General features: G+C 56.9%; 44 protein-coding genes (2 of these 44 running past the window's edge). 28 read left to right on the top strand and 16 right to left on the bottom strand.

Going from position 1 to position 57,671, the window contains the following annotated elements; all coding sequences use genetic code 11:
* From Q0778_RS04935 to Q0778_RS04915, 5 genes are all read left to right on the top strand, one after another.
* A protein-coding gene (locus tag Q0778_RS04935; protein ID WP_298334440.1) for a CoA transferase crosses the window boundary here: on the top strand, positions 1-533 show its 3' end. The gene continues 667 nt to the left of window position 1, outside the view; 533 of the gene's 1,200 nt are visible here — the last part of the coding sequence; the start codon falls outside the window, past its left edge; it ends in the stop codon at positions 531-533.
* A 247-nt stretch (positions 534-780) separates the two neighbouring features.
* Positions 781-1,881, top strand: coding sequence for a histidine kinase (locus tag Q0778_RS04930; protein ID WP_298334439.1), 1,101 nt, complete (start codon positions 781-783; stop codon positions 1,879-1,881).
* Between the two features lie 16 nt (positions 1,882-1,897).
* Complete coding sequence (locus tag Q0778_RS04925) at positions 1,898-2,563, top strand: response regulator transcription factor (RefSeq protein WP_298334436.1); 666 nt, start codon at positions 1,898-1,900, stop codon at positions 2,561-2,563.
* Positions 2,560-4,488: an ATP-binding protein gene (locus Q0778_RS04920; RefSeq protein WP_298334434.1), complete on the top strand. Its 1,929-nt coding sequence runs from the start codon at positions 2,560-2,562 to the stop codon at positions 4,486-4,488. The genes Q0778_RS04925 and Q0778_RS04920 overlap by 4 nt, the downstream gene beginning before the upstream one ends.
* Positions 4,489-4,497: 9 nt before the next feature.
* Positions 4,498-4,947, top strand: coding sequence for a response regulator (locus tag Q0778_RS04915; RefSeq protein ID WP_298303721.1), 450 nt, complete (start codon positions 4,498-4,500; stop codon positions 4,945-4,947).
* On the opposite strand, the gene eda is transcribed toward Q0778_RS04915, so the two are convergent.
* Positions 4,944-5,579 (bottom strand): bifunctional 4-hydroxy-2-oxoglutarate aldolase/2-dehydro-3-deoxy-phosphogluconate aldolase, encoded by a 636-nt coding sequence (gene eda, locus Q0778_RS04910; RefSeq protein ID WP_298334432.1) that lies wholly within the window; start codon positions 5,577-5,579, stop codon positions 4,944-4,946. The genes Q0778_RS04915 and eda overlap by 4 nt on opposite strands.
* Positions 5,580-5,856: 277 nt before the next feature.
* Between eda and Q0778_RS04905 the strand changes: the two genes are divergently transcribed.
* The 7 genes from Q0778_RS04905 to Q0778_RS04875 are packed head-to-tail and all read left to right on the top strand — an operon-like array spanning position 5,857 to position 14,740.
* A complete protein-coding gene (locus tag Q0778_RS04905) occupies positions 5,857-6,837 on the top strand; it encodes a hypothetical protein (protein WP_298334430.1) in 981 nt (326 codons plus the stop codon).
* Between the two features lie 8 nt (positions 6,838-6,845).
* Positions 6,846-7,691, top strand: a complete 846-nt coding sequence (locus Q0778_RS04900) for a sugar phosphate isomerase/epimerase family protein (protein ID WP_298334428.1) — start codon at positions 6,846-6,848, stop codon at positions 7,689-7,691.
* The gene (locus Q0778_RS04895; RefSeq protein ID WP_298334426.1) at positions 7,684-8,724 is read left to right on the top strand and encodes a hypothetical protein; all 1,041 of its coding nucleotides are present in this window, start codon (positions 7,684-7,686) and stop codon (positions 8,722-8,724) included. The genes Q0778_RS04900 and Q0778_RS04895 overlap by 8 nt, the downstream gene beginning before the upstream one ends.
* Complete coding sequence (locus tag Q0778_RS04890) at positions 8,724-9,881, top strand: FAD-dependent oxidoreductase (protein ID WP_298334424.1); 1,158 nt, start codon at positions 8,724-8,726, stop codon at positions 9,879-9,881. Before Q0778_RS04895 ends, Q0778_RS04890 begins: the two co-directional genes overlap by 1 nt.
* Positions 9,874-11,970, top strand: coding sequence for a hypothetical protein (locus tag Q0778_RS04885; protein ID WP_298334422.1), 2,097 nt, complete (start codon positions 9,874-9,876; stop codon positions 11,968-11,970). The genes Q0778_RS04890 and Q0778_RS04885 overlap by 8 nt, the downstream gene beginning before the upstream one ends.
* The gene (locus tag Q0778_RS04880; RefSeq protein WP_298334420.1) at positions 11,967-12,368 is read left to right on the top strand and encodes a GtrA family protein; all 402 of its coding nucleotides are present in this window, start codon (positions 11,967-11,969) and stop codon (positions 12,366-12,368) included. The genes Q0778_RS04885 and Q0778_RS04880 overlap by 4 nt, the downstream gene beginning before the upstream one ends.
* Positions 12,365-14,740, top strand: coding sequence for a glycosyltransferase family 2 protein (locus Q0778_RS04875; protein WP_298334418.1), 2,376 nt, complete (start codon positions 12,365-12,367; stop codon positions 14,738-14,740). The genes Q0778_RS04880 and Q0778_RS04875 overlap by 4 nt, the downstream gene beginning before the upstream one ends.
* A gap of 22 nt (positions 14,741-14,762) precedes the next feature.
* On the opposite strand, the gene Q0778_RS04870 is transcribed toward Q0778_RS04875, so the two are convergent.
* Complete coding sequence (locus Q0778_RS04870; RefSeq protein WP_298303738.1) at positions 14,763-15,176, bottom strand: ATP-binding protein; 414 nt, start codon at positions 15,174-15,176, stop codon at positions 14,763-14,765.
* Between the two features lie 37 nt (positions 15,177-15,213).
* Between Q0778_RS04870 and Q0778_RS04865 the strand changes: the two genes are divergently transcribed.
* On the top strand, positions 15,214-15,648 hold the full coding sequence (locus Q0778_RS04865) for a FecR domain-containing protein (RefSeq protein ID WP_298303740.1): 435 nt from the start codon (positions 15,214-15,216) through the stop codon (positions 15,646-15,648).
* Between the two features lie 17 nt (positions 15,649-15,665).
* The gene (locus Q0778_RS04860; RefSeq protein WP_298334416.1) at positions 15,666-16,289 is read left to right on the top strand and encodes an OmpA family protein; all 624 of its coding nucleotides are present in this window, start codon (positions 15,666-15,668) and stop codon (positions 16,287-16,289) included.
* 15 nt (positions 16,290-16,304) lie between these two features.
* On the opposite strand, the gene Q0778_RS04855 is transcribed toward Q0778_RS04860, so the two are convergent.
* From Q0778_RS04855 to Q0778_RS04845, 3 genes are read right to left on the bottom strand one after another with little or no spacing between them, the layout of a single operon-like run.
* Positions 16,305-18,353 (bottom strand): CHASE2 domain-containing protein, encoded by a 2,049-nt coding sequence (locus Q0778_RS04855; RefSeq protein ID WP_298334414.1) that lies wholly within the window; start codon positions 18,351-18,353, stop codon positions 16,305-16,307.
* Positions 18,354-18,373: 20 nt separating this feature from the next.
* Positions 18,374-19,339: an MBL fold metallo-hydrolase gene (locus Q0778_RS04850; protein WP_298303746.1), complete on the bottom strand. Its 966-nt coding sequence runs from the start codon at positions 19,337-19,339 to the stop codon at positions 18,374-18,376.
* A gap of 21 nt (positions 19,340-19,360) precedes the next feature.
* A complete protein-coding gene (locus tag Q0778_RS04845) occupies positions 19,361-19,837 on the bottom strand; it encodes an STAS domain-containing protein (RefSeq protein ID WP_298334412.1) in 477 nt (158 codons plus the stop codon).
* A gap of 347 nt (positions 19,838-20,184) precedes the next feature.
* Between Q0778_RS04845 and Q0778_RS04840 the strand changes: the two genes are divergently transcribed.
* From Q0778_RS04840 to Q0778_RS04810, 7 genes are all read left to right on the top strand, one after another.
* A complete protein-coding gene (locus tag Q0778_RS04840) occupies positions 20,185-22,056 on the top strand; it encodes a ShlB/FhaC/HecB family hemolysin secretion/activation protein (RefSeq protein WP_298334410.1) in 1,872 nt (623 codons plus the stop codon).
* A gap of 1 nt (position 22,057) precedes the next feature.
* On the top strand, positions 22,058-30,202 hold the full coding sequence (locus tag Q0778_RS04835) for a hypothetical protein (RefSeq protein WP_298334408.1): 8,145 nt from the start codon (positions 22,058-22,060) through the stop codon (positions 30,200-30,202).
* Positions 30,195-33,257: a CHAT domain-containing protein gene (locus Q0778_RS04830; RefSeq protein WP_298303755.1), complete on the top strand. Its 3,063-nt coding sequence runs from the start codon at positions 30,195-30,197 to the stop codon at positions 33,255-33,257. The genes Q0778_RS04835 and Q0778_RS04830 overlap by 8 nt, the downstream gene beginning before the upstream one ends.
* A 134-nt stretch (positions 33,258-33,391) precedes the next feature.
* Entirely contained in the window at positions 33,392-35,500 is a 2,109-nt protein-coding gene (locus Q0778_RS04825) for an adenylate/guanylate cyclase domain-containing protein (RefSeq protein WP_298334406.1), read from the top strand.
* A complete protein-coding gene (locus tag Q0778_RS04820) occupies positions 35,487-36,233 on the top strand; it encodes a hypothetical protein (RefSeq protein ID WP_298303759.1) in 747 nt (248 codons plus the stop codon). Before Q0778_RS04825 ends, Q0778_RS04820 begins: the two co-directional genes overlap by 14 nt.
* Positions 36,234-36,373: 140 nt before the next feature.
* Positions 36,374-36,736: a thiol-disulfide oxidoreductase DCC family protein gene (locus Q0778_RS04815; RefSeq protein ID WP_298334404.1), complete on the top strand. Its 363-nt coding sequence runs from the start codon at positions 36,374-36,376 to the stop codon at positions 36,734-36,736.
* 85 nt (positions 36,737-36,821) lie between these two features.
* Positions 36,822-37,988 (top strand): alpha-hydroxy-acid oxidizing protein, encoded by a 1,167-nt coding sequence (locus Q0778_RS04810; protein WP_298303763.1) that lies wholly within the window; start codon positions 36,822-36,824, stop codon positions 37,986-37,988.
* 440 nt (positions 37,989-38,428) lie between these two features.
* Here Q0778_RS04810 and Q0778_RS04805 read toward each other — a convergent pair whose 3' ends face one another.
* Entirely contained in the window at positions 38,429-39,880 is a 1,452-nt protein-coding gene (locus Q0778_RS04805; RefSeq protein WP_298334402.1) for an NAD-dependent succinate-semialdehyde dehydrogenase, read from the bottom strand.
* A gap of 246 nt (positions 39,881-40,126) precedes the next feature.
* Between Q0778_RS04805 and Q0778_RS04800 the strand changes: the two genes are divergently transcribed.
* The 3 genes from Q0778_RS04800 to Q0778_RS04790 all read left to right on the top strand — a co-directional run bounded on the left by Q0778_RS04800 (position 40,127) and on the right by Q0778_RS04790 (position 42,329).
* A complete protein-coding gene (locus tag Q0778_RS04800; RefSeq protein WP_298334400.1) occupies positions 40,127-40,789 on the top strand; it encodes an alternative oxidase in 663 nt (220 codons plus the stop codon).
* Between the two features lie 65 nt (positions 40,790-40,854).
* Positions 40,855-41,961, top strand: a complete 1,107-nt coding sequence (locus tag Q0778_RS04795; RefSeq protein WP_298334398.1) for an S-(hydroxymethyl)glutathione dehydrogenase/class III alcohol dehydrogenase — start codon at positions 40,855-40,857, stop codon at positions 41,959-41,961.
* Entirely contained in the window at positions 41,961-42,329 is a 369-nt protein-coding gene (locus Q0778_RS04790) for a cupin domain-containing protein (protein ID WP_298303772.1), read from the top strand. Before Q0778_RS04795 ends, Q0778_RS04790 begins: the two co-directional genes overlap by 1 nt.
* A 52-nt stretch (positions 42,330-42,381) precedes the next feature.
* On the opposite strand, the gene Q0778_RS04785 is transcribed toward Q0778_RS04790, so the two are convergent.
* The 8 genes from Q0778_RS04785 to tsaD form a co-directional block, all read right to left on the bottom strand.
* Positions 42,382-43,392, bottom strand: a complete 1,011-nt coding sequence (locus Q0778_RS04785) for a fumarylacetoacetate hydrolase family protein (protein ID WP_298303774.1) — start codon at positions 43,390-43,392, stop codon at positions 42,382-42,384.
* On the bottom strand, positions 43,389-44,036 hold the full coding sequence (gene maiA / locus Q0778_RS04780; RefSeq protein ID WP_298303776.1) for a maleylacetoacetate isomerase: 648 nt from the start codon (positions 44,034-44,036) through the stop codon (positions 43,389-43,391). The genes Q0778_RS04785 and maiA overlap by 4 nt, the downstream gene beginning before the upstream one ends.
* A 272-nt stretch (positions 44,037-44,308) precedes the next feature.
* Positions 44,309-44,674, bottom strand: a complete 366-nt coding sequence (locus Q0778_RS04775) for a response regulator (RefSeq protein WP_298303778.1) — start codon at positions 44,672-44,674, stop codon at positions 44,309-44,311.
* Positions 44,675-44,763: 89 nt separating this feature from the next.
* On the bottom strand, positions 44,764-45,306 hold the full coding sequence (locus tag Q0778_RS04770; RefSeq protein WP_366519517.1) for a helix-hairpin-helix domain-containing protein: 543 nt from the start codon (positions 45,304-45,306) through the stop codon (positions 44,764-44,766).
* Between the two features lie 175 nt (positions 45,307-45,481).
* The gene (locus Q0778_RS04765; protein WP_298334397.1) at positions 45,482-47,176 is read right to left on the bottom strand and encodes a von Willebrand factor type A domain-containing protein; all 1,695 of its coding nucleotides are present in this window, start codon (positions 47,174-47,176) and stop codon (positions 45,482-45,484) included.
* Positions 47,177-47,399: 223 nt separating this feature from the next.
* On the bottom strand, positions 47,400-48,905 hold the full coding sequence (locus Q0778_RS04760) for an oligosaccharide flippase family protein (RefSeq protein ID WP_298334880.1): 1,506 nt from the start codon (positions 48,903-48,905) through the stop codon (positions 47,400-47,402).
* A 56-nt stretch (positions 48,906-48,961) separates the two neighbouring features.
* Entirely contained in the window at positions 48,962-49,993 is a 1,032-nt protein-coding gene (locus tag Q0778_RS04755; protein ID WP_298334394.1) for an NAD(P)H-dependent glycerol-3-phosphate dehydrogenase, read from the bottom strand.
* Complete coding sequence (tsaD, locus tag Q0778_RS04750) at positions 49,990-51,045, bottom strand: tRNA (adenosine(37)-N6)-threonylcarbamoyltransferase complex transferase subunit TsaD (RefSeq protein ID WP_298334392.1); 1,056 nt, start codon at positions 51,043-51,045, stop codon at positions 49,990-49,992. Before tsaD ends, Q0778_RS04755 begins: the two co-directional genes overlap by 4 nt.
* 87 nt (positions 51,046-51,132) lie before the next feature.
* Between tsaD and hemC the strand changes: the two genes are divergently transcribed.
* The 3 genes from hemC to Q0778_RS04735 all read left to right on the top strand — a co-directional run bounded on the left by hemC (position 51,133) and on the right by Q0778_RS04735 (position 53,769).
* Positions 51,133-52,044: a hydroxymethylbilane synthase gene (hemC, locus tag Q0778_RS04745; RefSeq protein ID WP_298334878.1), complete on the top strand. Its 912-nt coding sequence runs from the start codon at positions 51,133-51,135 to the stop codon at positions 52,042-52,044.
* A gap of 9 nt (positions 52,045-52,053) precedes the next feature.
* The gene (locus Q0778_RS04740) at positions 52,054-52,731 is read left to right on the top strand and encodes a uroporphyrinogen-III synthase (protein ID WP_298334390.1); all 678 of its coding nucleotides are present in this window, start codon (positions 52,054-52,056) and stop codon (positions 52,729-52,731) included.
* A gap of 69 nt (positions 52,732-52,800) precedes the next feature.
* Complete coding sequence (locus tag Q0778_RS04735) at positions 52,801-53,769, top strand: hypothetical protein (RefSeq protein WP_298303788.1); 969 nt, start codon at positions 52,801-52,803, stop codon at positions 53,767-53,769.
* On the opposite strand, the gene Q0778_RS04730 is transcribed toward Q0778_RS04735, so the two are convergent.
* Positions 53,766-55,007, bottom strand: coding sequence for an FAD-dependent monooxygenase (locus Q0778_RS04730; RefSeq protein ID WP_298334388.1), 1,242 nt, complete (start codon positions 55,005-55,007; stop codon positions 53,766-53,768). The genes Q0778_RS04735 and Q0778_RS04730 overlap by 4 nt on opposite strands.
* 99 nt (positions 55,008-55,106) lie before the next feature.
* On the opposite strand from Q0778_RS04730, the gene Q0778_RS04725 reads away from it, so the two are divergent.
* On the top strand, positions 55,107-57,218 hold the full coding sequence (locus Q0778_RS04725; protein ID WP_298334386.1) for a thioredoxin family protein: 2,112 nt from the start codon (positions 55,107-55,109) through the stop codon (positions 57,216-57,218).
* Here Q0778_RS04725 and Q0778_RS04720 read toward each other — a convergent pair.
* Positions 57,204-57,671: the 3' portion of a hypothetical protein gene (locus Q0778_RS04720; protein WP_298334384.1), read on the bottom strand. Its footprint extends 60 nt past the window's final position; 468 of the gene's 528 nt are visible here — the last part of the coding sequence; the start codon falls outside the window, past its right edge — the gene reads right to left on this strand; the stop codon is at positions 57,204-57,206. The two genes, Q0778_RS04725 and Q0778_RS04720, sit on opposite strands and share 15 nt — an antisense overlap.

Genomic DNA, 57,671 nt, shown 5'->3' with positions numbered 1-57,671 from the left:
TCCGCGAGCGTTCCGGCTCAATCCTGCCCGGAATTGCGCCCAGCAATGTCTATTCGTGCAATGACGGTCCCTTTATGATCGGTGCCAACAATGACGCGATTTTTGCGCGGCTGTGTGAGGCAATGGGTGACCCTGAATTAGCGAATGACGAACGCTACGCCACCCATCTGGCGCGCGGAAAAAATCAAACAGAGTTAGATGATCTCATCAACGAATGGACCGCGACGCTCACGGTAGAGCAGCTCGACAACTTGATGATCAAGCACTCCATCCCGGCAGGCCGCGTCTACACAGCGAAAGACATGCTCGAAGACCCGCATTTCAAGTCTCGCGAGGCGATCATCGAGGTGGATACCGAAGGGCACGGTGCTCTCAAGATGCAGAACGCTTTCCCGCGGTTCTCAAAGACCCAAAGTGGAGTTCGCAGGACTGCGCCCGTCACGCCGGGTCAACACAATCTTGAGGTTATGAGCGAGCTTCTTGGCTGGGATGAAGCAGACATCAAGAAGAAAAATGAGCAAGGCCTTATGTGACCCTTGCGGTGCTCTGACCTTGCAAAAGAGGAAACGCGACCGAGATCGCATTTCCTCTTGCTCGCGATGCGCCCACGGGAAGGGGAGGGGTTGGGAACACCGCTTGGCAAAGCACCAGAACGCACGGGTCGCGCTGACACGGTCTCGATACCTTCAAGGGTTGCCGGATAAATCAGCCGTGTGGTGGACGTTCCGGCGTAAGCCACATGGCCTATGCAGTTTTCGATGAGCGCTCTATTATAGGCTTATGCGCGACACCCTGCCTTTGCTGCCTTCAGATGGCGAAACCATTGCGGAACTGCGCGAGCTCTATCGCGCGGCGGAATCGCGTGCCGCACGTTTGCGGCTTTTGTCAGTATCGGCGCGCGAACTGGCAGAAGCCAACAGCCTGACTCTGGATGAAGTGATAGAGAGGTGCGCGCAAAGGCTTGCATTCTTTGTCGGCTGTCGCAGCGCTGTAGTGTTGCAAGTCGAGGCTCAGGCTTCAAATGAAAATGCGATCCCGATCACAGCGGCAGGTGATGACTGCAAGGCAATTGCGTGGCTTGTGGTCGATGGTCTTTCCGGGATTGATGCCATTCCTGATGAAGAAGACCGTGATGCTTTTCGAATGGAGCTCGATCAGCTTGGTCTGACCATTGACCGGATCACAAAAGATCGCGAGCGCGGAGAATTGCTGTCCAAGCTGCAAGAGCGCGAACAAACTCTCGGAATGCTCCTCGATCAGATCTTCACGGCACAAGAAGAAGAGCGTCGAAGGGTTAGCCACGAATTGCACGACGGTGTCGCACAAACAGCGACGGCACTCGTACGTATTCTTGAAAGTCCAGCGGTTGTTGCCGGGCAAGTGGATGGCGGAGTGAACCCAGCCGAGGTCGCCCGGTCTCTCGTTGCCGAACTGCGGCGCGTAATTGCTGGTTTGCGCCCAACGCTGCTTGATGATCTTGGACTGATCTCAGCACTCCAGGCGCTGGCTGAAAACCTTGCTGCCGAAGGGTATTCGGTGACGCAGGAGTTTTCCCAAGGTGATCAACGCCTTGCGCCAGTAGTGGAAACGGCTATCTTTCGTGTGGCACAAGAAGCGGTTGCCAATATTCGCAAACATGCGGGCGGCCCCTGCAATGTCACATTGGTCGCGCGGTTAGACACCGATCCATTGCTGCTCATGATCGAAGATGAAGGGGTCGGGCCCTCTGACGAAACCAAAATAACCGGGATGCTTTCTGGCAATAGTGTTGGGATTGAGGTCATGAAGGAACGTATGGCCTCCATCGGTGGTTCTCTTGATTGGGGCGCAGGCGACGAGAGCGGCGTCTTCGTCAAAGCGAGTTTTCCTGCACAGTTCTGATCTGGTGGTGCCATCCATGTCTTCGTCCGATACCTCTCCCAGCATCCTCATCGTGGATGACCACCAATTGGCCCGCGAAGGGTTGCGCGCGGTCCTTTCGGGCGGTGACTTTGGCGAGATTCATCTCGCCAGCACCGGTGAAGAAGCGATCGAAAAGGTAAGTGAGCTTGTTCCTGATATCGTTCTAATGGATGTGCGCTTAGGCGAGGGGATCGACGGTCTTGAAGCGACCCGGCGCATCGCTGCGCTTGGATTGCCGAGCAAAGTGATCATGCTCACGCTCCACGATATGCCGGGCTATGTGCGCACCGCGCTTGCGGCAGGAGCAGCAGGCTATGTCCTGAAAGATACCGAGATTGGTGATTTGCGGAGCGCCATCGAACAAGTGATGGATGGCCGATCTGCTGTGCCGCTGGACCTGGTCAGTGCTGCCATGAACAGCGATTCTCAAGCCACAGCTTTAGGCGATCTCAGCACCATACTGACGTGCCGGGAACAAGAAGTGGTCGAGCTTGTCGCAGAGGGCCTCACCAATAAAGAGATCGCAAGAGAGCTTGATATTAGTCCGGCGACTGTGAAGGTCCATGTCGAGCGCCTGATCGCTAAGTTGGGCGTGGTTGACCGAACCCAGGCTGCCGTGCTCGCAACCAAACTCAAAGCCGCCAGCACGGGAGGCGTATGAGCAAGGGCTCAACCCGGTTTTGGACGGATCGGCCCCTTGCATTCAAGGGTTTGGTCGTAGTGGCTCTGCCACTTGCGGTGTTGCTGGGCGCACTTGTTTCGCTCTACCTCGCGTCAAGCGCTGAAACCCGCGCAGAAGACGACGTGCGACGCGCCTTTGCAATCCAGCGTGATGTCTATCAGATCCAGGCTTTGCTCGCCGAAGCAGAAGCCGGCGTTCGCGGATACGCTTTGACACGTGAGGATCGCTTTCTTGCGCCCTATCACACTGCCGAGGAGGATTTGCCTGCAACGCTAGCACGTCTTGATGAGGCCATCGAAGACGAAACCGTGCGCCCCCGTTTTGTCGAGCTTTTGCAGGTTACTCAGGCCAAGCGTGATGGCCTTGAAGCGACAATTGCATTGGTTCAGGCTTCGGACAGTTTTGGTCAAAACAGGATAGAAACTGCACTTACCACAAATCGATTGGCGCTTGATGCTGTGCGTCAGGAAATCGAGAATATCCAAGAGCTCGAGGGCATTGTTCTCGATCGACGGCGGGCACTGGTGGACGATGTGCGCACCCGGTTCCTCACTCTCACTGCGGTGAGTGCGCTTATTGGCCTCTTGGGCAGTTTTGCTGCCGTCTATCTCTTCTCCACCGGTATTGTGCGCCGCGTCAGCAAACTCGAAGGTGATGCTGAGCTATTGGCTCGTGGCGAACGGCTTGAAACACCGCCTGAGGAAGCCGATGAACTCGGCCGGTTGGCACAGGGTCTAGCTCGCGCAAGCGCTCTTTTGCGCAAGCGCGAAGATGATCTGCGCGCAAGTGAGGAGCGCTTCCGCCTCGTCATCGAGCAGGTGCGCGATTACGGCATCTTTGCGCTCGATCCGCAGGGCATTGTGACCAGTTGGAACTTGGGCGCTGAGCGGATCAAGGGGTGGCGCACGGAGGAGATCCTGGGCGAGCACTTTAGCAAGTTCTACCCAGCCGATACGCGCGACTTTTTGCCGGAAGAAATGTTGGAACGTGCCCGCGTTGAGGGCACAGCAGAGGACGAAGGATGGCGCGAGCGCAAGGATGGGACGCGCTTCTGGGCCAATGTTGTGATCACCGCATTGCGCGCGGAGAATGGCGAGCTTCAAGGGTTTGCCAAGGTGACGCGCGATATGTCAGAGCGGCGGCGAAGCGAAGAAGACTTGCGGCTGGCGCGCGAAGAAGCGGTGGCTGCAAACCTTGCCAAGAGCGAGTTCCTCTCGCGCACCAGTCACGAGCTTCGTACACCCCTAAACGCCATTCTAGGGTTCGGCCAATTGCTCGAGATTGACGAGGAGGACTTCACACAGCCTCACCGTGACGCGATCCATCAAATTGCCAAAGCGGGTCGCCATCTGCTTGCCCTGATTAACGACCTACTCAATATTTCTAGCATTGAGGCAGGCGCGGAAGAGGTTGATATCGAAGCGGTGAACATCGCCGACCTGCTGGAAGAAGTCCGCGATCTGGTTGATCCGGTTGTGCGCGCCGCTAGACTGAGTTTTGAGATCGATCTGCCGCCTTCAGGCACGATCGCTCAGGCTGACAAACGCCGGACGACACAAGTCATTCTCAATCTCGTCAGCAACGCCGCAAAATACAACAGCACCGGCTCCTTTGTACGTTTGGGAGCCCAGGATTCGGGTGAGAATGTCACGATCTTTGTCGAGGATGATGGTCCTGGTGTTGATCCCGCCAACCGCCCACGATTGTTCACTGCTTTCGATCGTTTGGGGCAACAAAAACACTCGCAGAACGAAGGGACGGGTCTTGGCCTTGCTCTTTCGAAAAGCCTGGTGGAATCAATGGGGGGCGATCTTGGCTATGCTCCACTTAGCCCGGGTGCACGCTTTTCATTCACTCTTTCACGTACATCTGCATCGCGCAATGTCGAGCAAGCAGCGGAATAGGTCCACACGATGTCAGCACAGTTGATCGACCCTCAGGAAATTCTCGAGCGCCGGATCCTGGTGATCGACGATGAAGAGGCCAACGTCCTGCTTTTGCGCAATATTTTGCAACGCGAAGGTTATACGGACGTGCATTGCCTGACCCAATCGAGCAAGGCGCTTCAGTCCTATATCGATCTACAGCCCCACCTTGTGTTGCTTGATCTGATGATGCCCGAAGTCGATGGCTTCCAGCTTCTCGAAGCTTTTTCTCGTCACGATGCAGCGGATGAATTCCGCCCTGTTCTCGTACTAACGGCAGACACTACGATCCAAGCGCGGCGCAAGGCCTTGTCGCTTGGGGCCAAGGACTTCGTCGCAAAGCCCTTTGATGTGATCGAAGTCGGTTTGAGAATTTCAAACCTGCTTGAAACGGGGCTTCTCTATGAACGGCTCCGCACATCCAACGCTGCCTACTAATTCGAGAGCGCTGCGGCTTCGCGGGCTCGAGCGTTGATTTCTTCTAGGCTGGCACCATCGGGGACGATCCAGCTTCCGCCAAGGCATAGGACATTTCTCATAGCCAGCCATTCGGGCGCAGTTTCAGCGGTAATCCCGCCAGTGGGGCAAAATAGACATTGGCCAAAGGGTCCCGATAAGGCTTTGAGCGCCGGAATGCCGCCCGCTGCCATGGCAGGGAAGAACTTGAAATGGTTGAGTCCCAGGTCCAGCCCGCGCATGATATCGCCCGCATTCGCTATGCCGGGAAGGAAGGGAAGCCCGCTTGCGACCGCCGCGGCTCCCAGGTCTTGGGTCAGACCAGGTGAAACGATAAATTCCGATCCAGCGCCGCGCGCTTCATCCAGCTGACGTGCGTTAATCACGGTGCCAGCGCCCACGATCGCGCCAGGCACAAGGTTCATACGCTTAATCGCTTCCAATGCGTCCGTCGTGCGCAAAGTCACTTCAAGCACTTTGAGGCCGCCATCCACCAGTGCTTCTGCTTGTTCGCGCGCTTTGCCGACATCTTTGACAACCAACACAGGTATGACGGGCGCGGTTTTCATCACCCGCTCGATCTCGCTTGGGTCAAAGGTCTGGGTGTCGCTCATTCAATTGCCTTCCATGGCGCATTTGGCAGGTCGCTCGGCGCTGTTCTGGGAACGGTATAGAAGGCGCTTTGAAATTGAGCGAGAGAAATTGGCTTGGTCGAATTCGTATTCAATCACGCACTTATACCGCTGTTTAGGTTTGCAAACGCCTGATGATACTTGGTTAACGCCGCCGGTGCGCTTGCCCGTCAAATTAACAGAATTGATAGCAATCTCAGTTAGGTCGCTTGGTGAATATTAGGTTCACCAGATTGGAGCTGAAAGCGCGGGTTTTTGAATGGCAGGGTCAAGCAAGACTTCTGATAGTGTTTGCCTAATTGGTGCAACCGGCTTTGTCGGAGGAGCGCTGCTGCGCCAAACCGATTTTGGTGCCCGTTTTCAAAGCAAAAATGTTCATGAGATCGAAGGGCAGAGTTTTGGCATGGTTGTGTGCGCTGCTGCTCCCGGTTCCATGGTCGAGGCCAACACCGCTCCTGAGCGAGACCGTGCCCAAATAACGGGATTGATCAAGCGCCTGTCTAAAGTACGCGCGGAGAAATTTGTCCTCATTTCCTCGATCGCGGTTCTGTCAGACTTTGCTGGACAGCATGTTGAAAGCACAGAAAAATTCCAAAAAACTCTCGCTTATGGCCGTCATCGGCGTGAGCTTGAGGCTTTCGTTGAAGATCACTTCGTCAACAGCCTGATCGTACGCTTGCCTGCGTTGTTCGGCCGGGGATTGCGAAAGAACTTCATCTTTGATCTTCTCAACCCTGTCCCCTCGATGCTCTCGGCGGAGAAGCTTGCGACGCTGAAAACTGGGCTGAGCGCAGACCTTTCCGACTGGGTCGAACAACTCTACGGTGAGCATCCTGCTACAGGTCTTTTCAAGCTCGACCGCTCAGCATTGAACAGCAGCCCGAAGCGGCGCGGATTGGATGAAGCTGTAAGCGATTTGGGTCTCTCCGCGACCCAATTTCACAATCGTGAGACGACCTATCAATATTACGAGATTGACCGCCTCTGGCGCGATATCGGCGTGGCATTGGATGCGGGGCTCACACACCTGCACCTTGCCGCTGAGCCGCTCAGAGCCAAGGCAATCCATAATCGGCTCACTGGGCATGAGATGCCAGATACGCAGGCGAGAGTGCATACTGAAGACATGCATTCGGCTCACGCTACCTTGTGGGGAGCAGACGGGCCGTATCTTTTTGATGCTGAGGCAACTCTGGACCGGCTTGCAGTCTTTTGCGCTGACCAGAGGGCTCTCGCATGAAGCTCGCTATGTCGAACATTGCCTGGGCACCCGAGGAGCGGCTTGCTGCTTACCAAGCCATGGCGGAAATCGGATTCACTGGCCTTGAAATTGCACCAGGGCTGTTCTTCCATCAGAGCGATGACCCCCTTGTGCCCTGTGATGTGAGGGCAGGAGAAGCTCTCAGCGAGATGGCTGGCTACGGGCTTGAACTTGTTTCGATGCAGTCGCTTCTTTTCGGTGTCCAAGGTACGGGGCTCTTTGAGGGAGATGACGCAAGAGCCGCTCTTGTTAAAGGCATGCATCGCGCCATTGATCTGGCGGGTCGGTTCGGCATTCCCAACCTCGTCTTCGGCTCCCCGGCGCAGCGTCGCGTACCCGATGGAATGTCGATGGAGCGAGCTCTTGGAAAAGCTACGGAGGTGTTTCGCGCGCTGGGTGATCGCGCAAAGTCTGCGGGAACCCGCATCACAATTGAGGCCAATCCAGCTGCATATGGCACGAATTTCCTCAACACCTTGGATGAGGTTGAGGCCTTCGTCGCTGAGGTCAATCACCCAGCTATCGCTGTGATCTTGGACCTTGGCGCTATGCATATGAATGGCGAGTTTGATACGGTCCCAGAACGGCTCAGAACCATCAGCCAGACGCTCAACCATGTGCATGTGAGCGAGCCGGAACTCGCACCTGCGCCAGCAGATCCGACGCTGCTAGCTCCAGTGCTTTCAGCTCTCGATAAGCATAGCTACGACAAAGCGGTCTCGATCGAAATGCGCAGGCCCGAGAATGGCATCCAGGGAATAAAGAGCTCGATTGTAGCTCTCGCAACGGCGGCGAAGACGGCCGGAATAGGCTGGGGGATGGCCCATGCATGAACCATCACCCAAAAGCTTTACCAAGCAGCGCGAAGATTGTGTCGTATCCGTTTGTTTTGCAACGCCTCCAGATAATGATGAGACATTCAAGACCATTCGTGAGATCGCAGGCAGGCTTGATGAAGTCTACCGTTTCCGCGAGGTCATTCTGGTAGTCGAAGACCATCAAAAAGATGTCTTCCTACCACTCGTCGAAGAAGTCGCGGATGTTCGCCTGTTCTTAGTCCGCAAAGGCACCGAATATTACGAGCGCCGCGTCATCGCTGCAGAGGAAGCAATTGGTGATCTCGTTCTTATTGCGCAAGAGGATGAGGCGGCGCATTTGGATGTGCTCGCTTTTCTCGATCATGCGGAAAAGTCCACTGCCATTGCTCTGGCCAATCGCGGTGCTAGGCGGCCATTGAAGGCGCTCATGAGCTGGCCATTCATTGCGCTTGGGCGGCTTGCCGGATTCACTGTTAACCCCAGCGACTTTCAGTCGATTGCTCTGCCACGAACTCTGCTCAACCATATCCTTTCGCATGACGAGCCGCGCCTTGCCTTGCGATATCCGCCGCGCGATCCGAGACTCCCCATCGCCCCGTTCAAAGCGGCCAAAGGTGTTTCCTCTCGCAGCGCTTTCAAGGACGTGGGGCGTCGAATGCAATTGCTACAGACGCTGCTTGTCTATCTCACTCCAATCATCCTTTCGATTGTAGCGATCTCCTCGAGCCTCCTCACACTTGTCGGGCTCGCTTACGCCGCCTGGATCGTGGGCGCTGTGCTGGTTGTTGAGAGCCTCGCACCCGGTTGGTTCACCACCAACACAATGCTTGCTGTCAGCGCGATTTTCATGGGGGTTTCGACGCTCGGCCTGAGCCTCGGCCTCCAGCATCTCTTGCGGCAACAGGCCCGCGACAGGGGAGAGCGTGTCTGCGAAGAGGTTAACCGGATCGACCTGTTTGGAAAGGTCGCGGACGATCTCAATGTTGAGCTTGAGAGCGAGATTTGGTCGCGAACAAGTGCCACCGATCAGAACCGTGAAGGTGACTGATGGCGAGGATCCATTCAACGCGGTATGACTATGTCGTGATCGGCGGCGGCTTTTACGGCTGCTGTCTCGCGCTCTATTTGCGCTCAATTTCCAACAAGGTGTTGTTGGTAGAGGCCGCAGACAGTTTGATGACGCGTGCCAGCCGCGTGAATCAGGCGCGTGTGCACACCGGATTTCATTACCCGCGATCGGCCGTGACCGCGGTCAAGTCCATGTTGCTGCACCGCAAATTCCTGGAGGATTTCCCCGAAGCAATCATCGATGAGTTTCAGATGCTCTACGCGATTGCCAAGCGTCGCTCCAAAGTCACTGCGAAGAAATTCCACCGAATGTTCAGCGATATGGACGCGCCGATCGAAGTGGCTCCGCCCAATGATCGCGCGCTGTTTGACTCTGATGCGGTGGAAGAGGTGTTTGCTTGTTTTGAAACCGCATTTGACTACTCCGTGCTGGCCACGCAGATGGCAGAGCGGTTGGACGACGCCGGCATCGAGCTGCGCCTTTCGACCGAAGTTCAGACGCTTGAAGCGAAATATGATGGCGTGGTCGTAGGTCTTGGGGATGGCTCTGAAGTCACCGCGCGATATGCCTTCAATATCACCTATGCTCAGATCAACAGCGTGTTGGAAAAAGCCAAACTTCCTAAAGCGCGGCTCAAATATGAGGTCGCTGAGCTTGCTTTGATAGAACCGCCTGCCGAGCTTCGAGGGCGCGGTATCACGGTCATGGATGGTCCCTTCTTCTCAACCATGCCCTATCCATCGGCGGGGCTTTATTCGCTTACCCATGTGCGTTACACACCGCATGAAAGCTGGAGCGATGAGGGCGCGGTCTGCGATGCCTATCGCCATTTTGCTGCCCGCCATTATGAGACACGATACGCCTTTATGCTGCGGGATGCGCAGCGGTATCTGCCCTGCCTCGAGGGCTCGACCTATCACCGTTCGCTGTTCGATGTGAAGACGGTTCTGGTCAAGAATGAGCAGGATGATGGCCGCCCGATCCTGTATCACCAAGCGCCGGAAGGCTCGCGGGTAATCTCCATCCTCGGTGGGAAGATCGATAACATTTACGACCTGTTCGAGGCGGTGAAAAGCACCGCACCCGAGTTTTCGAAGCTGCACCCCGGATTTGTGCTCGGAGCGCAATATGCCTGAGACCGTGGCGTACTCTGACCCAGTAGCTGTTTCACAAGAACGGCGGCGTGGATGGCTTTGGTTGGTCGCGCTAGGCGTGGTTCTTGCGGGTCTACGCGGTGCCACGCTGCTGTTCGACCACAGCCTCCACTCGATCGACGGTGCGATGCAGACATGGTTTGCGCTGGACAATTTCGCCGATGGCGCAAAGCTGGGAGACGAATTCCAATCCTATCTCGGCATCACGATGATACTGTCATTGTTGCCCGGGTTTGTTGTCTTAGGTGAGACCCTCTGGGCTTCGACTTTCGCGGCATATTCCATGGTGATCGCGGGCAGTTTCGCGGGTGCCTATGGGATAGTCTGGATGGTGCGACCCGTGCCCAAATCGCAGCGTTGGATGTGGGCAATCCTGCTGATCTGTGGGTTCTACTACGCGGCCTCTCTGGCAGCGGAGCTTCTCAATCACCCCTACCCAGCGACCTTCGAACCCGGTGTTTCACTACGGCCCTTGCGCGGAGCCTTACCGTTTTTCATGCTTCCCGCCTTCGTCTGGTCAATTAGGCGCGTGTTGGTAACGGGAAGCCCGGTCCCGACGTTCTGGTTGGGCGTTGTGGCTGGTCTTGGACTCCTGTGGTCGAATGATGCTGGGATACCCTTGGTGATTGCCAGCTTGGCCAGTTTCTTCCTGGCATTCTATCGGCAATGGGGTTTGCTGATCAAAGCAATTCTAACGTTTATCGCTGGCGTCGCAGTGTCGGCTTTTGCGCTTGTCATGGCGGTCACCCACAGCGATCCGTCGGGCTGGTGGCAGTACAATTTCACTGACGTTGCAGGTGACCAGTTCTGGTACTTTGGACCGTGGAGCCGCGAGTCCCGCGTGCTTGGGATAACCGATCTGCCACAGATCTTTTTGGGCGGGCAGCTGCTCTCAACTCTGAGCCTGATCGTGCTGACAACCTGTGTCATTTGCTCAGTCTTCAGGCGACTGAAGGGGAGAGGCTCTCACGTGCGGGGGAGTGCCTTCGTCTTTGTCGGGGCGAGCATAGTGGGCACCGCCGTCCTCCCGCAAATCGGCGGGCACATCGGTTCAGAGTACAACGCGATTACCTTTGTGCTGGGCTTCTGTGCTCCGATCATCGTCTTTCAGAAAGCGCTGTTTTCGCGGGCCAAGCCGCTTATGCGAAGGCTTCCAAAGCTTGCTCTGACTGCTGCAGCCGCCATCGCCGCTTTGGCTATGATCGCTATCGATGCAGGTAGCCTTGTGTCCAACGCGCAGGGTACCGATCGCACAGTGTTTCACGAGAAGCTAGGCTTCTACGTCACACCGAAAGCGGCTGAAGACCTTGCCGCAATCAAGCGGTTTTCAAGTGAATTGGAAGAACGCGGTTTCCCAGAAGATCAGCGCCTGCTCTCAGTCTATACGTCGGCATTGGACATAGCTGCGGACGTGGAAAGTCCATCACCTGTAGGATCTTTGATCCATGCATTGGGTGAGCAGAATCGTATGGCGTTCAACGAATTGCTCTTCAGCAAAGCCGTGGCTGTCACCACCATTGCCCCAGAATACTCGGGCTGGGCAGAGTGGAACACGCGAGCCAATTGGTCCTTTTTCAGGAACGTTCGCGACCTCTATCGCCCTGTTGCGCGCAGCGACCAGCACATCCTCTGGATCCGATCTGGCGGAAATCCACGCGCGCAAGATGTAGAATGCCAGGTGGCCGATTGGCGGTTCGACGGATTTGACGTTGTCATCAAGAGTCCCAAGACCGGCGTTGCATCGCTGTTCTTTGATCGAGAGGGGTTTGATGCCAGCTCCCGATCCGCGCTCCTCACGGTCACTGAAGATTCACCCTTCACCCGCTCCGCTACCGAGCCGCATTGGAGCGATTTCCCGCGCTATGGCATCGCGAATTCACGCATTGTTGAGGTGTCGGCTCCGGTCGAAGCGGGCGAAGCAACCAGGCTAACATTTAACGTGATGGACGGTTCAGCCATCGGTTGGGCCGAGTGCTTTGCGCGGGTTTACGAGCCGATAGAATTTGACGCTTTGCCAAGCCTTTCCGAAGGCGTTGATCAGTTGATTGCAGAGGCAGAGACCGGAGCATGAGCGAGATGTTACGCTTCTTCACCGTCACCGTGCTTGGCGTTGTGCTCGATATTGGCATTGCGTACGGCTTGCACGAGATTGCCGGTGTGTCCTTGGCATTGGCAGCAGTGATGGGCTTTGTGTGCGCCGCATCCTTTAACTATGTCTTGCATCAGTTGTGGAGCTTCCAATCGGGTTCGCGTAGCCTCTCACTCAACCGCGCTTCTAAGTACGGCCTTGTGGCAGGCCTGACCCTATTGGCGCGTGTTTCCGTCGTTGCCGTTCTCGCTGAGTATCTTGCGGGTCAATACGCACTGCTAATCCTGATCTGCGGGGCAGGGGTCTCCTTCTTCGTCAACTTCACTTTGAGCAAACTCTTTGTCTTCGATGACGCTCTTTCTCAGGAGCGCGCATCATGAATGCGCTCGCTGCCATCCCACTGCAGGACACCGATTGGGAAGTGCCCCCACATAAGGTTTCGGTTTACGCGAATAAGGCGCACAAATATGCGCTGGTCATTCCGGTCATTAATGAGGGTGAACGCATCCGGGGCCAACTGTCACGGATCAAGGACGCTGCGCCACTGGTTGACGTCATCGTTGCCGATGGCGGCTCTACTGATGGTTCGCTTGATGAGGGTTTTGTGAAGCCCATTGGCGTCCGCGCGGTGCTGACCAAAATCGGGCCGGGAAAGCTCAGTGCGCAATTGCGCATGGCCTATGCCTGGTGTTTGCGAGAAGGCTATGCGGGCATCGTCACCGTGGACGGCAATGGCAAAGATGGGGTCGAGGCAGTGGCCAGTTTCGTCGCAAAGCTCGAGGCGGGTTGCGATTATGTGCAAGGTTCGCGTTATCTGTCCGGAGGGAAAGCGGAGAACACGCCGCTTGAGCGCACGATTGCCAATCGCCTAATCCATGCGCCGATCCTGAGTATCGCAGGTCGAAACCTCTTCACAGACACCACCAACGGGTTCAGAGCCTATTCCGCACGCTATCTTACGCACCCTGAGGTTCGCCCGTTCCGTTCCGAGTTTGAGGTCTATAGCCTGCTCTTCTACCTGACGGTGCGGGCTGGGCAATTGGGTCTTAAGGTCGATCATGTCCCGGTTGTTCGGCGCTATCCCGACAGCGGCCAGGTGCCGACAAAAATCGGAGGTCTGGCATCTAAACTCGCCCTATTGGGGGAAACGGTGAGGGTTGCGACTGGCGGCTACACGCCCGATGATGTGCGAGCAAAACAGGCTCCGCTGGACTGGCCAGCAGTGGTAGCTGCCCTCGTACTTTTGCCGCTTTTTCTGAGCGTGATTGTGGCACCCAATTACTCGCCAGACAGTTGGGCGCTTTATGAACTCAGCAAGACTGTCTTTGACGACTTCTACCGCTTCTCCCATTTCCGCAGCTTTGCGAGTGCGTCGGAGTATTCGAGCGCCTTTGCCCCCCTCTGGCCAACGCTAATTGCGGTCACGGATGGGGTGCTTGGAACGGGGGCACGCACCGGGCTCTACCTCGCTTTCCTGAGCTTTTTCGCCTTTGCCCTGATGTCCGAACGGATCGGGCAGCAGATCACGGGTGCACGATGGATCGGGCTCGGAACTGCTTTGCTCCTGCTATTGGGGCCAAGCATGGTGTGGGATGAGCTCAGCGCGGGGCGAACGATCCCATTGCAATTGCTGCTCTATGCGCTGTTGTTTCGGTGGCTTTTGGCGGGGCGAGCGATATCCCTGCAAAGCGCGGCGATGATTGGGTTTGTCTCGGGTCTTACGGTCATGAACCGCTTCGATGCGGCTTTGTTGCCCTTCTTTGTGACGCTGATGATTGCCTTGCTCACCCGCAGTCCTTCGCGCTCAGCGGCTGCTCTCGCCGGGTCTCTTCTCGCTATTTCACCATGGGTCGCCTATTCGCTCAGCACTTTCGGTACTGTTTTTGCGACCGACAATTCGGGCATTGTGACCGCGCTGGACTCGCGGGCTTTCGTTACCGATTGGTGGCCAAAGCCTCAAGCGACCGCATTCGAAGATCCTGCTGTGTGGGCAATCAAAGTGCTGAGCAATTTGAGGCAATGGGTCTTAACCGGTCTTTCCTTGGTTCTTTCGCCTCTGGGCTTCGCATTTGCGCTAGGTTCAGTCTTGGTTGGGGGGCTGCAATACCTTTGCGCCAAAACCCCGGACACAGTTGACCCGAAGGACAAACCACGGACCCAATTGTGGTTGTTGGTGATCTTCGCCTTCTTACTAGTGGGTTTAATGCTGCCACAGATTCTGACGGGCTACCTTGAGTACCGCTATTACTCGGCGATGTTTTGGGTGGGGCTGCTCACCATTGCCGCCTGGCAGATTTCGCGCGGAGTCACTGCGCGCCAGCGCCAGACTTTTGCCACGCTCTTTGCCGGGACGATTGGAGTGTGGCTGATCGGATTTGCTATGATCCAGTTCGCCAGCGCGGCCAATTCGAACCGCTTCGCCGCGGACCAATGGGGCCAGTTTGACGCACCTGATGACATCGCAATGTTGCTGCAGTGTTTGGGAGATAACTCCGATGCACGTATCTTGGTGATGGGTGATGACAACTTTGCCGCTCGGGCGGGGGCCCTAGCTTCCCTGAGCACTATGATGGAGCCACGCAATATGGCGGAAGGTCGATTGGAAGAAAGCGGCAAGGCTGCCTTTCTAGAGACTTGGCAGGTCGACTACGTCTTGGTCCGAAGCGAAATCCACGCTCAGAAAGCGCGGGCGCTGAACGGCTTTGTACCGGTCGACGAGTGCGATGGTCTGCTCAAAAGAAAGAATGACTAAGTTTGGCTTCAACGCTCGGCGGTCATCGAAGGGTCAGCTCTAAAGCGTTAGTGTCTTCACTGCGCACATATGCGGGGTCCTCTCCCCACGCATGGACAATTGCCAAGCCAATCCCGCCACCCGTAGCGGGGTCTGGACCTGTGATCGGCGGGATAGAGATAGGGTCAAATGGGGGGCCATCGTCCTCAATCGTAAGGCGAACCGATCCTTCAATTTCCTGAAGAGCGAGCAAGAGCCCAAGGTCCTGAAACCTGCCTCCGTGCCGCAGCGAGTTGCTGACCAGTTCTTCTACCAGAATAGCGAGCTTGACCTGAAGTCGAGGCTCTAAATCGTACTGGGCAATAAACTCGCGTGCGAACTGCAATGAATGACGGATTGCGGGCGCAGGATTGCTATCTTTTGTAACAAAAGCTGAAAATCGTCTCCTGTGTCCCATGCTTCTATGCTAACACACCTTCAACTGGGGAGGATACATGCGAAAATCATTCATTATTGCCGGGGCTGTCTTTGCCATGGCTGCGCAACCAGTCTTGGCGCAGACAATCGGCCGGATCAAGAACGTGACACAAGGTGGTATCGAGGTTGTCCGCGATGGTGGCAAGCTGCGCGGGACTTCTGGATTTCGACTGCAAGAGGGCGACATTGTGGTCACCACCGCAGGTCAGAGGGCTGGCATCACATTTGTCGACAACACACGATTGGTCGTGGCTCCTCGCAGCCGGATGATCATCTCTCGTTATCGTTTTGACCGGGCGCGAAGGACTGGTGAATCGCAGATGCGGATTGAGCGCGGAGCCGTCGGAGTTGACTCCGGCGAACTGGCGCGTTCAGGCCGGATGAAGTTCAAGACACCAACATCGACGCTCGGGGTTCGGGGAACCACTTTTGTGATCGAGGTGGATGAATGATGGGTAGAGCTCTTGGAATGATCGCGCAGAAAATCGTGGTTTTGGGGGGCGCTCTTGCGTTGGCTGGATGTGCAACCTCCAAAGAGCGCGTTACGCTGCTTTCACCAGCACAGGCTGGGAAAGATGTCGGTGGAGTTGTTGTCGAATACGAGGATGGCGAAGCGTACCTCAATCAACCGAATCAGCAGGCTGCGCTGAGGGGCGAGAAGGCCCCCCGTTTCAAACAGCTTGAGGAGGCTGATCCGGGCTATACAGAGTTGATGGGCGAATTGCCCAAGATGCTCGCGCGGGACTTCTTCTACTTCGCGACCGGCGAAGGCACTCTCAGTGAGAAGGAGTTAGACCGGCTTCAGCTCTTCTTGGCCAACAGCATCCAGGATCGACCGGGACTCGCTGTTGAGATTGCGGCGCATACCGACGCTACAGGGACCGAAACTGTTAATGATCGCGTTTCAAGAGAGCGGGCACAAACAGTTCTAGGTCAGGTGCTCCAGCGCGTTGAAGCCGCTCAGATTCCTGTCGGAACTGATGACATTGATGTCGTGGCAAGCTCTTGGCATTGGGCGCGCTCTGGATTGCAGCCGGGTGAGGCTGGGCAGTCCAACAGCGCTTACCGAGTGGTGGTTGTGACCGTACGCTGAGGGCGTGAGCTTGTCCTAATTGGATTTGGACGCAGCAGCGTCTTTCCCAAGGTAGCGCAGCACCAATATCGTAAGGTCGTCGGCGGGGTCCATACCGCGTTCAAACGCACGAACTTTGCCCGCAATATGTCGGACGCGTTCTGGTGCGCTGGATTGGGCGCTGTCCTTCAGTGCCTCTAACACGCGATCAAGGCCAAAGCGGTCCCCTTTCACATTCATCGCATCGGTTGCGCCGTCGGTGACGATAACCAGACTTTCGCCAGGTTTCATTTGAAGTTTTTCCACTTCGTATGGGAATTCATCCAATGTGCGAAGGCGAAGGCCTCCGGTCATTTTGACCACCTCAATGCTTCCGTCGGGACGGACAAGCATGGGGTCTTCGTGGCCAGCATTGACCATCTCGATCATGCCGGTTGAACAGTCGATGATCCCGACCAATAAGGTGAGGTCCATCTCCTCATCCTCTTCAGCCATAAGCTCTGTATTGACCTGCCGGACTGCCGCTCCGAGATCATCGCCCGAGCGCAGGAGATTGTTCTTCGAGACCGATTTGGAGAGCGCCATAAAAAGCGCCGCACGAAGCCCTTTGCCGCTGACATCTCCAACGAGAAAAGCGAGCCGATTGCCCTCAAGCTCCATAGCGTCATAGAAATCGCCGCCGACCGATTTGGCCGGTTCAAGCACTGCCCCGATTTCTGTTCTTGTGCCCAGTTTGGCAAGCCGCGCCGCACTTGGCACCATGGTGAGTTGGAGCTTGCGCGCGCTTTCGTTCTCTTTCTCTTGCTCGGCGGTGACGATGCGTTTCTCAACCAGTTCGGCAAAGGTGAGGGCATAGCGCACCAGCACGAGAGCAATCCCTGCGCACAGTGCAATCACGATCGGTCGAGCAGGATCAATCAGGAGCCCTGCACTGTCATAGGCGATGAAAGAGCCGATTGGCAGCAGAGCGCCCACGCCAATCGCTGCGAACACGAGCCATTTGGCAAAGCCAATACCAGCAACAATCAGCATCGCCACAAGTGCCAGGGCAAATGCAATCTCAAGCCACTGAGCCCAGCTTGGTCTTGCGAGCCAATGCCCGTTCAATATCGCATCGACGGCTTGGGCTTGTACCAGAGTGCCCTGCGTCTCGCTCGACACGGGGGTTGCGACAATATCGGTCGTGCCGGTCGCCCCAAAGCCCAGAAGCACAACCTTGCCGTGCATTTCCTCGACATCAACATTGCCATTCAAAACGTCAAGCGCGGTGATAACATCCTCTTCCCAGCCTGTGCTCATTTTGAATTCGAGATTGGCGGTAGGGTCGGATGGGACAATTTTTCCAGCACCAATGAGGCCTTCCTCTGTCCAACGAAGCGAACCTCCTCCAGACGCTATATTGGCAAGCTGCACAGCAAATCCAGGCGTGACCGTGTCGCCCGCCATAACTGACAGTGGAACCCGCCTAACAATGCCGTCTGAATCGGGCGGACCCACCACGACCCCTTTTGCAAGGGCAACATCGTCGAGCAGTGGAATGCTGGTGAGCATCCGTTCTGCCCTTGCAATGCCTACAGGAGGCTCACCCTCGACTGCTTCAAAGGTCAATTCACTTAGAGATCGCCCGCCAGAATTGGTGGTAACCCAGGGCATGACCGTTGGGGCTGTTTCGATGACACTGGCCAGATACTGATCGCCATAAGGGAGCGTGAGGATTTTCGCACGCGTTGCCTCATCCAGCGCATCCTCAGTGTAGAGCTCTGCAAAATTCTGAGGGCGGAGGCGATCGGGTTCGGTGAAGTAGATGTCGATGCCGATCACTGCTGGCTCAGCGATCGCAATATTCTCAAGCAACGCGGCGACATCGGTGCGTCGCCATGGCCATTGGCCTTTCGCTTCGACGCTCGCATCGTCGATCATCACCACCACTACCTGGTCGCTAGTGTCGCTTCGGGGTGCCCAGTTTTGCCAGCTGTCGAAGACCAACCGCCTCTGAAACTCCCCGCCGAATATGCTCAGTAAAACACCGACCAGAGCACCGGCAAGCACTGCGGCGATGATCGTTCGCTTGGCTTTGGGTCGCATGTTGCCTATTACCGCGCCGACTAAAGCTCGACACTCAGTCCGTCATAGGAGCACAAAACTTCCAGCGGCTCGCCTTCGCGGATAATCTGTTCGTAGCGAATGGTTTCCGCGTGCATCCGCTGAATATCCGCATCGCTGTAGGTCGGTTCATGGTGGAACAGGGCGAGCCGTTTGGCCTTTGCCTGATGGCATAAATCCACTGCGACAAGATTGGAGGAGTGCCCCCAATCCTCTTTCATCGTGACGCTGTCAGCGAGCGAATACATCGTATCGGCCACTACGAGATCTGCGTTCGACATGAAACTGGCCATGTCATCTTCGGAATCCATTTGATCGCTTTTGTACTCGGCATCGGTCGAGTAGATTGCCACTTTACCCTGTGCATCGGTGAAGCGATAGCCATAGCTAGCATGACTGTGCTCTTGCTTAATCAGGGACACAGTCAATTCGCCGATCTGGTATTCCTGACCAGTCTCAAGCGTGCGGAATTCGATGTCAGCCTTCAGCCAATCAAACGGGACGGGGAAGGATATTTCCTCCTGTTGGCGCCTCAAAGCTGTCTCGGCATCGCTGTGTCCGGCATGAATGATGACCTTCGCTCCATCGACGAAAGCGGGCACAAAGAATGGGAACCCCATGATGTGGTCCCAATGCAGATGCGAAAGAAAGAAGTGCCATTCTTTTGGGCGGTCGCCGTCCGATAGACGCTTGAGCGTGTTAAGCCCAAGTTCGCGTAGGCCCGAACCCATATCGCAAATGACGAAAGCGCCTTTGCCGATGTCTATCTCAACGCAGCTGGTTGCACCGCCATATCCTTGACCGACCGCAAATTCGAGCTCGCTATTTGCGAAGTCCAATGCGGCCTGCTTATCGGGAAAGCTCTTTCCTTGAGCGTGAAGGAGCGCATCGGCAACCTTGTCGGCAATGGTTGATGCGTGCGGCGCCACTGGCAGCGAGCCGCGAGTACCCCAAAACCGGACCTGCATATTTCCCCCCTGAACTATGCGCTAATTCCCGATTGCGTCCTCAATCGTGTCTGCCACTCTAAAGACCATATCATAACGGCTGATTGCAAGAATCTCACGCATGGTATCATTCGGACAGGCTAAAACAATAGTCGTACCGCTTTCATTGGCGGCGCGTTGCGCGAGGGTCAGCCCGCGCAAACCGCGCGATGACATGTACTCGATCCCTGAAAGATCAATAATCGCTGTCGGCGGATTGGCTTCCACAGCGTCCACCAAATGATCTTTGAAGGCATCGGCGCTTGTTTCATCAACACGACCCTGAGGTGACAGCACAACCGCGCTTCCCCGTGTTTCGCTGGACCATTGCAATACGTCACCAGACATTCCGGTTGCATAGCGCGGGTTAACGCGATTGCCAAATGATCCGCGTGCATTTGCTGATTGCCACGAGCGAGACGGCCCAGCAGTATCTGTGTACGCGCCCAATATAGGGGCGATTTGAGCGAGGTGTTCCATAAACGACCTGATTGGTTAGTTGTGCGTTGCAAGAAACCACGGAAACATGAATTTTTCCCTATCTCCGCCGAATTGAGGCCAATAGGATTTTCGTCTTATATTTTCGGGCAGCAGTAAGTTTTTGAAAATAGGACGACCTAATTCGAATTCCACGCGATCTGGTTTGTAAACCTTGCCTAGTGCAGAAAAGAGCGTATCACCCGCTCAGGGGCTAAATCTCGGGGTTAACCGCTCGGCGTGACAAAGATCACATACCGGCGGTTTCACAATGCGTAACTGGGCCAATCCCATTTTTGCGGACAGAGTGCTTTCGGGCGCTCCTATTTTGGGTATCTTTGGGGGGAACATTGTCAGCCAACCATACTTCGTCGACGGGTGCAGAGCATTTAGAACCGCTCCGCATCAACACCGAGCTGAATGCAAGAGCCATTGGTTCGGCTTCATTGTTTGCAGTCACAATAGGGCTCGCCTTCCCAAGTGATGCGGCCCTAGCGCAGGCCGTGCCGCAGGCCACCCCACAGTTAGCGCCTCCTGCCAGAGATCAACTGGTGCCGCCTCAGATTGAACGCCGGGACCGCGGCGTTACGCTTACGATTGATGGTGATCTCGAGCGCACGCCGTGCGTTTTGGATCGTGCTGACTACGCGGACATCAAGCTGACATTGAGCGGAGTGGATTTCCGAGGTCTAGACCGGGTGCCGGGCTTGATGCTCGATGAAGCCTATGAAGGATACATAGGTCGCGAGTTGCCTTTGTCTGTGATGTGCGACATCCGCGCGAAGGCCAATTCGATTCTCCGCAGTCAAGGTTTTCTGGCAACCGTTGAAATACCGGAGCAGAACCTGAGTGATGGTGTGGCTGACTTTGGTGTTGTCTTTGGCCGCCTTACAAGCGTGCGCGTGCGCGGTGAAGCAGGTCCATCAGAGGCAGTCGTTGCGGGATATCTGGAGCAGCTGACTTCCCAGGACGTTTTTAACACAAATGACGCTGAGCGCTATTTGCTGCTCGCCGACGATTTGCCTGGGGTGGACGTGCGATTGTCACTGCGCCCGGTCGCAGGGGGCAATCCTGGCGATCTTCTGGGAGAGATCGCGGTTGTGCGCCGGCGTGGCAGCCTCGACTTTAACGTGCAAAATTTTGGCTCAGAATCGCTTGGGCGATTTGGCGGTCTGTTCCGAGGTGAGGTTTACGATATCACCGGGCTTGGCGACCGCACCACGCTGTCTGTCTTCAGCACGCTGGAGCTGGCCGAGCAGCAAACGTATCAATTGGGGCATGATTTCGCAGTGGCGAATGATGGGCTGCGCATTGGAGCGCAGCTGACATATAGCGAGGGCAATCCAGACCTCGACCTGGCCGGCTTCGATCTGGAATCGGAGACCGTTCTGGCGAGCATTTATGCGGCCTATCCGCTTCGCCGCTCGCGAACCGTATCGGCATTTCTTTCTGGAGGATTTGACCTTGTTGATCAGGATGTCGAACTGAATGATTTTCCCTTATCAGAAGATCGCGTCCGCACCGTTTTCGCACGGATGGATACCCAATGGGTTGATGAGAGAAGCATTCAAAGGCTCGATGGCTACACCCCCTTCGAACCGAAATGGCGTGCGGCTTTAGGTTTCGAAGTTCGGCAGGGATTAGACGTCTTTTCGACTAGCCCTGACTGCCGCTCAGATCTGCAAATCTGCACCGCTGCGGGTGTCGTACCACCAAGTCGCATCGAGGCAGATCCGACACCATTTGTCTTGAGAGCAGAAGGCTCATTTGAATATCGGCCTGATCCGTGGTGGACATTCTCAATTGATGCGCGCGCCCAAGTCGCAAATGACGCGCTTCCAGCATTCGAGGAGTTCGCTGGTGGCAGCTTCTCCATCGGGCGTGGTTATGACCCAGGTGCCGTGCTTGGTGATGACGGTATCGGAGTCAGCGTTGAGGCGCGATATGGTTCACTTGCTCCGCAAGGACCCGAGGAAATCGCCTATCAACCCTATGTTTTTACTGACGTGATGCGTGTTCACAATCAGGATCCCAGCCGCGATGGCACCAATCCTGACGGGTTATGGTCTGTTGGTGGGGGCTTGCGCGCCGCATGGGGTTCCAAGTTGCAGGCCGATGCCTTCGTCGCTGTGCCGTTGGAGAGACCCGAATTCGCAGCGGAGCGCCCTGACGTGCGCTTTATGTTCTCGATTACTGCTCGCCTCTTCCCGTGGAGATTTTAAGTTGACCCACACTCTGAACTATATCCCTGTTCGTAAGAAACAAAACCGTTCCCAGTTGCTTATCGGCACGGGATGTGCGGCGCTTGCGATGGCCATGTTGGTATCGGCCGAGCGTGCCGAGGCGCAGGCGATCAATGCCACGGAAACCTTCGTTCAGGGCGCCGGGAACCGGGAGGCAGTTACGCTCGGATCCGAAGTCATTCAGATTGACACACCCACAGCTGTTATTGATTGGGTCCCTATTGAAGATGGCGCGGGCAACGCGCTGGACTTCTTGCCTACCGGCAATGACGTCACCTTTGAGAATACGATCCAGGGTACTGATTTTGCGGTTCTGAATCGGATTCTGCCTGCAACCAACAACAATGTGGTCGTGATCGATGGAACGGTTGTGTCTCAACTGCAGGACGGTTTGGGAGGCACAACACCAGGCGGAACGGTGGCGTTTTATTCACCGACCGGCCTCTTCATCGGGGACAATGCCGTTTTTGATGTCGGCAATCTGATCCTTACGACGCTGGACATCGACATCGGTAGCTTTGATGCCTTCACTCAAGGTGGTGGCTCGCTGTCATTGTCGGTCGATCCAATCCTTGGTCCGCAAGCGATCACGATCAACCCGGGCGCTTCGATCACTGCGAGCGCTGAGAATTCCTATTTCGTGGTGACTGCTGCCGAAATTCAGATGTTTGGCACGAGCGATGTGAACGGCAGTCAGGCGTTTGTTGCTGGCGATGAGGTCTTGCTTACGCTCGACAACGGCCTTTTTGACATTCAGGTCCTTGTCGGTACTTCCGCAGCAAACCCCATTGTGTTTGATGGTGATGTGGGTGGCCCGTCGAGCACTGGGATTGGTGACAACCATCTCATCTATGCCGTGGCCGCCGCTCAGAATGATCCGATCAGCTTGCTCTTTTCCGGCAATCTCGGTTTTCAGCCGGCAGCAAGCGCTGGGATCGTCAATGGTGAGATCATTATCTCGGCCAATTACGATGTGACTGGTCGGGCCGTTTCCGGTGGCACGGTGGACGGCGGAATTTTCCAGGACTTTATCGATAATACACCGCAAAATCCCACTCAGGCCGATGTCTTCCTGACGGATTTTACGTCAACGAGCACCGTTCTGGCCGCGGCCACCAATGAAGTACAGGTTTCTGCTCAAAACGAATCCAGCTTCATTGATGGCGATCTTATCATGGTTGGGCGTGGCTTTTCGGAGCTCACCTCAAGCAATGGGCAGACGTTCGATATAACCGGAAGTGTATTGGTCAGCGCCAACGATTTCGGGGAAGTAAGTGCCGATGTGTTTGACCCTTCCGTTATTGATGGGATCGGCGGTGTTGCATTCATCGATGCTTTCGGCGGCGGAACGCTCAACATCACTGGAGATGCACGTGTCACTGCGCGAGGCGGTGGCGGTTATGATCTGCTGAGCAATGAGGGTGGCCTTGGTCAGGGAGGAAGCGCGCAGCTTGGGTCAACCGGTGGTTTCTTGAATGTCGGCGGTGATGCGATTGTCACCGCTCTTGGCGATGGCTTTGCATTGGATGCTGAGCTTAACTCTTCTCGGGATTCGATCGGCGGAACCGCGGCAATATTTGCGAGAGACGCGGGCGTTGTCATGATCGGCGGTATTGGCGACGTGGCTGCTGAGGCTGGTGGTCGTAACGCCACATTAGCGGGAACGGTCGGTGGCGATGCAATCGGCGGAAATGCTCTGTTTGAGTCGACCAACGGGGGCATTGTCGAAATTGCTGCGGAGGCGTTCCTGAATGCAAACGCCTTTGGCGGGAGCAGCAACTCCAATTCGGCGGCTTCACTGGCTGACGCTGGCGATGCGCGGGTAATTATCAATGGAACGGGTTCCGTTCAGGTGAACGGTCAACTCTTCGCGACGGCAGACGGTTTTGGCGGACAAAATACCGGAGGTGCCGGTGGCGACGCGATTGGCGGCTCGGTCGGTATCTCGGTTCTTAGCGGCGGCAGCTTCACCGGCTTGGATTCGGTTCAGAGCAGCGCGTCAGCAAGGGGGGGTGAGGGCCTGACAACGGGCGGCAATGGCATCGGCGGGATTGCTGATATTGTGGCCAATGGCGGATCAACCATCGACCTTGCAGGCGAAACCCAACTCTCGGCAGACGGGACTGGTGGCGAAGGCGAGACCGGAGGTGATGGTTTCGGCGGGGTTACGGCAATTGTGTCCAATGTCGGCGGGATATCTATCGGTGGGAACGCAATCCTTTCTTCAATCGGAAACGGTGGCAACGCAAGCGTGCCAACCTTTGGGGGTTCTGGGGGTATTGGAACCGGAGGCAGGTCACAAATTGCAGCCGAGGGAACGCTCACTGAGATCGGAGAGATCACAATCAACGGGACCGCATTCCTTAGTGCGAACGGTTTAGGAGGTGAAGGCGGCGTTGGCGATGGTTCCGCCATTGCAGCTGGAGCGGGTGGTGATGGCATCGGTGGGTCTAACAGCACCGTTGTCGAAGTTGATCCAACGCAAACAGGCGGAGCGTTCCTGACCGCAGGAGTGGACAACGGGCGGCTAACCATCTTCGGCAACTCAAATGTCGAAGCGTTTGGGACTGGCGGCACTGGTGGTGGAGGAGGAACCGGGCAAGACGGAGGCGCAGGCGGAAACGGCGTCGGCGGGTTTAGCCAGGCAGGGTTGGTTTTGCATGGTGGAGGCGACGGTTCCGTCAATCTGGGTTTTGCCAACATTGCTGGGCTTATCCAACGTGGCGACGCATTTGGTGGGTCGGGCGGCTTAACCGGCGCCGGCGGTGCACAACGCGGTGATGGTGGTGATGGAACCGGTGGTATAGCTCAGTTGGTGACAAATGGCGGCATCTTGACAGCAGGTGCCGTTTCCCAGTTTGCCGATGGCAACGGCCAGTTTGGTGGGAATGGCGGCGATGGCTTTGGTGGCGTAGCTTCAGTCTTCACCAATGATGGTTCCGACGTAACCATCGAATCAATCTTTGCGCGAGCCGGTGCATTTGGCGGTCTTGGCGAAAACGGCGTAGGCGGCAATGCCATCGCTGGCCTGGCCGAATGGCGAATTGGCGATGCGACGGCTTCTTCCAATGGGGTCGTCGATCTTTCGGCCCCGGGTGTTGGTGGACAGGGCGGGGCCGGCGTGGGTGGCAATGCAACCGGCGGGACGACCGAGCTTGACACCAATTCTCCCAACAGCAGCTTTCAAGCGACAGACATTGTACTCCTTAACGCGAACGCCAATGCTGGCCAGGGCGTATCGACAGGAGTGGGCGCCTCCGCGACAGCTGGAACCGTCAATATCTTTGCAGATTCAGGCGGGAGTGTATCGGCATTCTCAATCTTTGCGAATGCGAATGCGACAGGAGGTTCCAACCTTGGAACCGGTGCCGGCGGCGATGCAACTGGTGGCACGGTACTTGCGCTGACTTCTGACAATGGTTCGATCACAACATCAGATGATGATCTCAGCCTCGCTGCAACGGCAAACGGCGGAACTGCGACAGGCGGCGGCGCCGGTGGCAATGCGACGGGCGGAGAGAGCAATGTCCTGGTGGGCCAGTTCAATGGAAGTGTCGGTAGTGTCTTTTCGCAGGTCAATGTGAGTGCCAACTCCGATGCTTTCGGTGGAAGTGGTATCGGCGGCGGCGATGCAACCGCAGGCGCTGCCATCGTTCAGGTTCAATCGGGAACTCTGGATGCTTTGGGTGGCCTGATTGCCAATGCAAACGCAACGGGCGGCTCTTCGACTGCGCCTGTCGGTTTCGGCGGTGATGGAGGAGTAGGGACTGGCGGTTTTGCGATTGTAGGCGCGTTCGGAGCTGACGGACGAACCGCCAGCGTATCGGCGGACACCGTTTCTGTTTCTGCGAGCGCGATCGGCGGCAATGGCGGGCAGGGCGATGGTTCCACGATCAACGCAGGAAATGGCGGTGACGGCTTTGGCGGTTCCAGCAGGACGTTAAACATTTCATTTCCTACGCAAACGAATGGGGCTTTCATCTTCGTAAGTGATGTGAACAGCAATCTTGACGTTACTGGCTTTTCCTCCGCAACGGCCCTCGGAACCGGCGGCACAGGCGGCAATGGAGGTCTCGATCAGGCTGGCGGCGACGGCGGCAACGGCTTTGGTGGCCTAGCCTCGTTCGGCAATAGCAGCGTCGACATCGATGCTGCGGACGATCTGAACGATGGCACCAGCGTTGCGACGATCACTGACCTCGTGCTGGAAAACAGTGGCCTTGGCGGCGACGGCGGCTTTGGCGGGTCAACTTTTGACCCAATGGGCAATGGCGGGGACGGATCAGCAGGTGTTACCGAGTTCGATGTCAGTCTCGATCAGGCATCTGTTACTGCAGCTGGCGTGACGTTGACCATCGGCAATTTGGATGCCCTTTCTAACGGCTTTGGCGGCGCAGGAGACATAGCGGGCAATGGCTTTGGTGGCGTTGCCTCGGTTTCTGCAGTCTCAAATGGCGAATTGACGATCGCCTTCATCAATGCCGAAGCGATAGGTAATGGCGGTTCCGGACGCATCGGGGGAGATGGGCTTGGTGGTGGTGCCGCCGATCCCGGCGTAGTGAATGGCGGTACGGGTATCGGTTTCCGAAATGGCTCCGTCATCATAACTGGGGATGCTGGCTTTAGTGCCAATGGCTTCGGCGGATCATCGACAGGCGGCGATGGCGGTACCGGTATCGGCGGCTTCGCGACTTTCCAAAACACTGGATTTGGCGCTGATCCCGCTCTCCAGGGCGAATTGACAATTGGCGGCTTTGGCAGCCTTTTGGCTGAGGGCATTGGCGGCGACGGTGGAGGTGGCTTTACGGGCGGTGACGGTACGGGCGGTCTTGCCCGAATTAATGTCGCAGTTGGCGGCACACTCTTGCTCGATTCTGCCCAAATTGCCGCTGGCGGAGTTGGCGGCACTGGAATTGCGGCTGCTGGTGGCACAGGCATCGGAGGGACAGCACTCATTGCCAGCCGCGACGCGGGCAGCGATGTGACGATCACCAATGGCTTGGATTTTATCAATAATATCGGTCAATCTGCACAGGGAGGACTGCTCTCAGCAAATGGTTTGGGCGGCACTGCGACTGGCGGCACTGGCATTGGCGGAGATGGAATTGGTGGAACCGTCAGCGTAATCGCGACGGATCAGGGATCGATCACACTTCCACTTGATCCAAGCTCTGGCAGCAATCGTATTCTTGGTCGGGGCGCTGGCGGGCAATCCTCGGTCGATGGCGGTAGCGGGGGATTTGCTTCAGCCGGCACTGGCTTGTTTGAGGCTGATACCGGCGGTGAAATCACAACAGGCCCAACGCTGTTCTCAGTCTTTGCATTTGGAGGCTTTAGCTCCCAGGCTTTCGACGACAATGCTACGATCAATGTTGATGGTGGCGATGCTGAAGGCGGAGAACGCAGCATCATTGTGCGCAATGGCGCGGTACTGACTGGGGAGTTCTTCGGCGGAACTGCTGGCGGATCAGGCGGCAATGCATCAGGCACCGGTATCGGCGGTTCAGGTACGGGCGGGCGAGGCATTTATATTTTCGAAGATGCAACGTTCAACGCCGTCGGCAGAAATATCTTGGGCGGCGGCGGTGGTAGCGGCGGCGAAGGAGAGATTGGCGGAAACGGCAGTGGCGGAGACAACAGCGTCACTATTTCTAACTCGACCATCAACCTGATCTCCAATGGCAACAGCTCGAACCCAGCTGGGCTGCCTGACACGCCGTCTCTTGTGATTTTCAACCAGAATCTTGCGGGAGGCGGAGTATCACAGGGCGGCAACGCCACAGGCGGCACTATCGATGTCTTGATTTCGAACAGTACTATCACTGGCGGCACATTTACGATCAGCAATCTTGCGCAGGGTGGCGCAGCCGACCTAGCAACCGGCACCGGTGGGACGGCGAACTCGGGCGCGATCAATCTGAATGTTTTGAACTCCGTATTGGAGGTGCAGAACGGCGAAGATACACAAGGGTTCATGTTCGATCCCAACACAGGGATGAACCTCCCTGGAGAAATATTCCCTGGTGACGCGAGCCAGATTATTTCGGTTGCGCAAGGAGGCGCGGGCCTGAACGCAGGCGATGCGAACTCTGGTCGTGTCGATGCAACATTCTTTGGCGGATCAGTAGCAATCAATCAAAGCAGCACTGCTGATGGATTGTTTGAGATCGTTTCCACCGCTACCGCTGGAGACGGCACCGACCAATTGGGCATCGCTACAAGCGGGACTGTTGATGCGTTTTTCACTGGAACAGATATCTTCGGAGACATCTTGTCCGTCCGGTCAGATGCCGCCAGTGCCGCGATTCAGCCCGATGCCGTTCTGGGTGTCGCCATTGCAGGGTCGGCTGGTCTTGCTCTGTTTGGTGACGCAACGGTCACACTCAGTGAATTGAATGTCAGCGCGACAGGCACAACCTCTCTGACAGGTCAGGCCGAAGGCGGGTTTGCTGACTTACTTGTTTCAGGGCTTTCGGGCCAACCCGGCCCACAGGTTGATGTCGACACTTTGCGGCTTGCGGCCGACGGTATTGGCGGTACGCCCAATGGTTCTAACAACCGGCATGGAGCCTTCACGCTCGATGTGATTGATAGCCAGCTTACAACCCGGGTGATCGATGCTTCTGCCGCAGGTGACACGCTTGCAGGTGGTGAGACTGGCCCCTCTGTTGTTAACGCCAATGGTGGAACGATTGAGGTGGTCGATCAACTTACTGTTGATGCCTTTGCCGATGTGATTGTGAGAACCTTTGATGGAGGAACGATCGGCGATGCGGACCCAGGGGCTCCAAGTGCTCTGATCGATATCACCACGCAAAATACGCTTCAATTCAACGGGAACGACGACTTATCGATCAGCTTCCGTGGTGCTGTTCTCAACCTGTCTTCGAATGACATTATCATCAACGATGGAGCACGTATCGGCGCGCCTGAGATCATTCTCAATTCACTTAATCTTGAAGATCCGGCGGTATTGGGTGGCGGTGGCACTCCTGGAGGCTTTGTGGATGGCGAAGGCTATACGCTCATCGGCGAGGAGTTGGAGCGGATCGAAGTCGGCTTCTTTACCTTTAATCAGGAAGCGCTCCCGATTGATCCGATCAACAATGCGCCCAATCCCGGCTTTCAAGCAGGTCAAGCCATTGGACCTAACGATCCCTCTTTGATCATTCGTGACTATGTCGCATCTGGTTCTGCTGGCGATGGCACTTCCAATATTTCGCTGAACGTCAATGGTGCAGGAGGTGTTTTGCGGATCGAAGGTGTGACGGGTCTCGAAGATGCCACCGCTGCCGACTCAATTTTCCTCACGGCCGCAGAGCGGATTGAAATCGTGACCCCTGGCGGTGTTGGCATCGTTGATGTCGACGGCAATCCGATTGGTGCCCTGCTTCTCGAGTCCGCCAATATCTGGGCCGCCGATGCCGAGACGATAACGCAATTGCAGAATGATCCCAATTTCGCCGGGCGCAATGATCTGCTCGCCTCTCCGGCAACTGGAAGTGATGATCCGCTTGGTTATATTCGCGGTGGCGAGGTCAGCATCATATTCAGTGAATCTCTTCTGGTACGGAACACTGGCACCAATGAGGAGCAAGGTGGGATTCTTGTTGGAGACGGTGGCCTCTTCATTTCCAATGAATTGGGCGCTGATAGCGACGTGTTTGCCTATGGTGCCCGCTTCGATTCAGCCACGGGGGACCTCATTACAGGAGAGGAGTTCTTCAACGAAGTCGAATTCTTCAGCGGCAGCACGGGCTCTTCGAGCTTCAATGACGAAGCTTCATTCAACGACTGTCTGATCAACACTGGTGAATGTATTGTGCGTGCGTCTGAACCAGAACCGGAAGGGCCTACTGAAGAGGAAGAAATAGTTGAACAAGAGGCTGCCCAAGCGATCAACGCAACGTCAGTCGAAGCGGCGGTGCAAGCCGCCATCGAAGTCGTTGCCAGCGAAGAGGAAAGCAATGAGGACTTTGGGATGGATTTCCCAAGCTTTGTTGAAGCTGAAGATGTGGAGGACGAAGGCGACGTTGATGACCCGGTTGCCAGCGGTGGGGACGCATCGCTTTACGGCCAAAACATCAGTGGCAATGTCGAGCTAGGGGGCTCTATCGATGAATAGTAGGCCAGCAAAATCGCTGTTTTCATTCGTGGCGGCCGCTGCCGTCGGTGTCGTTGCTTTATGGGCAACACCGGGCACTACGCAAAGCCCGATACAGCGATCAATCAGCCTGCGTGACACTTTCCCGGTGGGTTCCAACGGATTGTGCGAAGCTCAGATCCAGACGCCTGAACAAGGTGCAGGGCTTTTCGACCGAAAATATTCGATTCTGTGTCGCGACGCTGCGGCTGCAATTGGGACTATGTGGGTCGTTCGTGGTCGTCTGGCGGATGAGGCTGCGTCGCGCTTTATTGGCGATGGCGCGACCTGTTCTGAGAGCGATGGCGACGATCTTCCTGCTGAGTTGCCAAGCGCCAAGCGATTGGTCTGCAGCCGTCCAGGTAGCATTATCCGGACCGAATTGTTGGTGGGTGAGAGTGGCAATCGGACCTATGCGGCGACCGGTCTTTCAGCCTATCGCAAAGCACTTGAGATCGGTGTCGCTTCACTTGCGACCGATCAGTTGGTGGCTGGGACGGTCGACATTCCATTGACCCAAACCACGGATTCTCTGGCATTTGTTCGCCAGCAAGCGGCCTCAATCACGGTTGATCAGGCTTTGGCAGAAGCCTATCGGCGGGCGAACGCTGGCGAGTATGCTGAGGCGGCTGAGTTCTTCGGCGCAAGTGCGGAATCCGCAAGCGGTTCAAGCGAGACAGAAGCGCGGCTCAATGAAGGTTTGCTCCAATCAAATCTGGGTAATTTCGCCGAAGCCGAACGCCGGTTCGACCAGACCCGAGATGTAGCGGCTGCAAGCCCTGTGCTGGCGCGCCTTCAGCGCAATTACGAGGCGATCGATGCGCTCAATCAAAGCAAACCAGAACGCGCTCGCGAAATCCTGAGCACGCCGATTGCGTCGGATTTCAGCGATAATGATCAAATTCGACAGCTTAGAATCGGCTCATCTCTGGCTCGGCTGCTCGCAGCAGAAGGCGAGAGCGCTGCGGACCCTTCCATTTCGCGTGCGCTGACAGGTCTTGAGCGCGCGCAATTGCTAGATGGTCAGGGAGATTACCTGCGCGCCACAGCGCTACGCCTGCTGGGATCCAATGCTGAAGCGCAAAGCAATTTGGTCCGCGCAAACAACACTCTGGGCGAAGTGCGCGACGGGAGGGTTTTGTCGATAATCTGGTTGCGGGCCCAGGTGCTTAGCGAGTTGGCAGAGCTTGCTGAGGCTTCATCCAACTTAGCGGAAGCCGAAGGCCTGCACACGCAGGGGATCGCGCTGCTTGAGAACAGTTACCCGGATACGCCAGCACTCTATAGCGCCAAGGCACAGCTCGCCGGCTTCTATTCGCGGACAAACCGTGAGGCCGACGCGATTGATCTTTACCGTGAGATTGTGACAGAGGCGGAGGGACGTCCCGCACCATCCTTGCGGGCGTATATGGCGAATTACTTCAGTCTCCTGCTGGCGGACGGAGCAAGCACCTCGGCTGCCAATGATGTATTCTCGGCAAGTCAACTCTTGTTGCGGCCAGGGCTCGCACAAACACAGGCGGTTCTCGCTCGCGAACTGTCGGGCGGCAGTGACGAAGCTTCGCTGCTCTTCCGTCGCAGCGTCAATCTCGCCCGCTCAATCGAGCGTCTTCGGGCGTCGATCCTCGAAGTGGAAGGAGAGGCGCAGGTTAACCCGCAAGCCGAAGTCCTGCTCAACGAAAGGCAATCTCGGTTGGAAGCCCTGACGGTTCAACAGGCGGAAGTGCTTCAAAAACTGTCTGAATATCCTCGTTTTCGCGCGGTATCGGGCGGCGCGATGGAATTGGCCGACATGCAAGCGATCCTCAAGGAGGACGAGGCCTATGTGAAGATGGTCGCGCTCAATGGTGAGGTCTACATGATCTACATCACCGCAGACGACGCGTTGGCATACAAGGCTGATGCCACTCCGGATCAGCTTGAGGAGATTGTCCTAACATTGCGCGAAAGCATCGCCATTGCAGATGGCGGAGAGGTTCTGACATTCCCCTTTGATCTGGCGACTTCGCGCGATCTCTATGTGCGCCTGTTCGAACCTGTAGCTGACCGACTTCCCGGCCATCGTCATATTGTCTTTGAACCTGATGGGGCGATGCTGAAGCTGCCAATCAATCTGTTGGTGACCGACGACGCAAGCCTCGAGCTTTACAATGAGAGGCTCGCTGGTGCTGAGGCGGATGAGTATGATTTCCGCGGTGTCGCCTGGCTTGGCCGCAGCTCACAAGTCAGTACCGCCGTCGCGCCAACGGCGTTTCGCGATGTGCGCGCTGCGCCGCCTAGCCGCGCTGCGAAATCCTATTTGGGCCTTGGTGAGAACACTCCTGTCGATGACGGGCCAATCGGCTCAACTGGCACCCGTTCGGCCCTCGCAGGAGGCGACAATTGCCTGTGGTCTAGCAGCATTTGGTCAAACCCAATCGCTTCTGATGAGTTGTATGATGCGGCAACCCGTTTTGGCGGCGAGCAATCAGAAACTGCGACAGTGCTGACCAAGGATGTTTTCACAGATACTGAGATCAAGGAGCGCAAAGACCTTAGCGAATATCGCATTCTCCACTTTGCTACTCACGGTCTGGTGACTGCACCTCAGCCAGAATGCCCACCGCGTCCGGCGCTTCTGACGTCTTTTGGCGATGAGGATTCCGATGGACTTCTTAGCTTTGCCGAGATTTTCGGCCTGCGCATCGATGCTGACCTTGTCATTCTCTCAGCCTGCGACACTGCCGGCAGTGCAACCGTTGGAGCAACACTGGAAGCGGGCATCACCTCGGGCGGTGACTTTGCGCTTGATGGTCTGGTGCGTGCCTTTGTGGGGGCTGGCGGTCGCACGGTTCTGGCAAGCCACTGGCCCGTTCCTGATGACTTTGATGCCACAAAGCGTCTGATCTCTGGCCTGTTCGAAGAAGACGATAGCGAAACCGCTGCCGCCCTTCGTCGCTCACAGCTTGAACTGATGGATGATCTGGAAACCTCGCACCCCTTCTATTGGTCAGCATTTGCGATTGTCGGCGATGGATCGGTCAAGGTTACGCGCTAAGCTTGAACGGTGATTTACGGACATAGAAAGCACGATGGGTAAAGGGGCACCTTTGCGCTTGCTCGCCCGGGGCAAACCTGCTTTCTCACCCGTAAGAGGCAGGATAGCGCTGTCCGGGGCAAGGGGGATCCGTCATGGCTGGTGAGACCGGCAATAAAAAGCGTATCGGTGCGTTTGCGCGAAACGTTCGTGGGCTTCGCGAAGCGGGGACCCTTCAAATCGTCGCCATGGTTGTTTTCGTGCTGTTTTCGATCTTTATCGCGCGGTACAGTTGGGCCTTGCCCGGAGGCGAGGAACCAACTGCAATCACCAATGATGCAGAACGCGCGCTTTACGATACCCGCGCCTATCTCGCTGCTGATCTTGTTGAGCAAGATGACCGTATTGTTCTTGTGGTTTATGACGATCAGGCGTTGATCAACTTAGAAAAGCGATCGCCTTTGCCACGTGATGCTCTGGCCGAGGCGCTGAGCAATCTTGATACCATGGGCGCAAAGGCAATCGGGATCGATATTCTTTTCGATCAGCCCCAGTCCGAAGACCCTGAGCTGGTGGAAACTCTGCGGTCTATGCAAACACCGACGTCCGTCGCCTATGCGACCGTTGCCACCAATCAAGCCGACATTGTCTATCAGCAACAGTTGTTCCTCGACGAGTTTATGGATGCAATCGAGGAAGGCGGCACCAATTCAAGGCGCGCCAGTATCCGTCTGGATGACGAATTCGGTGCGACCCGTGTTTGGCCAGATATAATATCTGGTCTCCCGCCGCTCTTGGGCAGAGCAATGCTTGAGGATGCCGGAGGACCGGTCGAGGCATTTGAAGGTTATGAGGGCGCGATTGAATATCGACGAGCGCTCAGGGCAGATTTCGCCGACGAAGCTGATCCCGATGCGCCCGTGGAAGGTGCGGTAGAGGAGCCTTTGTTCCAAACGCTTTCCATCGAGCTCTTCCTAAATCTCGACCCAGCGGTTGCTGAATTTGTCGCTCAGGAGATAGCGGGCAAATATGTACTCATCGGCGGAGATATCCTCGATTATGACCGGGTGGCGACGCCGTTTACGTCCTGGACTGGGTTTGAGCCCTCAGGGCTGTCCGTCCATGGCGAGCTCATTGCCCAGATGCTCGATGGCAAGCGCATGCCACAAATTCCGACACTCGGGCTGTGGGTGATGGCGTTTGTGGTTGTCGGAAGCGCGGTGGTGGTCGCCTTGCTTGAATGGTCTGCGCCGAAATTGGTCCCCCTAATGCTTGTGCTCGCAGCATTGTACATTGGCATCCCCTTCGCGCTCCATTTTAATGGTGTAGACACTTACGGACTTCCCGCAGTGGGCTGGCTTGTGGGGTGGATAATCACCTTTACAGTTGTAACCTCCGCCGCGCGATCTGCTGGGGCGGCGCAGCGCTCTTTTGCACAAGGGGCACTGGGCAAATACATCCCACGCGACATCGCCGAGGCGATTATCGATGAGCCTGACCTGCTTTCTCTTGGGGGCCAAAAGCGCGAGATCTTCGTCCTGTTCAGCGATCTCGAAGGCTTCACCAAGATGAGCCACGCTATCGAGCCGGAAATGGTCGCCAAGCTGCTCAATCGTTATCTCGAGATGCTGAGTAAGGTCGTGCTCGACCATGGCGGAGTGATCGACAAATATGTGGGTGATGCGGTGGTCGCTTTTTGGGGCGCTCCCATCGCGCGTGAGGATGATGCGGAGCGCGCACTCAATGCGGGTTATGCGATCTGGCAGGCGGGTGAGGATTTCCGCGCAGAGGTCGCGGCGACGGACCCCAATTTGCCAAAAATCGGCAAGACACGGGTTGGTTTGCACTATGGCGAAGCAGTCGTTGGAAACTTTGGCGGAGAGACCCGCATCCAATACACGGCCTTGGGCGATTCGATGAATACCGCTGCGCGGCTAGAGGCTGCGAACAAACCGCTCCAGTCCAGCGTTTCGGCCAGCCGTGAATTCATCGAAAAATCGAATCCTGATTGGTGGGTTCCTATGGGCCGGATTGTTCTTCGTGGAAGGGCGCAACCGGTTGACATCTATCAGCCAAAGCCGGACTTCCCTGAGGAAGACCGACGCAAACTTGAAGAAGCTGTTCAGGTTTCAGATAGCAATCATGAACTAGCAGTGCAGTTAATTGATCAAGTGGTCGCTGGTCATCCCGAGGATTCGGCGCTAGAAAACTACGGCAATCGAATTCGCAATTTGAATGATGGGGGAGCATATGTTCTCGGATAAGGTTAAGGCCCGCCTTCTGGGCCTCGCGCTTGCAGGCGCAGTTATGTCAGTGCCCGGTGCAGCGGCTGCTGGGGTAGTCGTGAAATCGGCTGGACCTTCGGCAGGGACTTACCCTGTTGGAACGAAAGTCGCCGATGCGTCAACAATCACGCTTCGCGCTGGTGACAAGATTACCGTGCTGACGAATGGTGGGACCAAAGTCTTACAAGGTCCCGGTACCTTCCGCGTAGGCGAGGGGGCAACCCGCACTCGCGCACGGTTTGCCCGCCTGACCCGTCAGGGTGCATCAAACAGGGCCCGCACAGGGGCTGTGCGAGGCACTGGCAAGGGATCGCCAACCATGCCCAATCTGTGGCTGGTAAACGTTGCCGCATCTGGCACAACCTGCCTCTACGATCTTGAAAACGTTCGTTTGTGGCGTCCAAGCGCTGGTGAGGGGGAAACCTACACCATTGCACCGCAAGGCAGCGAAACGGCTCTCGATGTCAATTTCGTCGAGACAGAGAGTATGCGTGCGCTCGACCCCGAAGGCCTTAAGCTTACCGACGGTGGCACATACACGATCACGGCTCCCGCGGTGGAGGAAGCTCCCGGTGCGGCTGTCAACGTCAGGATTGTTGCGATGTCGGAGACTTATCGTCAGCCAGACTTGTTGGCAGCAGCTCTTGCTGAAAAAGGCTGCATGGGCCAGCTCGCTGTCTTGGGCGACATCGCGGAAGCAGAAGCTTCCTGAAAAGCGATCACATCGAATAAGGAGCGCCGGGCGATGATCGCTCGGCGTTTTTTTTAGCTAAAGATTGGCTCTCTGCCGCGCGGTGCTTCATTTTGGTTGCGCCCTTGCAACGCATGTCTCAAGGCCACATTTGTACGGATATGCATGCCACTGCCGCTCCTCGTGTCAAAGTCTGGTTCGACGGCGCGTGCCCGATGTGCATTCGCGAAATCGCATTGATGAAGCGGCTGGATCGCAAAGGGGCGATCGACTTTGTCGATGTGTCGACTGATGGCGATCCGACTTGCCCTATTGACCAAACCGAGCTGCTTTCACGCTTCCACGCCGAGGAGAATGGCAGAGTCTTAAGCGGTGCAGCGGCTTTTGCGGCCATGTGGCGAGCTATTCCCTTGCTTCGCCCTATCGGGGTTCTTGCAAGAAACCGCGTAGTCTTGGCGGTTCTGGAACGCCTCTACCGCTTGTTTCTGCGAGTACGGCCCTACATTCAAAAGCGACTGCGCTGATTTTCCGATCAAAAAGACTTGCTGCGCTGGCCTGCTTGGGGCCAATCTCCCATGCAATGACATAGAGAGGAAGGCTGGAGGCCCCATGGAAAATTTTGGTGGTATGCAAAACGAGATCTACAACGCTGGGCTTCAGGGGGTTTTGCCTGATTACCCGGTCGATTTTGCGACTCTGGAAAAGCGCGGGCAGCAAGCGCTTGGCGAGATGCTTACCAACTATGTCGCAGGCGGCTGCGGGGATGAGCACACGCAAAACAGCAATTCAGGCGCGTTCCATCATTGGGGTATGATCCCGCGCATGATGGTGGATTGTACCGAACGCGATTTGTCTATCGACCTGTTTGGGTTGAAGCTGAAAAGCCCGCTCTTTATGGCGCCGATTGGCTTAAACGGAGAGGCTACGCAGGACCGCCACGGCGATATGGCGGCGGCGCGTGCCTCCGCAGAAGTGGGCGTGCCATTCTGCGTCTCAACGCTTTCTAACGATCCAATGGAGGATGTGTTTGAAGCTTGCGGGAATACGCCCGCCTTCTTCCAACTCTACACGCCGCGCAATCGCGAGCTTGCTGAAAGCTTGATTAAACGCGCCGAAGCCTCCGGTGCGAAAGCCATTGTTGTTACGCTCGATACATGGCTCACCGGGTGGCGGCCGCGCGATCTAAACGCCTCCAACTTCCCGCAGCTACGTGGCAAGGTGATGCAGAACTATTTCTCCGATCCTGTGTTTAGAGGGATGTTGGAGAAAACTCCTGAAGAAGATCCGCGCGCTGCCATCATGCTGTTCGCTGCGATCTTTGGCCAAGTGCTGACTTGGGAGGACATCGCCTGGTTCAAATCAGTCACCGACTTGCCGATTGTACTCAAGGGCATTTGTCATCCCGAAGACGCGAGAAAGGCCGTCGATCACGGCGCAGATGCAGTCTACTGTTCGAACCACGGGGGCCGTCAGGCGAATGGCGGCATTGCGACAATCGATCTTCTTGCTGACGTGGTTGCAGCGTCGGGCGATACGCCAGTACTTTTCGACAGCGGCGTTCGCTCGGGAAGCGATGCGGTGAAGGCGCTCGCGCTCGGGGCGACAGCAGTTGGGGTTGGACGCCCATACACCTATGGTCTTGCAATCGGCGGAGCGAAGGGGGCGGCCTGGGTTCTTCGCAGTATGCTCGCCGAGGCCGATCTGCTCATGGCGGTGAATGGTTACCCCGATTTGGCTGCCGTTCGCGAAGCAGGAGCACAGCGTACAGATCGTTAATGACGCGGCTCTTCCATCACGCAAGAGCACCTAGATCGTAATCCCAAGGCCGGGGGAACTCAAAATTAACCATAAAAATTTACTTTCCACGTCAAATTTCGACTCAGTTTTCCACAGTAAAGGTGTTAGCTTCTAGCCTAATAACAAAAAGCGAATCGGGGACGCGGTCAAAATGGAACGACCAACGATCATCTCATCGGGCCCAGATGCCATGGGCCGGACAGTCTGCTTCGGCGATGAAAGCTCTCGGCGAGCGCGGTACGGGCGTATACGCTCCATGCCTCGCCAAAATCCACTTTCTCGTCTATTTTCAGGTGTCTTCGGTCGCCGTTGATCGACCAACTCGCCGATGATTGTGTGTAAAAACACGCTGTTGGTGGGCAAGACCAAACGGCTAGCCGTCAGCTGAATTCAGACTCAGCCCTTCGCTCAGATTGCTGTCAAGGTGCCGATTTGGCAACGGTAACCAACTTGGTTTCAGTGTAACCGAGGTATCCTTCGACACCGCTTTCCGAACCAAAGCCACTGTCTCCGATTCCTCCAAAAGGTGTTTCAGGAGAGCCAACTGCGAAGTGGTTGATCGCGATCATGCCTGCGCGCAGCGAATTCCCTAGATAGTGGCTTTCATCCAGCGATCCCGTGAACGCATAAGCAGCTAGACCATATCGTAAGGAATTTGCGATCTCGACCGCTTCCTCGATGGTGTCATAGGGAACAATACCGGCAACCGGGCCAAATGGCTCTTCGGTCATCAAACGGCTTGAGGGGGAGGGCGATGCGACCACAGTCGGTGGGAAGAAGTGACCGGGCCCGTCAAGCGCCGCACCCCCGCTCACGATTTCACCTTCCGGACCGCCCAACGATGCCATCAGGTCCTGCATCGCCGAGATCCGCCCACCGTGGGCAAGCGGTCCCATCTCGACGCTGTCATCGACGCTGGCATCGCCAATCTTGAGTTTCTGCGACCGCGCGGCGAACTCCGTGACGAACTTGTCATAGACTCCGCGCGCGACAAGGAAACGTGTGGGCGACACGCACACTTGACCAGCATTGCGAAACTTGGTCGCGGCACAAGCGGCAACTGTACGGTCAAAATCGGCGCTCTCGCCGATCACTACAGGAGCATGTCCGCCGAGCTCCGAAGTGTATCGCTTTAGCCCTTGAGCAGCGAGTGCCCCCAGTTGCCGGCCAACTGCAGTGGAACCCGTGAAGCTCACCTTGCGAGTGATGTCTGAGGCAATCAAATGCTCCGAGATCATCGCCGGATCGCCATAGACGATATTGAGCACGCCTTCGGGTAGCCCGGCATCGACAAAGCACTCTGCCAGCATTTGTGTTGTCGCGGGTGTTGTTTCGGCCGGCTTCAGAATTGTGCTGCATCCAGCGGATAGTGCACCAGCGATTTTCTTCGCGGGGAGGTTGATAGGAAAGTTCCAAGGCGTGAACAGGATGGCGGGACCAACCGGTTCCTGCGTGACACGCTGCTCGAGCAGATTGTGACTACGTACCGGAACCAGCCGCCCTCCCTGACGCTTCGCTTCTTCTGCAAGGAAATCGATAAGATCGGCCGAGCCTCGTGTTTCGGCCAAGGCTTGCGCGTGAGGCTTACCCATCTCAAGCGTCATCACGCGGGCAATGGTCTTTGCGCGTTCGCGAAGGAGGTCAGCAGCCTTTCGAATAATACGGAAGCGCTCAATGGCAGGTGTGCCCGACCACTTGGGGAAAGCCTCACCAGCCGCCGCGAGTGCGGCATCCAATTGCTCTTTTGAAGCTTTGGGCGCGCGGCCGATCTCTTTTTCGCTCGCCGGGTTGATGATCGGCATTGCGCCTTCACCACCTGTTTCGATCCACTCGCTTCCGATCAGCATTCTGACTGTGGGATAGGCGCTCATGGCGGCTCCTTGGCATGCGTTTAGTTTCAATGGAAACGAGCTAGCAGATGATGCCGGCATTTCAATCTTTGTCGCTGTTGCCGACTTTGCACCTTGCTGAGTCAAAAACTTGCGAATTTTGCGATATAGCCCACCAAACTCCGCCCTTAGATGCGTATAGCGCAACATATATTGCATGGGTTTCGAGAGCAATTCTGCGCTTTCCACACTATTTCTACCGTAGTGAAACGCTCATGAGTGAGGGCTATGAAACACATCGATCCCCAGCCAATTGTCCGCCAAGTCAATCATGATGCCGTGATCGAAAGTCACGTTGCTCCCACTAGTATGAGCGACCGTATTGCTTTTGCCTTCGTCAAGCTTCTGCGTTTCTTCGCAGATACGTTCTTCGCCAAGAGATACGGCCACCGCGCTGTGGTGCTTGAGACCGTGGCCGCTGTTCCCGGCATGGTTGGTGGCTTGTGGCAGCATCTCAAAGCCCTACGCTACATGCGCGACGATGAAGGATGGATCCGCACTCTGCTGGACGAGGCCGAGAACGAGCGGATGCATCTCATGACATTCATCGAGATCGCTCAGCCCAACCGATTTGAGCGCGCGTTGATCGTTGCGGTGCAGTTGGTATTCTACAACTTCTATTTCTTTCTCTATCTCTTTGCCCCTCGCACTGCGCACCGCGTCGTGGCCTATTTCGAAGAGGAGGCGGTCATCAGCTACACCGCCTATCTCGCCGAAGTGGATGCTGGTCGCCACGAGAACGTGCCTGCACCGCAGCTTGCGATTGACTATTGGCAACTGGCGCAAGACGCGCGCCTTCGCGACGTTATCATCGCTGTTCGTGCCGACGAAGCCGAACACCGCGATGTCAACCACGGTTTCGTAGACGCACTTGATGCGGAACGAGCCTGATCTCACCGCTTGACCAATTTTCTCTCCTGCTGTCAGAGTGAGTCCCAAGCAGGAGAGAACCCAAAATGAAGACCAGAGCCGCCGTCGCTTTTGAAGCGAAGAGACCACTCGAAATCGTCGAGCTTGATCTTGAAGGCCCCAAGGCGGGCGAAGTTCTGGTTGAATTGATGGCGACCGGCATTTGCCACACTGATGCCTACACGCTTGACGGGCTCGACAGTGAAGGCATCTTTCCCAGCGTTCTGGGCCATGAAGGCTGCGGCGTGGTGCGCGAGATTGGCCCCGGAGTTACTTCGGTTGCGCCTGATGACCATGTGATCCCCCTCTACACGCCTGAATGCGGCGAGTGTAAGTTCTGCCTCTCCGGAAAGACCAATCTGTGCCAGGCCATCCGCGTTACGCAAGGCCAAGGTCTTATGCCCGATGGGACCTCGCGGATGAGCTATAAGGGAGAGACGATCTACCATTATATGGGGTGTTCGACCTTCTCGAACTTCATCGTCCTGCCAGAGATCGCCGTTGCCAAGATCCGCGAAGACGCGCCTTTTGACACCACCTGCTATGTCGGGTGTGGGGTCACCACTGGAGTGGGGGCGGTGGTAAACACCGCTGATGTCAAACCAGGCGACAATGTGGTGGTATTTGGCCTCGGCGGGATTGGTCTCAACGTCATTCAAGGTGCGAAGATGGCGGGTGCCAACCGCATTGTCGGTGTCGATATCAACTCTTCCAAGCGCGAATGGGGCGAGAAGTTTGGCATGACCGACTTCGTAAACCCCAAAGAGACGACCGATGTGGTCGCGCACCTTGTGGAGATGCTCGATGGCGGTGCGGATTATTCCTTCGACTGCACCGGCAATACCGATGTGATGCGTGATGCGCTTGAGTGCTGTCACAAGGGCTGGGGCACTTCGATCATAATTGGCGTTGCCGAAGCGGGTAAGGAAATCGCGACGCGCCCATTCCAGCTGGTGACGGGCCGTAACTGGCGCGGCACGGCCTTTGGCGGGGCGAAGGGGCGCACGGATGTTCCCAAGATTGTCGATTGGTATATGAACGGCACGATTGAGATTGATCCGATGATCACGCACCGGTTGACGTTGGAGGAGATCAACAAGGGTTTCGACCTGATGCATGCAGGCGAGAGCATTCGCAGTGTCGTGGTGTTCTGATGGGCCTCACAGCTCCTGGCAAGGTCAACCTATCTGACAAGTTCGCCACTTTTGACGAGCATTGGGCTCCGCGTTTGGCCGCACGCTACAATGGCAATGAAGTGCGCCTTGCCAAGGTGGAGGGCGAGTTTCACTGGCACTCCCATCCCGACACCGACGAACTGTTCCTGGTGGTCGAGGGCGAGCTTGATATGGAGTTTCGCGACCGGACGGAGGTGCTCGCCCAAGGCGATCTGATCGTTGTGCCCAAAGGCACCGAGCACCGGCCCTGCGCGCGCAAGGGTGAGGTCAAGCTGTTGGTGATGGATGCAGACGGCACTCCCAATACAGGGGACGAAGTGACGGCGTTCACGCCAATCGAGGTGTGAGCCAATCCCGCCGCTTGGGCCATCATCCCGAAGCGGCGAGCTTTCCTCAGCCCTAGCCCTGCACCACCGTCTGCTCAATCGCACCAAAGATTGAGTGGTTGTCGCCATCGCGCATCTCAATCTTCACCGTGTCACCGGGTGCCATGAACGGCGTTTTGGGCGCGCCGTCGGCGATGGTTTCGATCATGCGGATTTCGGCGATGCAGGAATAGCCAAGGCCGCCTTCGGAGACGGGCTTGCCCGGACCGCCATCGCTGCCTTTGTTCGAAATTGTGCCCGATCCGATGACCGATCCTCCACACAAAGGCCGCGTCTTGGCCGCGTGCGCCACAAGCTGCGCCATGTTGAAGGTCGCGTCCACGCCCACTTCAGCGCGGCCAAAGGGCTCACCCTTATAGTCGACCATGAGCGGCAGATGGATCAGACTGTCTTTCCAAGCATCGCCAAGCTCATCCGGTGTCACCGCAACGGGGCTGAACGCACTCGATGGCTTGGATTGGAAGAAGCCGAAGCCCTTGGCAAGCTCACCGGGGATGAGTCCGCGAAGGCTCACATCGTTGACCAGCATAATGAGCTTGATGTGATCCGCCGCATCCTCAACCGACACGCCCATCGGGACATCATCGACCACAACCGCAATCTCGCCTTCCATATCGCAGCCCCATGCCGTGTCACCCAGCGGGATATCGGCGCGCGGCGGCAGGAAGCTGTCAGAGCCGCCCTGATACATCAGCGGATCGTGGTAGAAACTCTCTGGAACCTCCGCGTTGCGCGCTTTACGCACCAGCTCCACGTGGTTGATGTAAGCGCTACCATCGGCCCATTGGTAGGCGCGGGGCAGAGGCGAGTGGGCTTGGCGTTCGTGGAAACGTTCGCATGGCACCGCTTCATGCTCCACATCGCGGGCAAGCACCTCAAGCTCAGGAGCAACCCGCTCCCAATTGTCGAGGGCTGCCTGCATGGTTGGCGCGATATAGCCTGCAGCACAGCAACGCGTCAGGTCCTTTGAGACCACCACCAATTTGCCATCGCGGGTGCCGTCGTTGAGGGTTGCTAACTTCATGGATTTTGCCTTTCGGGATTATCGTGCTGGCCGTCAGGATGGGCGCGCTGAAACTCGGGCATAGCAAGGCACGAGGCCTCGATCCGGGTCATATGCGGTGCGTTTGAAAAATCGTAGTGAAAGCGGCGCGCGTTGTAGATTTGCGGCAACAAGACCACTTCAAATATTCCCGGCGCATCGAACAGGAAATCGGCCGTGTTTAGTTGTGCCAGCCTAACTTCCAACGGCTCAAGCGTGCGCGCAAGCCAATGGCGATACCATGTCTCGATTTCATCTTGCGACTTGCCATATTCGTTTTTCAAATAGTTGAGAACAGGCAGGTTCAGCGGTGCGTGCAATTCGGTCGCAATGGCATAGGTTAGCTCACGCGCGGTGTAGCGATCTTCAATCTCGGCGGGGAGAAGGGGTCGTTCGGGATAGGCCTCGTCCAGCCATTCAATCAGTGCCATCGATTGGGCGCGTGCGCGACCATTTGCTTCAAGAAGGGGTACGCTTCCAAATGGATTGCGCGAAGTGAAGGCATCATCCTTCTGTTCAGAATTGAGCAGATTGACCCCAATATTCTCGTATTCGAGCCTCTTCAGCTCAAGCGCGATCCGCAAGCGATAGGAGGTGGAGCTGCGAAAATAACCGTAAAGTTTCACAATCCAGCCCCCTTAAAGAAAAAAGTTTGAGACACTTGAGACACTGTACAAGAGCAAAAAACCTCTCTCCCCATACGGGCGTGCCTAAATACGACCCGGATCGAGTTGAGAGATGCCATGTGCTTACCCCTATACCTTTCGCGCACTGTAGGACAGCGCGCGCCTGAACATTAGTTTCCATTGAAACTTGTTAATCTGGCTTTGGCAGGAGTAGCGGGCCCGAGCAAGGGGCTTGCTAGAGCCAAGGGTCTACAAAACAGCGTGAGTGGGTTTTAGCCTTCAACCGATTCCATAAACGCCGTGCCAACAGCATTGAGCATGCTGGTCGGTGGACAAGGTTTTTTCCGTACGATCGCCTCCGGAAACTTGTCCTCGATCTCGCTCTTAGAAAGGCTACCAGTATAGAAAATCACGGGAATATTCTCTGCTTTGAGCGTACGAGCGAAGGAAAAAACATTGCCGTCCGTCAGTTCTACATCAAGGATCGCTGCGTCGGGTTTATCCTTTTCAAAAGCGAGCATGGCAGAGGAGATGCCGGGATGCGGCCCTTCCACTTCAAATCCAGCTTCTTCGACGGTTTCGCAAAGATCATAGGCGACGATCATTTCGTCTTCGGCAATCAAAATTCTGCGGCTCACAATGCCACCTCCTTCAATCCTGATCCCGACGATGAAGTGGTGTAACATAAACTTGACGCTTGACCTAAGTCAAAATTAGGAATGCCTCTTTAACTATTGTTTCCAAAGGCTTTGCTGAAGCTACTGTCATCGCCAGCGCTCAGGAGTTTTGCCTGTTCGACCCATTGATCGCGCGTGATACGGCCGCTGAAACGTCCCAGAGTCGCATCGACGCGCTCGATATCCGCGTCCGTCCAGGAAGCGATTTGTTCGAAGCTCGTGATGCCTTGTTCCGCCAACAAGGTCACCAGTTTGGGACCTAGGCCTTTGATCCGTTTGAGATCATCGGTCGCACTTGCAGACGTAGCCGCCGGTGGAGGGCTCGCAGCTGCCACAGGCTCAACGTTGACAGGTTTTTCTGCGGTGGCGGTTTCCAATGGAATGCCCGTATCCTGAGAGGCAGATGGGCTGGAATCGATCAGCGCCTGATTGCGGCCGGCAGGAGCGGCACCTTCATCCAGCACATCGCCTTTTTCCTCACCGATCACTTTGGTTTTGCGCGAAGCTCTGACGATCACCCAAAGCGCCACAAGCAGCGCTAGTCCGAGCAAAATAAGGGGAAGAGCTTCCTGAAAATTGGCGGGCATGGTCATGCGTATCTTTCAATCGGTTTGAATGTGCGCTCAGCGTTTAGCAGCAAGGCTTTTCGCTCTCAACTGGGGGAGGGCAACTAAGGGCTCAAGTCGATTGGAGCCGAACCTCGGGTAAGCAATCGAGGTCCGGCCGCCCATGGCCATTTCCCCTTGGTTGATGCGCTAGGCCAAGTGTTCAACCACCGCCGCGCCTGACGGGGTTAGCAGCACCTGCAAGCGCGTTGAGTTCGAGGAACTCCTGCCGCCAGAAATTGCTTTGCCGCCCGGCGAGTGTGCCGACATCGTCATGGGTGAAGTCCATCATCATGTCGTCGCCTCGGAGCAATTGGCCATAGGCGGCAACAGCTGCGGCAAAGGCAAAGTCGCCGCGTGGTGCACGAGCTCTGGCAAAGACATCGCTCGTGACAACGCTGTCGATCAGGCGAGAGCTGCTACCATTGGGAAGCTTGTAGCGCAGCTTCACATGCGCGGCCTCGGTGATGCGGTTGGTGGCGGCACGAGCGGGTTGGTCCTCGTAACGGCGCGGGGTGATCCATCCCTTAGTGCCGGTGGGAACGACCTCGTAAATGGCCGTCACCTGGTGACCGGCTCCGATATCGCCAGCATCGACCGCATCATTGTTGAAGTCTTCCTCGCGAAGCGCGCGGTTTTCATATCCGACAAGGCGGTATTGGCTGATGACTGCTGGGTTGAACTCAACCTGGATCTTCACGTCTTTGGCGATGGTGAAGAGGGTGGAGCTCATCTCATCGCCCAGCACTTTCTTGGCTTCCAAAGCGCTGTCGATATAGGCGTAATTGCCGTTACCGTGATTGGCGATCTGCTCCATCAGGGCTTCGTTGTAATTGCCCGTGCCAAAACCAAGCGTAGTGAGAGTGATCCCGCGGTCGCGGTTCTTCTCGATCATTTCTACCAGCGCATCGCGGTCGGACAGGCCGACGTTGAAGTCACCATCGGTGGCAAGGATGACGCGGTTGACACCGCCTTTGATGAAATTGTCCTCGGCAATGTTGTACGCAAGCTCGATACCCGCTCCACCGGCCGTTGAACCCCCAGCATTGAGTTGGTTCAATGCCCGGCGGATCTTGGCGGTGCTGTTCGTGGGCTCCAGCACGAGGCCAGCAGCGCCCGCATAAACGACGATGGAGACACGGTCTTGTTCACCAAGCTCGCTTGCAAGGCCGGCCAAAGCGGTCTTGACCAGCGGAAGCTTGTCAGGGCTCCCCATCGATCCAGACACATCCATCAGGAAAACCAGGTTGGAGGCCGGGCGCTCCTCGCGAGCGATATCATAGCCGCGAAGACCGATGCGCATGAGGTAGGTGTCCTCATTCCACGGGGTAGTGGCGACATCGATGTTGGTTGTGAATGGCGTTTGTCGGCTGCTCGGGCGATCATAATCGTAGCGGAAATAGTTGATCATCTCCTCGGTTCGCACCGCGTCGCGCGGCGGGAGATTGCCTTGGCGCAAGAATCTGCGTGTGTTGGCATAGGCGCCTGTGTCGACATCCACGCTGAAGGTGCTGACCGGCTCGGCGCTGGTGAGCTTGACTGGGGAGACTTCCTCACCGTCATACCGCTCGCGGCTGGGATCGTTTGGCACGACGACAGGCGGAGTGAAATAGGCATCGCTGGCAACTCTGGAGGCAGTGACAGCAATGGACTGGGGTGGAGGCGGTGCGGGCGAGGGGGCCTCCATAACTGCTATATCGGTGGTGGCCTCCGCACTTGAAATCTCGCGCGTTTCAGTGCCCGTACTGCATGCAGCTAGCAATGCGATATGGCCGATGGCCACGCCGCCCAAAATGGCGGCTTTTCGTCCTTGAGACTTATTCTGCGTGAATCGTGTTCCGACACCTTCTAATGGCATTTTTCAGTCCTCCGTTCCCACCAAGGAGAATGCGGATCCAATGCTAGTTGCAAGCCACAAGGCTTTGTAACCTTGCGAATATTCCTCCAGCATTCGACCACCTCCTCCAAGAGGTCAAATCCCTGTTAGCCCCGTACTCAGGAGTCTCACTTCGAAGATGAACCGTGCATGAGTTGCGCCCAGCAACGGCAAATGCAACAGCGAGAGTCCGACGAAATCCGGCCTATCGCGCCTCTGGTGTCGATGCGTCTTCGGCTTCAACCGGCACCACATTTTTACGGAACAGGACCTTGTCCGACTCGTCAAAGCCCAGCTTCCATATGACCCAGAAGTAAGCCGCAAAGATCGCTGGGCCGCCGATAATGATCTCTACCCACTCAGGCGTAAACTCAGTGAAGATGAAGCCAACGATGACGGCCGGAGCCGCCGCCCAGACCAATGCCCAGCGCCAATTGGAAACAGGCGCTTTGAGCAGCGTCTTGAGCACCAAGGATTTGACGAGGCTTGCAACTGCCAGTGCAACGAACAGCGCCGCCGCTGCGCCCGCAGCCTGAAAGCCCTCTGGATAGCCCAGATGCTGAACCAGCAAGATAAAGCCCACGGTGAGCGCACCCTGAAGGGTAATGATGCCCACTGAGATTGCGAGATTGCGTTTCCTGGCAATATAAACCAGCACGCTTTCTGACACGACCGCCATAGACGCGATCACCTCTGCGGAAAGCAGAATGGCAAGCGCACCCGTCCCGCCAACAATATCCGGACCACCGAGGCCCATTACTGCCTCACCGGGAATGGCGAGCGTTAGAGCGATGCCGAACTGGAGCGCGATGATCCAAAAGCCCACCTGTTGCACTTGAAAAGCGATGGCTTCCATATTGCCGGTTTTGAGGTTCTTGGTGATGACCGGTGCAAGGATCGGTTCGAAACTTGTTTTGAGCTTTTGCGGCAAGCTCACCACCTCCTTGGCGAACCAATAGATCCCGACCGTACCAGCGGAGGTGAACTGGCCAAGCAGGAATACGTCCAAAAGGCGAGTGCCCCGCTCGATCACATCTGCGCCAATCAGAGGCACGGCTCGCGAGGTCATCTTGGTGAGATATCGAGGGCGCGGCCGCCACCCCTTCGGCAGGCCATAAGTCTTGAGGAAGGAATAGAGCGCGGTGACGAGGGCGGCGTAAATTGCGGTAAGGAATGCCAATGCAATACCGCCGCTTGCGAGCGCAGGGACAAAGAACAACCCCGCAACGAGGATCGACTTGGTCCATGGCTCGACCACGGCGCGCGCTCTCACGGTCGTGGCGATGTCGTATTTATAGGCTTGGGCTGCGAGTAGAATTTCGGTGAGCGCAAATGCGGGGATCGCTGCGATCATCCACATGTCAAACTCGCTATTGGTGCCACTCGGGAAGATGATTACCGGGAAGGTGATCAACAACAGGCAAGCAAGTCCTGAGAAAAGGAGCGAGACCAGCAACGCATCGAACACAAGGTTGGCGGGCGTGTCTTCCTGATCTTCAACCCCTTCGGTGAGCCGCTGAGCGAGGCCGCGCTTTTCGCCGAGGGAGCAAATGAGCGCAAAGATCTCAATAACTACAAAGGCCGCGGCAAATCGGCCCATTTCATCGACACCGTAGAAACGGAAACCCACAAACAGGAAAGGCAAGCCGCCAAGCAATCGCAGGATAAAGCCTAACGTGTTGGTGCGCCCCCCTTTGGCGAGCGTTGCCATATCGTCCCCGCCCTTATCGTGCGGAAGCGTTTCGGGTGAAGGCGGGGGCGTAAGGCTCACGCAATATCCGCTTGGTCGCCAATGGTCTCAGCGGTCAGGGGGCGAGCAAGCAGCATTGCGACGACATCGCTCGGGGCTTCGCCTTTGAGGATTGCGTTGACCGCTACCACGATTGGCATGGAGATACCGCGATCCTTGGCGAGCTCTGCCAATACGGGCGCAGTGTGCGCGCCCTCAGCAACGGTTGTGCGATCGGCCATGAGGTCTGCAGCCGACTGGCCTTCGCCAAGCGCCTTGCCGAGCGAGAAATTGCGGCTGGAGGTGGAGGAACAGGTCAGCACCAAATCACCAAGCCCGCACAGGCCAGCGAGCGTTTCGGTCTGCGCGCCCAATTCTTCACCAAAACGCAGCATTTCAGCATAGCCCCGCGCAATAACTGATGCGCGCGCGTTTTGACCGAGGCCAAGACCATCTATCACGCCGCAGGCAATCGCGAGGACATTCTTGATCGATCCACCGATTTCAGCGCCGGTCACATCGTCCGAGTAATAGGGCCGAAACGCGAGCCGCGCGACGGCAGGAGAAAGTCTTTCCCATTGCTCGCGACCACCTTCGCAGGCCAAAGTGATGGCCGTAGGCAGACCCGCGGCGACTTCATGCGCAAAGGTTGGGCCGGACAGGACAGCGATTTCGCTGCCCGGAGAAGCCGCACGAGCAACGTCATTCATCAGCCGTCCAGTGCCCGCTTCAATGCCTTTGGAGCACAGCACCAGATCACGCGGAGGTCGGGTGAGACCTTCGAGGACCTTTCCCAAGACCTGCGCGGGCGTAACCGCGAGAACGGTATCGATTGCGGCGAAATCGCTTAAATCGCCGGTGGCTCGGATGTTGTCAGCGAGCTTGGCGCTTGGCAGATATTGCGAATTGCGGTGCTCACTGTTGATTGCGTCGACGACTTCTGGCTCGAAAGCCCAGAGCAGGACTTCGCGTCCATCACTGCTGAGCATTTGGGCAAGCGCAGTGCCCCATGCGCCTGCGCCAATTACGCCGACGATCTCCCGATCACCCTCAGCCTGTCGAAGTGTCATGCCTTTACTCCCGCTCCGCGCACGGCTTCTGCATCCGGGTCAAGCGGCCAACGCGGCCTTGCTTTCAGGTTGAGCGGGTCACCCGCGAAATCTGGATCAATCATAAGCCTCTCGCACCCAGCCCAGGCGATCATCGCCGCGTTATCGGTGCACAGTTTAAAGGGCGGCGCAACGAATTGCATCTGGTGTTGGCTGGCAAGTGATTCCAGCGCGCCGCGCACGGCCTTGTTCGCGGCCACTCCACCCGCGACCACAAGTGCCGGATGCGGGCCGGCATTCCCAAGCGCCTCTTTGAGCCGGTCTATCAAACAATCGACCGCTGCTTGCTGAAAACTTGCCGCAATATCGGCGGCCTTATGCTCGCCGCTCTCATAGGCGCGCAAAACAGCGCTCTTGAGCCCGGCAAAGGAAAAATGTGGCTCCTTGGAGCCTTTGAGAGGGCGGGGAAGGGGAACCGCTTCGGGATCGCCTTCCAGGGCTAGTTTCTCGACCGCCGGCCCTCCGGGATAGCCCAGACCTAGAATCTTTGCGGTCTTGTCAAAGGCTTCGCCCAATGCGTCATCAATAGTGGTGGCAAGGCGGCGGTATTGCCTCACGCCTTCAACGCTCAAAATCTGACAATGCCCGCCGGAAACCAGGAGCAGGAGATAGGGAAAGCCCAGCGCCTCATCGGCAAGCCTTGGCGAGAGCGCGTGGCCTTCCAAATGGTTCACCGCGATCAGGGGTTTGCCCGAAGCCATCGCCAGAGCCTTGCCACTGACAAGGCCCACCATAACGCCGCCGATAAGGCCAGGACCTGCTGTGGCGGCCACCGCATCGACCTGAGCCAACGAAAGCCCAGCGTCTTCCATCACCGCTTCCAGCATGGGCGCGAGCCGTTCTGCGTGTGCGCGGGCGGCGATTTCCGGGACCACTCCGCCATAGGGAGCGTGCTCTTTTTCCTGGCTCGCAATCCGCTCAGCCAGGATGCGCCGGTCAGACGTGACAAGCGCCACTGCGGTCTCGTCGCAGCTGGATTCGATCCCCAAAACTATGTGAGCTTTTGATCCCATCGAGCTTCCATCTAGTCCTTGTGCGAGCTAGAGCAAGCGCGACGGGAGACACTCTTGCTGACACATGGGGCAGATGGCGCGGTAAAACTGCGTCTGGGAACGCGCAATTCACCGCTTGCAATGGCGCAGGCCATCGAAACACGCGAACGTCTTTGCGCAGCACATGGATGGTCTGAAGACGAAGTCGTACTGGTTCCGGTTCTTGCGAGCGGAGACAAGGTTCTCGATCGGCCACTTGCGGAGATTGGTGGCAAGGCCTTGTGGACCAAAGAGTTGGACGTCTGGCTGGCTGAGGGACGCATCGATGTCTCGGTACACTCAGCAAAGGATGTGGAGACGATCCGCCCCGTTGAATTTGGCTTTGGAGCGGTTTTGCCGCGAGCTGATCGGCGCGACAGCCTTGTAGGCGCGGCAAGCATCGCCGACATTCCGCAAGGCGCAGTCGTTGGCACATCGGCTCCGCGCCGGGCTGCGCAGCTTTTGAACCTCAGGCCAGACTGCCAAGTCGTGACTTTCAGAGGCAATGTCGCAACCCGTATCGGCAAGCTTGAGGCGGGAGAGGCAGATGTGACTTTTCTTGCAGCGGCTGGCCTTGAACGCTTGGGCGAGAGTGAGGTTGGCGCACCTCTGGAGGTTGACCAATGGATTCCGGCGGCGGCTCAAGGCGCAATTGTGCTCGAATGCCGCGCTAATGATGGAGCAACCAAGGCCGTGCTTGCTTCAATCGATGATCACGGCACCCGTGCAGAGCTCGAGGCTGAACGTGCGCTTCTTGCTGAGCTTGGGGGGACATGCCATTCACCGGTTGCGGTTTTGTGTCAGCCCGGAGGTGAGGGGCTCACAATGCGTGCAGCGCTGTTCAGTCCAGACGGAAGCGAACGGATTGAGGGCGAGACAATGTTCGATGCGCTTGATCTTGCGCCTGTCAAAGCCCTTGCCAAAGACCTGCTGACCCGTGCGACACCCGGTATCCGGCCGCATTTTGGCGGCGCGGGTTAAGGGCATCTGATGAGCGGCATTATCCTTGTCGTGCGGCCAGAGCCGGGCCTTGGGACAACGCTCGCCGCTGCCAAAGATATGGGGCTGAATACAGTGGGCTATCCGTTGTTTGAGATACGCCCGTGGGAGTGGGACTGCCCTGATCCCGTGACAGTAGACGCGCTGCTTATTGGAAGCGCCAATGCCATTCGCCATGGGGGTGAGGCTTTGACCCGTTTGACTGACAAGCCGGTCTACGCCGTGGGAGAGGCAACCGCAGAAGCGGCTCGTGAAGCGGGTTTCGCTATTGCTTCGATTGGGACAGGCGGATTGCAGAATGTTCTCGACACGGTGCGCTCTGAAACTACGCTCTTACGGCTCGCAGGTGCTGAGCATGTACCCTTGGAGCCGCCTTCCGGGGTCAATCTCGAAACCCGCATCGTGTACAAAGCAGTGTCGCTTGAATTGCCTGAACCTTTGCGCGCCTTGCAGGATTTAGGCCTGACGGTGCTTCTTCATTCCGCCGCCGCCGCTCGCCAATTTGATAATGAAGCGCGCCGTATGGCCCTCCATCGCCAGAGGATCAGCCTTGTCACCATAGGGCCGCGAGTGGCCTCCGCTGCGGGCAAGGGCTGGGCCGATATCCACGTCTCTGACGCCCCAAATGACCGCGCGATGTTGGAATTAGCGCGTTCTGCGTCCATATAGATGTAAACCCGCGTTCCTTCCTTTCGGGTTGGAGGGATCACAAGAACGGGATCGCAAGGCAGATTTTCGATGGACTCAAAATTTGGCAGCCGCAGAAAACCGACCTCGATGGGGCGTTTCTTGCTTGCTGCCGCAGCTTCTTTCGGCGTTGGCGGCGCTTTGGTCGGCTATGTCGTTTGGTACAATTATCAGCCCGATGATCCCGTTGTGGCATCGGCAGAAGGCACTCCAGAACTTCCGTCAGCCGAACCAGTAGAGGGCGAAGCTTCGCCTGCTGCTGGCTCAAGCCCTACCACCACTGTTACCGCGTCCCCCACACCTTTGGCCGAAGCAGTTGCCGCGCTGGAAGAAGGCGATGCGGAAGGAGCGGCGGAAGTCGTTACCCGTGTTGTCGATCAGCAAGGCGGCATCGATCAGCGATTGGCCGCAGCTGAACAGCGCCTCGCGCGGCTCGATCTTCAAGCGCAAGCTGCCGCAGGCAATGCTGCCCGCGCTGAAGGCCTGCTTATCGCATTTGCTACGCGTCGTGCGGTCGAGCGTGGGGCAGAACTGGGTTATCTCGCCGACCAGCTGCGCCTGCGGTTCTCAGACCAATGGCCTAATGCTGTTGCTACCATCATCGGCTTTTCGCGCAATCCCTTGCGCATTGATAACCTTACCGCGCGCCTTGATGGCCTCGGCCCTCAATTGGTTGAGCGCGAAGAAGGCATAAGCTGGGCGCGGATCCGGCGCGAGCTTGGCGAGCTATTCGTGGTTCGCCGCGAGAGCACTCCGTCACCCCAGCCTCAATTGCGATTGGATCGCGCTCGCAGTGCCCTTGAACAAGGCCGTTATCAGAACGCGATCGATGAGATTAAAGGCATGCCAGGTGCGGCCCAAGCCGAAGCATGGATTGCCGATGCGGAACGCTTCAAAGCGGTGATGGAGGCGCTCGAAGTGATTGAGACCGCTGCCGTACTTGACCAAAGTGGGCTTCGCGATGGTGCAGGCAATGTGGTCACACAGCCCAGCCCGATTGATCGCGATGGCGAAGACTAAGCCTTCAACAATTCAGGCAAATCGCCCGACACGCCGCGTGCTTCGTCCATAAAGAAGGTCTTGAGTAAAGGCGTGCGTTGGACCGCTGCCATGCCCAGGCGCCTCACTGCGCTTGCCGCGCCCGTCGGTACACCAAAGAGGCGCGTGAGACCGTCGGTGGCAAGCGCGACCATAAAGCTGTCGAGCCCGCGCCACGTCTCATAACGCTTCAGATTCTCGGTATCGCCTGGATCAAGACCGAGCCTTGCGCCTTCGACCAGAACCTGGACCAATGCGCCGACATCGCGCAGACCAAGGTTCAGCCCTTGGCCAGCGATCGGGTGAATTCCATGCGCCGCATCGCCTATCAGCGCGAGACGCTCGCCGGTGATTTTGGCGGTGTGGTGGAAACCCAGAGGGTAGCTTGAGCGTGCTCCCACGCTGGTGATGTCGCCCAGAACATCGCCCATGCGCTTCTGGACTTCGGCCATAAAGGCCCGGTCACCCAGTTTGACAACACCCTTGCCGTCTTCTTCGGACACGGTCCAAACCAAGGAGGAACGGTACAAGCCATCATCCTGCGTCTTCATCGGCAGCAGCGCGAAGGGCCCTGCGGGGTAGAAGATTTCCCAAGCAACATTGTTGTGTGGCTTGGAATGGGTGAGCCCTGCGATAATCGCGCGATGTTTGTAATCCCATTTGGCGATGGTGATGCCTGCCTGATCGCGCGTGGGGGATTGCCGCCCTTCGGCTGCAATCATCAAACGGCCTTTGAGCTTTCGCCCATCGTCCAGCACCGCAGCCACGCCAAATTCGCTGCGTTGGCGCTCCACTATCTCCGCCTTGGATGCCCAATGGATGAGAGGCTCATCGGCTGCGGCCTCAAACAGAGCAAGCCGCAATCGTCGGTTTGGGAACATGCGACCCAGTGTGCCTTCGTGTGGCTCCGGCGTGAAGTCGAGACGTCCAGGCTTGTTCTGATCGGTCACCGCAATGCTGGCGATGTCGCAAGCAAACGGCTCAAGGTAGTCCGCAATGCCGATATTGGTGAACATATGCCAACTGGCGGTTGAGATCGCGGTAGCGCGGTCGTCAAAGCCTTCCTTGGTGAGCTCAGCCGGGTCTGCGCGGTCAATCACATGGCTGGAGATACCCTGACGGGCCGCTGCCAAGGCCAGCGCCATACCGACTAGGCCGCCCCCTAAAATGAGGAGGTCGCGGGTCTCCCCAGAAGGTGAAGTGTCTGTTGAATCGCTCATCGGGCTCCGTCTAACTCTTCAAGTGGGCCTTGCGAAGACTATTTAGCTCGCTAGGGAATCCAATTGATACACCAACTTTAGTGAGGCAAGCCAAAGACCGTGACAATCGCTGCACCTCCTTTTGCGCGTAACGCATGGTTTCAGGCACTGTTGCTCGCGTTTGCGGCGCTCTTGGTGCTTCCTCAAGGGTTGGCGGCACAAGAGGCCGACGACGAGCGCGCGCTTGCACTCCAGCGGATTGAGCGCACGGGTGATGATCGCATTGCGGTTGATCTTTACGCTGATGGTGCGCCGCGAGCTGGAGAGACGTGGATGCTAGCGCTGCGTTTCACCCCAAGCGCGCCCGAATGGCACGGTTATTGGGCCAATCCGGGTGATGCCGGATTGGGCATGCAATTGGCGCTCGATCTGCCAGAGGGCTGGGAAGCAGGCGAACATCTCTATCCTGTGCCCAAGAGGCTGCTCATCGCCGATCTTATGAACCACATTTACGAGGGCGAGTACGCATTGCTGGTCCCTGTTGCGGTGCCCGCAGACGCGGTGATCGATGGCATTCCCGAAGTCACAGGCATGGTCGAATATCTCGCCTGTACGGATGAGATCTGTGTACCTCAGGGCGCCGTTTTGAGCGCGGGGCAGGGGAGCACACTGGGCAGAGATTTTGCGCGCTGGCGGGCGGAAATCGCTCCTATGCTCGATGCGGCCGCGACGTTCACCATCACCGACCAAACTCTGCGGCTCGCAATCCCGCTTCCTGAAAGCGTCGAATTGTCGGACCCGCATGTCTTCATCGCGAACACGAGGCTCGTCGATTACGCGCCATTCCAAAGCTTTTGGCGCGATGGAGACCTATTGTTGGTCGAAGTTCCCTTAAGCGATTTCGGCTCTGGCGAGGCAGAAACCATCGAGGGCATCCTCTCTTTTGGCGGAGAAGCGGGCGTCCGTTTCGCAGCAGCACCAGGTGAGGTCGCGATTGTCGGCGATCCCCTTGTCACTATGAACAGTGCCGAGGCGCTCACTCCGCCGCTTTGGACGCTCATTTTGGGAGCGCTGGTGGGGGGCTTGATTCTCAACATCATGCCCTGCGTCTTCCCGATCCTTAGCCTAAAGGCGTTGAGCCTTGCGCGGGCCGGGGAGAGCGAAGCGGAGGCCCGTTCTGAGGGACTGGCCTACACCGCCGGTGTGGTTCTCGCCTGCGTGGCGTTGGGCGGGATCATGCTGGCCTTGCGCGCTGCTGGTGAGCAAGTCGGCTGGGCATTCCAATTGCAGAGCCCGAGCGTTGTGATCACGCTTCTCGTGCTCGCGACCGTCATTACCTTGAACTTCGGCGGCATTTTTGAGCTGCCGAGCATCGACACGGGCAATGGGCAGGGACGCAGCGCTTTTGGCACCGGGCTAGTCGCAGCGATCGCTGCGACACCGTGCACCGGACCCTTTATGGCGGCGGCATTGGGCGCGGCGCTCTTACTGCCGACACCGCTGGCACTGCTGCTGTTTGCGATGCTTGGGCTGGGGCTTGCGCTGCCGTTCCTCGCCATTGGCTTTGTCCCCGCGCTGCGGAAGCGACTTCCTAAACCCGGCGCTTGGATGGACACTTTCCGCAAGGCCATGGCGATCCCTATGGGGCTGACCGCTCTGGCGTTGATCTGGCTCACCGCGCAACTTGGTGGACGAGGGTTCGCGCTGTTCGCGCTGGTGGCATTGTTCGGGATTGTGCTTGCGCTTTATGTCGTTGGTCGTTTGCAGAAGGCGGGCAAGATGGCTTGGCCAGCATTCGGGCTGGTCGCTGCACCCTTCCTGATCTTTGGAGCTTTCGCGCTTCCTTCAAGTTATGCTCCGCCATCGCGCGATCTCACTGCATCGCTGCTCGAACCGCAAGCCTTTAGCCAAGAGGTCTTAGCCGAGGCGCGCGCATCGGGTCAGCCGGTCTTCGTATGGTTCACCGCCGATTGGTGCGTCACCTGCAAAGTGAATGAAAGCGTCGCCATTGAACGCGAGTCCACTGCCGAAGCATTCAAAGAAGCTGGCGTTGTGGCAATCGTAGGCGATTGGACGGTTCGCGATGAGGCAATCACGCAGTTCCTCACAGAGCAAGGTGTGGCTGGCGTGCCGCTCTACCTCTGGTACGAGCCGGGATCAGGCGAGCCGGAGCAATTGCCCCAAGTGCTTACCCCCGAAATGCTTAGCGAGCGCGCTTTACGAGACCGGTGACGCGTCCAGATCGGCACCATCATCTTCGCCTTCTTGGGCCTCCAGCAATGCCGCCCCATCTAACAATTCACCCGCGCGGCACGCTTCGATCATCAGTCCGGGCATTGGGCTTGGACCGATCGAGACCATACCTGCGCCGGGCACGGTCAGTGTCAGTTCACGGGGCCCGGCAAGAGGCTCCCAAACCTCATTCAATGCCGGCGATTCCCCCACCCAAAAGCTATCATTCCCTACTTCGGTCGCATCGACCTTTATCCGCCCGATATGACCGTTGCCAACCATCGCCAGCAGCGCTCCAGCGCCTTCGTCAGCGGGTGAATTGCGGGTGATCCGGAGGGTCGGGATGGCCGAAATATCGCAATCGATCGACAGCACGGCCGTTTCTCCCGGAACACCATAGATTAGTCGTCCATCGGTCCGCTGGCTAAGCGCCCACATCGCATCTTCGGTATC

The sequence above is a fragment of the uncultured Erythrobacter sp. genome (assembly GCF_947502395.1).
Classification (GTDB): domain Bacteria; phylum Pseudomonadota; class Alphaproteobacteria; order Sphingomonadales; family Sphingomonadaceae; genus Erythrobacter.
The sequence above is the reverse complement of the archived record's forward strand: the minus strand, read 5'-3'. Positions and strand labels throughout refer to the sequence as shown.

Bases quoted from the DNA above. Each gene is read 5' to 3' on its own strand.
- Q0778_RS04930 (WP_298334439.1), top strand. From the start codon at position 781: ATGCGCGACACCCTGCCTTTGCTGCCTTCAGATGGCGAAACCATTGCG.
- Q0778_RS04925 (WP_298334436.1), top strand. From the start codon at position 1,898: ATGTCTTCGTCCGATACCTCTCCCAGCATCCTCATCGTGGATGACCAC.
- Q0778_RS04920 (WP_298334434.1), top strand. From the start codon at position 2,560: ATGAGCAAGGGCTCAACCCGGTTTTGGACGGATCGGCCCCTTGCATTC.
- Q0778_RS04915 (WP_298303721.1), top strand. From the start codon at position 4,498: ATGTCAGCACAGTTGATCGACCCTCAGGAAATTCTCGAGCGCCGGATC.
- eda (WP_298334432.1), bottom strand. From the start codon at position 5,579: ATGAGCGACACCCAGACCTTTGACCCAAGCGAGATCGAGCGGGTGATG.
- Q0778_RS04905 (WP_298334430.1), top strand. From the start codon at position 5,857: ATGGCAGGGTCAAGCAAGACTTCTGATAGTGTTTGCCTAATTGGTGCA.
- Q0778_RS04900 (WP_298334428.1), top strand. From the start codon at position 6,846: ATGTCGAACATTGCCTGGGCACCCGAGGAGCGGCTTGCTGCTTACCAA.
- Q0778_RS04895 (WP_298334426.1), top strand. From the start codon at position 7,684: ATGCATGAACCATCACCCAAAAGCTTTACCAAGCAGCGCGAAGATTGT.
- Q0778_RS04890 (WP_298334424.1), top strand. From the start codon at position 8,724: ATGGCGAGGATCCATTCAACGCGGTATGACTATGTCGTGATCGGCGGC.
- Q0778_RS04885 (WP_298334422.1), top strand. From the start codon at position 9,874: ATGCCTGAGACCGTGGCGTACTCTGACCCAGTAGCTGTTTCACAAGAA.
- Q0778_RS04880 (WP_298334420.1), top strand. From the start codon at position 11,967: ATGAGCGAGATGTTACGCTTCTTCACCGTCACCGTGCTTGGCGTTGTG.
- Q0778_RS04875 (WP_298334418.1), top strand. From the start codon at position 12,365: ATGAATGCGCTCGCTGCCATCCCACTGCAGGACACCGATTGGGAAGTG.
- Q0778_RS04870 (WP_298303738.1), bottom strand. From the start codon at position 15,176: ATGGGACACAGGAGACGATTTTCAGCTTTTGTTACAAAAGATAGCAAT.
- Q0778_RS04865 (WP_298303740.1), top strand. From the start codon at position 15,214: ATGCGAAAATCATTCATTATTGCCGGGGCTGTCTTTGCCATGGCTGCG.
- Q0778_RS04860 (WP_298334416.1), top strand. From the start codon at position 15,666: ATGATCGCGCAGAAAATCGTGGTTTTGGGGGGCGCTCTTGCGTTGGCT.
- Q0778_RS04855 (WP_298334414.1), bottom strand. From the start codon at position 18,353: ATGCGACCCAAAGCCAAGCGAACGATCATCGCCGCAGTGCTTGCCGGT.
- Q0778_RS04850 (WP_298303746.1), bottom strand. From the start codon at position 19,339: ATGCAGGTCCGGTTTTGGGGTACTCGCGGCTCGCTGCCAGTGGCGCCG.
- Q0778_RS04845 (WP_298334412.1), bottom strand. From the start codon at position 19,837: ATGGAACACCTCGCTCAAATCGCCCCTATATTGGGCGCGTACACAGAT.
- Q0778_RS04830 (WP_298303755.1), top strand. From the start codon at position 30,195: ATGAATAGTAGGCCAGCAAAATCGCTGTTTTCATTCGTGGCGGCCGCT.
- Q0778_RS04825 (WP_298334406.1), top strand. From the start codon at position 33,392: ATGGCTGGTGAGACCGGCAATAAAAAGCGTATCGGTGCGTTTGCGCGA.
- Q0778_RS04820 (WP_298303759.1), top strand. From the start codon at position 35,487: ATGTTCTCGGATAAGGTTAAGGCCCGCCTTCTGGGCCTCGCGCTTGCA.
- Q0778_RS04815 (WP_298334404.1), top strand. From the start codon at position 36,374: ATGCATGCCACTGCCGCTCCTCGTGTCAAAGTCTGGTTCGACGGCGCG.
- Q0778_RS04810 (WP_298303763.1), top strand. From the start codon at position 36,822: ATGGAAAATTTTGGTGGTATGCAAAACGAGATCTACAACGCTGGGCTT.
- Q0778_RS04805 (WP_298334402.1), bottom strand. From the start codon at position 39,880: ATGAGCGCCTATCCCACAGTCAGAATGCTGATCGGAAGCGAGTGGATC.
- Q0778_RS04800 (WP_298334400.1), top strand. From the start codon at position 40,127: ATGAAACACATCGATCCCCAGCCAATTGTCCGCCAAGTCAATCATGAT.
- Q0778_RS04795 (WP_298334398.1), top strand. From the start codon at position 40,855: ATGAAGACCAGAGCCGCCGTCGCTTTTGAAGCGAAGAGACCACTCGAA.
- Q0778_RS04790 (WP_298303772.1), top strand. From the start codon at position 41,961: ATGGGCCTCACAGCTCCTGGCAAGGTCAACCTATCTGACAAGTTCGCC.
- Q0778_RS04785 (WP_298303774.1), bottom strand. From the start codon at position 43,392: ATGAAGTTAGCAACCCTCAACGACGGCACCCGCGATGGCAAATTGGTG.
- Q0778_RS04770 (WP_366519517.1), bottom strand. From the start codon at position 45,306: ATGACCATGCCCGCCAATTTTCAGGAAGCTCTTCCCCTTATTTTGCTC.
- Q0778_RS04765 (WP_298334397.1), bottom strand. From the start codon at position 47,176: ATGCCATTAGAAGGTGTCGGAACACGATTCACGCAGAATAAGTCTCAA.
- Q0778_RS04760 (WP_298334880.1), bottom strand. From the start codon at position 48,905: ATGGCAACGCTCGCCAAAGGGGGGCGCACCAACACGTTAGGCTTTATC.
- Q0778_RS04755 (WP_298334394.1), bottom strand. From the start codon at position 49,993: ATGACACTTCGACAGGCTGAGGGTGATCGGGAGATCGTCGGCGTAATT.
- tsaD (WP_298334392.1), bottom strand. From the start codon at position 51,045: ATGGGATCAAAAGCTCACATAGTTTTGGGGATCGAATCCAGCTGCGAC.
- Q0778_RS04740 (WP_298334390.1), top strand. From the start codon at position 52,054: ATGAGCGGCATTATCCTTGTCGTGCGGCCAGAGCCGGGCCTTGGGACA.
- Q0778_RS04735 (WP_298303788.1), top strand. From the start codon at position 52,801: ATGGACTCAAAATTTGGCAGCCGCAGAAAACCGACCTCGATGGGGCGT.
- Q0778_RS04730 (WP_298334388.1), bottom strand. From the start codon at position 55,007: ATGAGCGATTCAACAGACACTTCACCTTCTGGGGAGACCCGCGACCTC.